Below are 57,671 nucleotides of genomic sequence, written 5' to 3' on the forward strand. Positions count from 1 at the left end.
TTTACAAGCATCAATCACATCTTTATCAATTACAACCTTGTTTGTCATGGCGACATTAGCATCTTTTAAACGCTCTATGGTTTGCTCTTTATTTGTTGTAGTATAAATTTGCAAAGAACCAAATTTTTCAAAAACACTTAAATCATAATCCCCTAAAGTTGCCGCATCTAAACAAACAATTTTCATTTTTCAATCCTTTATAATATGTCCTACAAATTTAGAATAATTATCAAGCACAAGTCCTCCTTTTCTAAATCCTAAGCCACACCCTTCATAAGCAAAGAAAACACCTGCTTGATAGTATTCGTTTTCACATGAATTAAACTCTACATATTCTTGATAAATAGCCTTATTATTCCCGTAAGGACCTACATTCTCATGCAAAGTTTTTCCATCTTTAATTATACTGATATTTGCACCTTCTCTACCAAAAACAGGTTTTTTAACATAGTTTTTACCCTCTAAAGGAGTATCTTTTGTTTCTAAAAGTAATGGATGATTTGGATAAAGTTCCCATAAAATTTTTAAAATTCCCTTAGATTGAAATAAAAGCGTATAAGCAGGATTTAAAATAATTGCTCTTTGATTACGCATAATTTGAGTTAAAAGCATGGCAAGTTCACCCTCTTCTATGGCTATATCTTCCCAAGGAATAAGCTTAAACCAATACTCATAATTTTCGCCCTCTTTAAAAATACCCTCTTCGCTAAATTCCACCTCATCCACAAAGGAAAAATTAGTTTGAAAACCTGCTTCATTGGCTATATGAGAAAGTAATTTTGTAGTGATTTCTTCTTCTTTACTTCCTGCAACACTTGAAAAAAGAATTTTCCATCCTTGATAATGCTCTTCAAACCCTTCAACACTTTCATCAAGGGTAATAAGTCTTTTAAAATTATCCATCAAACTTTCATAAATGCTGTTAAATTGTGCGCTTTCATCCATTCCATTTTGTTTTAAAAGCGCCCATTGTAAAATCGCACTTTCAAAAAGAGCAGTAGGGGTATCAGCATTAAATTCTATAAGTTTTATAGGCTTACCATCAAGTCCACCCGCTAAATCAAAACGCCCATATAAATGCCAATGAACCTCATTTTCCCAACTCATCTTAATCGCATCAATAAGATTAAAAGGAATTCCAAGCTCATCAAAACGATCATTATCAATCACTTCTTGCGCTGCAGCAATAAACATATCATAAAGCTCATTTACCGCTTCATAATAAGCATTAGCTTCACTTTCCTTAACACAAACTAACTTATTGCTAATATAATCACTTCCATCTTCATCTGTATGCCAAGAAAAACCTATATTTTCTAAATAATCTTTTTGAAGTTTGTCTACTTGTAATAATTGCATTATTTATCCTTAAGAACCAAAAGAAGAACTAGAACTTGCAGCTTTAGAGCCTCCACCAAAAAAGCCTGATTTTTTAGCGCTTGAGGTAGAACTCGTTGAGCCTGCTTTATTAAAACTATTCACACTTCTTTGATAAGCACTTTGATTTGAAAAAGCACCGCGTTGTTGATTAGCAAAATTTTGATTATTGAAAAGTTTTGAACCTATCCAACTTCCCAAAATAGCACCTGCAGCACTTGCAAGTAAAGTTTCTCCTAAACTCAATCCTCCACTACTGATTTGTCCATTGTCTTTAGTTAAATTTGAAGTTCCATTGTCAATTTTAGCTGCTTCTTCTTTAATCAAAGCATCCATTTCTTCTTTGGATAAAATTCTTTCTGTACCATTAAGATCTTTTAAAACTACCCTTGTTTCATCACTTGGATATTGATCTTTGATTTTATACTGCCCTGGAGCTGTTTCTTCGATAATTACAAAAGCTCCTTGAGCATTAGCTGCTTGATTTAAAGTATCTGCATTGTCATTATTACTTCCACAACCTGCTAAAGCACCTCCAGCAACAGCTGCTAAACCACCTATCATACCAATTTGAATGATTTTTTTGATTTTTTTCATAAGTTTATCCTAAAAACAGAAAATCTAGATTAGAAATTTTAACAAAAAATAATAAATACTTTTTAATGCCAAATGAAGTTTGCAGATATAAAAAAAGCCCTTTCGGGCTTTTGGGTTAGAGTCTTGACTCGTAGCGTCTAAGCATATAAAGTCTTTTAAGCATTTTTTTGCGTGCTGAAATTTTTTGTTTTTTGCGAATTTCAGTCATAGGCTCGAAAAATCTTCTTGCTCTTACTTCAGTTACAACTAGATTTCTATCTACTTGCTTTTTGAATTTACGATACGCTTCATCAAAAGACTCGTTAGGATGCACCTTGATTCCTGGCACAGTCCTCACCACCTTTCTGTGTAAATTTTTGTTGTGAAATATAATTATAAAACACTTCTTATTAATTCTAACTTAGAAAGCATTTAAAAATTGTTTTAGTTTTTATCGGTTATAATCCTTAGTTACAAAGTGCTAAAAATTATAATTAAGGTCTAAAAATGCAAGGACACATTACAAACTATACAAAAAAACGATATTTTATATATTTAATTGCAAGTATTATCATATTTGCTCTACCTTTCATAAGAATTAATGAAAATCATTTTTTTCTTTTAAGTTTTGATCACTCTAAATTAAACCTATTTTTTATTTCTTTTTCAACACAAGAATTTTATCTCATGCCTTTTGTTCTTATATTTCTTTTTTTATTTATTTTTTTTATTACAACTTTAGGTGGAAGAATTTGGTGTGCTTGGAGTTGTCCACAAACAATTTTTAGAGTTATATATAGAGATATCATACAAACTAAAATTCTTAAAATTCGCAAAAATATCAATAACAAACAAAAAGAATATGAGGGACAATATTTTAAAAAATTTCTTGGAGTAATAATTTTTTATTTTATATCTTTAGTTGCTGTTAGTAATTTACTTTGGTACTTTATTCCTCCTGAAGATTTTTTCAATTATATTCAAAATCCTGGTGAGCATCTACTTTTACTTGGAGTTTTATTTTGTGCTAGCTTACTTTTTACTTTGGATATTACCTATTTACAAGAAAAATTTTGTATTTATGTCTGTCCTTATGCAAGAATACAATCTGTAATGTTTGATCATGATACAATGCAAGTGATCTACGATGAAAAACGCGGGGGTTTGATTTATGATGGACACATCAAACTTCATAAAAAACCGCCTGAAGGAGAATGCATAGGTTGTGAAGCCTGTGTTAGCATCTGTCCAACTCATATTGACATACGCAAAGGAATGCAACTTGAATGTATTAATTGTCTTGAATGTGCCGATGCTTGTTCTAAGGTACAAAGCAAATTTAATCGTCCAAGTTTGATCAATTGGACAAGTGCAAAAGCTATTGAAACGCGTTCTAAGGTTCATTATTTAAGATTTAGAACGATAGCATATTTTATAGTTCTTTTAATTGCTTTATTGGCTTTAATTATCATGGGAAGCAAAAAAGAAAGCATGCTTTTAAATATCAATCGTAGTAGTGAATTATATAATATTTCAAATGTTAAAGGTAAATTAGTCATTTCAAATGCTTATACCTTTTTGTTTCAAAATACAGATTCTAAACCTCATGAATATTATTTTACAGCAAATTTAGAAGGAATAAATGATGGAATTGAAATCATAAGACCAAACAAACCTTTTAAATTAAAAGCAGGAGAACAAGTTAAAAAAATAGTTGTTATCAAAGCTACAAAAAATTTAGCAAACAACGATAAAAAAGATGTAATCTTTCCTTTACATATAAAAGCTTATGCAAAAGATAATGAAAAAATTTCGGTTTTTAGAAAAAGTATATTTGTATACCCCAAAAACACTCTTACAAAGGATAAAAAATGAACTCAAATAGAACACCATCACAAAAAGTTTTAGCTAGACAAGAGAAAATCAAAGCAGTGGCCTTAGAGCTTTTTTTAACAAAAGGTTACCAAGAAACAAGTTTGAGTGATATTATTAAATTATCCGGAGGATCTTATTCTAATATTTATAATAGTTTTAAAAGCAAAGAAGGATTATTCTTTGAAATTTTAGATGACATATGTAAAAAACATTTTCATCTTATTTATTCCAAAACACAAGAAATTGAAAATGGTACTTTAAAAGAAATTTTAACTTCTTTTGGTTTAACTTTTATAGAAATTTTTAATCAACCAGAAGCTGTAGCTTTTGGTAAAATTGTTTATTCTCAAGTTTATGATAAAGATAGACACCTTGCTAATTGGATAGAAAACAATCAACAAAATTTTTCCTATAACATACTTATGGATTTTTTTAAGCAACAAAATAATTCTTATATGAAAAAAAATGCAGAAAAACTTGCTGTTCTTTTTTGTACTATGTTAAAAGAACCTTATCATCATCTTAATGTTTTAATTAATACTCCTGTGAAAAATAAAAAAGAACAAAAAGAACATGTTGAATTTGTTGTAAATGTTTTTCTAAATGGGATCAATGGTTCCAAAGCTTAAAAAATAATTTTATTAACCAAAATTAAGATATAATTAGTCAAAAATTTTTGTAATAAATATTACAATTTTTAATTTAATTTTTCAAGGCAAAACCATGAAATTATTTCAAAACAATACTATTTTAGCTTTAAGTGTTGTGCTTTTACTCACTGCTTGTAGCAAAGAAGAAGCACCAAAAATACAAATGCCGCCTCAACCTGTAACGACAATGAGTGCTAAATCTGAAGATTTGCCACTTAGTTTTACTTATCCTGCTAAACTTGTCAGTGATTATGATGTTATTATAAAACCTCAAGTTAGTGGCGTAATAGTAAATAAACTTTTTAAGGCTGGAGATAAGGTAAAAAAAGGACAGACATTATTTATTGTAGAGCAAGATAAATTTAAAGCTAGCGTTGATTCAGCTTACGGACAAGCTTTAATGGCTAAGGCAACTTTTGAAAACGCGAGCAAGGATTTTAATCGTTCCAAGGCTCTTTTTAGCAAAAATGCAATCTCTCAAAAAGAATACGACTCTTCTCTTGCTACATTTAATAATGCAAAAGCTAGTCTAACAACTGCTAGAGCACAACTTGCAAATGCAAGAATTGATCTAGATCATACCGAAATAAAAGCTCCTTTTGATGGTACTATAGGAGATGCTTTAGTTAATATAGGGGATTATGTAAGTGCTTCAACAACTGAACTAGTTAGAGTTACAAATTTAAATCCTATTTACGCAGATTTCTTTATTTCAGATACAGATAAACTAAATTTAGTCCGCAATACTCAAAGCGGAAAATGGGATTTAGACAGCATTCATGCAAATTTAAATCTTAATGGAGAAACCGTTCAAGGCAAACTTTATTTTATTGATTCCGTTATAGATGCTAATAGTGGAACAGTAAAAGCCAAAGCTGTATTTGATAACAACAACTCAACACTTTTACCGGGTGCTTTTGCAACAATTACTTCAGAAGGTTTTATACAAAAAAATGGCTTTAAAGTGCCTCAAATAGCTATTAAACAAGATCAAAATGATGTTTATGTTCTTCTTGTTAAAAATGGAAAAGTAGAAAAATCTTCTGTACATATAAGCTACCAAAACAATGAATACGCTATCATTGACAAAGGATTACAAAATGGCGACAAAATCATTTTAGATAACTTTAAAAAAATTCAAGTTGGTAGCGAAGTTAAAGAAATTGGAGCACAATAATGTTTTCTAAATTTTTTATCGAAAGACCTGTTTTTGCTTCAGTTGTTGCAATTATCATTTCTTTAGCTGGAGTCATAAGTCTTACAAATTTACCTATAGAACAATATCCTTCTTTAACTCCTCCTACAGTTAAAGTAAGTGCAACTTACACAGGAGCTGATGCACAAACCATTGCTTCAACAGTTGCAAGTCCTATCGAAGATGCAATCAATGGCGCGGATAATATGATTTACATGGATTCAACTTCAAGTTCTTCAGGAACTATGAGTTTGACTGTTTATTTTGATATCGGCACAGATCCCGATCAAGCCACTATAGATGTTAATAATAGAATTTCAGCTGCAACTGCAAAAATGCCAGATGCAGTTAAAAAACTTGGAGTAACTGTTAGAAAAACTTCTTCAGCAACACTTGCTGCAATTTCTATGTATTCAAATGATGGTTCAATGAGTGCAGTGGATGTATACAACTACATCGCTTTAAATGTTTTAGATGAGTTAAAAAGAGTTCCGGGAGTTGGGGATGCAAACGCTATAGGAAATCGTAATTATTCTTTAAGAATTTGGCTAAAACCTGATTTATTAAATAAATTTGGAATCACAGCTACTGATGTAATTTCTGCGGTTAATGACCAAAATGCTCAATACGCAACTGGTAAAATTGGCGAAGAGCCCGTAACTCAAAAATCCCCTTATGTTTATTCAATCACTATGCAAGGAAGACTACAAAATCCTAGTGAATTTGAAAATATTATTTTAAGAACAAATGATGATGGATCATTTTTAAGACTTAAAGATATAGCTGATGTAGAAATAGGATCACAACAATACAGCTCACAAGGACGATTAAATGGCAATGATGCAGTTCCGATTATAATCAATCTTCAATCAGGGGCAAACGCATTGCATACAGCAGAACTTGTCCAGGCTAAAATGCAAGAACTTTCAAAAAATTTCCCAAAAGGTTTAACATATAAAATTCCTTACGACACAACAAAATTTGTGATAGAATCAATCAAAGAAGTAATTAAAACTTTTGTTGAAGCTCTAATTTTAGTTATCATTGTTATGTATATGTTCTTAAAGAATTTCCGTGCAACGCTTATTCCTATGATAGCTGTACCTGTTTCATTATTAGGAACTTTTGCTGGACTTTATGTTTTAGGCTTTAGTATTAACTTGCTTACGCTTTTTGCCTTGATTTTAGCTATAGGGATTGTTGTAGATGATGCGATTATAGTTGTAGAAAATATCGATAGGATTTTACACGAAAATGAACAAATAAGCGTAAAAGATGCTGCTATCCAAGCGATGCAAGAAGTTAGCTCTCCGGTTATTTCAATTGTTCTTGTACTTTGTGCTGTTTTTATACCCGTTTCTTTTATATCAGGTTTTGTTGGAGAAATTCAAAGACAATTTGCCCTTACCTTAGCAATATCTGTAGCCATATCAGGTTTTGTTGCTCTTACTTTAACACCTTCTTTATGCGCACTATTTTTACGACGTAATGAAGGAGAGCCATTTAAATTTGTAAAGAAATTTAATGATTTTTTTGATTGGAGTACTTCTGTATTTAGCACAGGAGTAGCATATATTTTAAAAAGAACCATTCGCTTTGTTTTAATTTTTTGTATTATGCTTGGGGCAATTTTTTATCTTTATAAAGCTGTACCAAGCTCTTTAGTTCCTGAAGAAGATCAAGGTTTGATGATTGGCATTATTAATCTTCCTTCGGCTTCAGCACTTCATAGAACAATCTCAGAAGTTGATCATATAAGTCAAGAAGTTTTAAAAACCAATGGAATTAAAGATGCAATGGCTATGATAGGATTTGATCTTTTTACAAGCTCATTAAAAGAAAACGCTGCTGCAATGTTTATAGGCTTGCAAGATTGGAAAGATAGAAATGTGAGTGCTGATGAAATCGCCATGGAACTTAATAAAAAATTTGCTTTTGATCGCAACGCTTCAAGTATATTTATAGGTCTACCTCCTATACCTGGATTAAGTATCACAGGTGGCTTTGAAATGTATGTTCAAAACAAAAGTGGAAAAAGTTATGATGAAATACAAAAAGATGTAAATAAACTTGTTGCTGTAGCCAACCAAAGAAAAGAGCTATCAAGAGTAAGAACAACCCTTGATACAACTTTCCCTCAATACAAGCTTATAATTGATAGAGATAAATTAAAACACTACAATCTTAACATGCAAGATGTTTTTAACACAATGAATGCAACTATAGGCACTTATTATGTTAATGATTTTTCTATGCTAGGTAAAAACTTCCAAGTAAATATCCGTGCAAAAGGTGATTTTAGAAATACACAAGATGCATTAAAAAATATTTTTGTAAGATCAAACGATGGAAAAATGATACCACTTGATTCTTTCTTAACTTTACAAAGAAGTTCAGGGCCTGATGATGTAAAACGATTCAACCTTTTCCCAGCGGCACAAGTTCAAGGTCAACCCGCACCAGGTTATACTTCAGGTCAAGCTATAGAAGCGATTGCTCAAGTGGCAAAAGAAACTTTAGGGGATGATTATTCCATAGCTTGGAGTGGATCAGCCTATCAAGAAGTTTCTAGCAAAGGAACAGCAAGCTATGCTTTTGCTTTAGGGATGATATTTGTCTTCTTAATTCTAGCTGCCCAATATGAAAGATGGCTTATACCTTTAGCAGTTGTAACAGCTGTGCCTTTTGCGGTATTTGGATCATTTTTATTGGTATATTTAAGAGGATTTAGCAATGATATATATTTTCAAACAGGACTTTTGCTCTTGATTGGACTTTCAGCTAAAAATGCTATCTTGATCGTAGAATTTGCAATGGAAGAGCGCTTTAAAAAAGGCAAAGGAGTTTTTGAAGCAGCTGTTGCAGCAGCAAAACTTCGTTTTCGTCCTATCATAATGACTTCTTTGGCATTTACTTTTGGGGTCTTGCCAATGATTTTCGCAACAGGAGCAGGAAGTGCTTCAAGACACTCTTTAGGAACAGGGCTTATTGGTGGAATGATCGCAGCATCAACTTTAGCGATATTCTTTGTGCCTTTATTTTTCTATCTTTTAGAAAATTTTAATGAATGGCTAGATAAAAAAAGAGGTAAGGTTCATGAATAAAATAATTTCAATTAGCGCTATAGCAAGTTTTACTCTTTTGATTTCAGCTTGCTCTTTAAGTCCAAATTTAAATATTCCCGAAGCAAACTATAGCATTGATAATAAGTTTGGAGCCTTATCCTGGGAAAAAGAAAACAATAGCTCTATCACAAAAAATTGGTGGAAAGATTTTGATGATGAAAATTTAAATAAAGTGGTTGATTTAGCACTTAAAAATAATAATGATTTAAAACTTGCCTTCATACACATGGAACAAGCTGCTGCTCAATTAGGTATAGATTTTAGCAGTTTGTTGCCAAAATTTGATGGTAGCGCAAGCGGTAATCGTGCAAAAACAGCTATAAATGCTCCAAGCAATCGAACTGGGGAAGTAAGTTACGGTAATGATTTTAAAATGGGGCTTAATTTAAGCTATGAAATCGATCTTTGGGGAAAATATCGCGATACATATCGCGCCTCAAAATCAGGCTTTAAAGCAAGTGAGTATGATTATGAAGCTGCAAGACTTTCTGTTATTTCAAATACGGTTCAAACTTATTTCAATCTTGTAAATGCGTATGAAAATGAAAATGCTCTTAAAGAAGCTTATGAATCTGCAAAAGAAATTTATAGGATTAATGATGAAAAATTTCAAGTTGGTGCTGTAGGTGAATATGAACTTGCTCAAGCAAGAGCCAACTTAGAAAGTATGGCTTTGCAATGCAATGAAGCAAAATTAAATAAAGAAAATTACCTTAAAGCTTTAAAAATTTTAACTTCAAATGATTTAAATGACATACTTTACAAAAATCAAAGCTATCAAGTTTTTAATCTTAAAGAATTTGACATTCCAACTGGAATTTCAAGTACCATCTTGCTTCAACGTCCAGATATTGGCTCTTCTTTAGAAAAATTAACTCAGCAAAATTATCTTGTTGGAGTTGCTCGCACGGCTTTCTTGCCTAGCCTTTCTTTAACAGGATTATTGGGATTTGAAAGCGGAGATTTAGATACCTTGGTTAAAGGAGGTTCTAAAACTTGGAATATAGGTGGAAACTTTACTCTGCCTATTTTTCATTGGGGTGAAATTTACCAAAATGTAAATTTAGCCAAGCTTAGTAAAGATGAAGCTTTTGTAAATTATCAAAATACCTTGATTACTGCTTTTGGAGAAATTCGCTATGCTTTAGTAGCTAGAAAAACTATACGCTTACAATACGATAATGCACAAGCAAGCGAACAATCTTACAAAAGAATCTATGAAATTGCTAAAGAACGCTATGATATAGGAGAAATGTCTTTGCAAGATTATTTAGAGTCACGTCAAAATTGGCTTAATGCTGCGGTTGCTTTTAATAATACTAAATATTCTTATGCTAATTCCATAGTAGATGTAATCAAAGCATTTGGTGGAGGATTTGAGCAAAGCGAAGATACAGGCAAAAATATAAAAGAAGAATCAAAAAATTTAGATATGTCTTTTAGAGAATAGTTTATTCTATTCTCTAAATAAATTAAAAATCTTTGTCTAAATCTGCATCTGTAATTTCATAAGCCTTGTAAATAGCAGGCAATAATTTTCTTATAGCATAATCAAAATGATAAAATTGCCTATATACCTCTTCTGGATTTAAATTTTTAGCATTCTTAAAATCAAATACTTCAGTATTATTGATTTTGGCAATATTTTCATCAAAATAAGAGTAAAACTCTGCTCTTTGTTTAAACAAAGCATTTAAATTTTGAACAATTTTGGCTTTATCCATTTTATATCCTTTTTAAATAATTTAAAAACTTAATCCCATTTTTTATTTAAGAAATAAAAAATTTACTCCTATTTTAGCTAAAAATTGATAAAGTTATATCTTAAATATTTTAATATATAGGCCACTTATGAATTTATTTCAAAATTTAGCTTTAAAATACTCTCATACTATGATGGAAAAATCCCTCCAAAAAGGTTTCAATGTCGAACTTTTAAAACAACCCGAAGAAAAAATTCCAAAACAAGACAAAAGCTATATGCTTTATGCCCATGTACCTTTTTGCCATACTTTTTGTCCTTATTGTAGCTTTCATAAATATTATTATGATGAAAATTTAGCCAAAGTGTATTTTCAAAATCTTAGAGAAGAAATTAAAATCATGAAAGATAAAGGTTTTGATTTTACTTCCATGTATGTGGGTGGTGGTACAACACTGATTAACGAAGAGGAATTATTAAAAACCTTAGAACTTTGTAAAAAATTATTTAATATAAAAGAAATTTCATGCGAAAGTGATCCAAATCATATTGATCCAAATAAGCTTTTTATGTTTAAAGGTATAATTGATCGTTTAAGTTGCGGAATTCAAAGTTTTGATGATGAAACTTTAAAAAAAGTGGCAAGATATAATAAATTTGGTTCATCTAAAGAACTTCAAGAAAAAATTTCAAAAGCTTTAGGAATTTTACCTATTTTTAGTATAGATCTTATTTTCAATCTTCCAGGACAAAGCGAAAAACAACTTTTAAATGACTTAGAAATTGCTACAAATTTAGCCCCGCAACAAATCACAACCTATCCTTTAATGAAATCAAATCTTACCAAAGATAATATCGCTAAAAGTCTAGGAGTAAGCATTAAAGATAATGAATTTACTTATTATCAAATCATATGCGAATTTTTTAAAGACTATACCCAAAACAATGGTTGGAGTTTTTCTTTAGAAAAAAACAAGCTTAATGACGAATATGTCAGTTCTCATCATGAATACCTAGGAGTAGGCAGCGGGGCTTTTAGCTTTTTAGATGGGGAGCTTTTAATTAATGCATTTAATCTAAATGATTATGCTAAATTTATACAAGAAAAACAAAATGCTAATATAGCCAAAGCTTGTTTTGATAAAAAAGAGATTATCAAATATGTCTTTTTAACTGAAATTTTTTCAGGGAAAATAGAAATTGATAAATTTAATAAAACTCTAAATTGCAACCTCGAAAAAGAACTTTTCATAGAACTTTTAGGGCTTAAAACAAGTGGTGCCATCATAAAAGATCAAAATGCTTTAATCACAACCGAATTTGGTCAATATCTTTTTGTGGTTTTAATGAAAGATTTTTACACAGGAATGGATCTTGTGCGTGCAGTATTTAGAGATGATAAGCGTCTTAAAAATAAAGATTATATCGATATCATGAAAGAAAATATTGATCCGCTTAACTCCGCTAGTATGGAATTTAAAGCGGAGACAAACTAAAAGGGGCGAACAACCATCATTAAAGCGATAATAATAAACATTATAGTTGGGAATTCATTATAAATTCTAAAATATTTCCCACTTTTAGCAGAAGTATCATTTGCTAAAGCTTTTAAACAATAATAATTATGTATATGGAAAATAATCAAAAGTGTAACACAGGTAAGTTTAACATGCATAAAACCCGAACCTACCATTAAAACTTCCTTATGAGCATGCAACATTAAACTTCCTGTGATTAAAGTCACAATCATTGCAGGAGTTTGTATATAAAAATAAAGTTTTCTTTCTTGAATTTTTACAATCTCGACAAAACCTTTATTGTCTTTATGTTCAGCATGATACACAAAAAGACGAGGTAAATAAAAAAGACCCGCCATCCAAGAAACAAATGCCAAATAATGCACCCATTTAATCCAAAAATAATAATCATTAATCCATTCTGTCATCTTTTTTCCTTTTTTTAAATATTTCTTGTATTAAAATCAAAGCCACACTTATATTTATCATGACATCTGCAACATTAAAAATAGCAAAATTAAACCATTTATGCCAAAAAAACATATCCACTACACCTCCATGTATAAAACGATCCAATAAATTTGAAACACCAGCACCAAGCATCATTCCAAAAGCTATATTATGAGTTTTTAAAAGTGTTTTTTGCCAAAAAAGATAAATAAAAAGCACGCCAATTAAAGCAAGATGTAAATATTTTAAATTATGTTCTAAAAAACTCAACATTGAAAAAGCTACGCCTGTATTTAGAGCATAAGTTAAATCTAAGTATTCACTCTGCCATCTAAGTCCTGCTAAAGTTAAGGATTTTACCCATTGATCAAGGGCAAAAACCAAAACAAAGACACCCCAAAAATAAAAAATAAATTTAAAAGTTTTAGCCATTTAAAGCTTTCTTAAAAAACTCCACAACATTTTTCATTTCTTTTTCTAAGAGCTTAATATCTTTAGCTTCTAGCAAAAGTCTTATCAAATTTTCTGTTCCAGAATAGCGAAATAAGGTATTAATATTTTTATTTTCTAAATCTTTTTTTAATTCTTTTAAACCTTTAATTTTATCTAAATCTTTTTTTTCTGCAATTTTAAGATTGGTTAAAAGCTGAGGATAAGGTTTGACTTGACCCAAAATAGAGCTTGCAGATTTTTTCTTAGAAAGCATTAAAGCACTAAATTGCAAAGCAGCTATCAAACCATCTCCAGTTTTTGCATAATTACTAAAAATAATATGCCCACTTTGCTCTCCACCAAAATTTCCACCATTAGCTTTTAATTTTTCAAGCACATATTTATCGCCCACATTACAAGTATCAAGTTCTATACCATGTTTATTTAAAAATTCTTTTAAAGCACCATTACTCATTATAGTGGCTACAACACTTGATTGTAATTTACCTTGTTCTTTAAGATAAAGTGCTAAAACCCCCAATAAACTATCTCCATTAGCCACTTCGCCTTTTTCATCTACAACCACCAAACGATCTGCATCACCATCAAAAGCAAAGCCCACATCTGCACGCAAACGCTTTACTTCAGCAGCTAAGTTTGCAGGATGCAAAGCTCCACAATTTTCATTGATATTAAGTCCATTGGGTTTATCACTCATTACTATAACTTCAGCACCTAATTCCTTAAAAACAGTAGGTGCTACCTTATAAGCTGCCCCATGAGCCACATCTAAAACCACACGCAAAGACTTTAAAGTAAGATCTTTTGGAAAAGAATTTTTAATAGAAACAATATATCTTCCTATAACATCATCAATTCTTTTTGCTTGACCAATTTTTTCCATATCCACCTTAGAGGCTTGTATAAGCTTATCATCAAAATAAATTTCTTCTATTTTTTTCTCTATATCTTCACTAAGTTTGTTTCCATGAGCATCAAAAAATTTAATACCATTATCATAATAAGGATTGTGAGAAGCTGAAATCATAATCCCTGCATCACAACGCATATCTTCAGTTAAGAATGCAATCGCAGGAGTTGGCATAGGACCAATTTGTATAACATTATATCCTATAGAATTAAGCCCTGAAACAATAGCATTTTCTATCATATAGCCGCTTCTTCTTGTATCTTTTCCTACTAAGATATTATTAGTAATACTTTTATCTTTAAAATAAATACCCGCAGCCATTGCTAAACGCATAGCCAAAAAACTATCTAAAAATTCACCCGCTTTTCCACGAACTCCATCAGTTCCAAAAAGTTTCATTGCAAACCTTTCTAGCAAAATTTAAAGACAATTATAACAAAGTTAAGATAAAGAAATTTAAACAAGCTCTAAAAATAGAGCTTGTTTGGAACCTTATAGTTCAGGTTTAGGAGTTTTTTCAGTAGAAACAGGAAGTTGTGGATAAACAATTGCTGGTTTTGTTCCTGTTAAAGATTTTAAGAAAGTTTCAATACTTTTTGCTTCTTTATCAGAAATTTTAATGCCAAGTTGCACACTACCCATTTCCTTAATAGCATCTTTTAAATTCCAAATCGCACCATTATGAAAATATGGAGCAGTTTCAGCAACATTTCTTAAAGTTGGAGTTTTTACCATGCCATTTGCATCACCTTTAAAATCACCTAAATTTGCAAATTTATATTTACCAGCAACTTCAAACGCTTGCATATTGCCACCTAAATTCACACCATTATGACAAGCTACACAACCTTTATCTATAAAAAGTTTTAAACCTTGTTGCTCTTCTTTTGTTAAAGCTTTTTCATCGCCTTCTAAAAATTTATCAAAACGAGATGGAGTGATCAAAGTTCTTTCAAAATTTGCAATTGCATCAGCAATATTGTCAAAATTTACACCGCTTTTACCATAGATTTTTTTAAACTCACTCACATATTCAGGCAATGATGAAATTTTTTCTACTGCGAGTTTAGCAGGAGTTGCCATTTCAGGATCGGCTTGGATTGGACCTTTAGCTTGATCAGCTAATGTTCCTGCACGACCATCCCAAAATTGAGTATTATTTAAAACCGCATTATAAACTGTTGGTGAATTTAAATGATGAGGATTTGCTGTCCATTTATGACCTATTGCAGTACTGATTCCATCTGTTCCACCAAGTCCTACATTATGACAGGTATTACAAGAAATGATACCACTTTTTGAAAGACGTGGTTCAAAATAGAGCTTTTTGCCAAGCTCTGCTTTTTCAAAAGTAAATTCACTAGCCTTTACTCCATTTTGTTTTAAAATTTCATCAACGCCTTTTTGATCTTTTGGTAAGGCAACAAGACCTGAATTTTTAGCTTCATCTATAAGACTTGCAGCATTTAAGCTTGAAAAAGCAACTAAGGATGCGATTAGCAATGATTTTACTTTCATTTACAAACTCCTATTAAAGATAAATTAAAATAAAATAATAATCATTTAGAGCTTAAATAAAAATAAATATTATTAAAAAATATTTACAATTAATTAATACTATTTTTATCCTATAAAAATTATTTTTGTTTATTTATTTTCATAAGATATAATTTTTAGTTATAAATCTTAAAATTTTAAGATGACTTGAAAAGGATATTATGGAAAATTTAATAATTTACGCTTTTATATATCTTTTAGGTTCAATCCCTTTTGGGCTAATCCTAGCTAAATTTTTTGCTAAAACTGATATCAAAAAAGAAGGTTCAAAAAGTATAGGGGCAACCAATGTTTTAAGAGTAGTAAAAGAAAAAAATCCTAAACTAGCAAAAAAACTTGCCATTGCTACAATAATTTTAGATTTTGCAAAAGCAGCTATTCCTTTACTAATCTTGAAATTTCTTCATTATGATCAAGCTTTGCTTTGGAGCGTCGCAGTTTTGGCTATTTTTGGACACTGTTTTTCAATTTACTTGTTATTTGAAGGAGGAAAAGGTATAGCAACAGGAGCAGGCGCTATGATAGTTTTACTTCCATTGGAAGTGCTTACAGCATTTATTGTGTGGGTAGTTATTGGAAAAATTTTTAAAATATCTTCGCTAGCTTCTTTAGCAGCGTTACTTGCTTTTGTTGTAAGTTCTTTTATATTTAATTATGACTTAGAAATTCATACACATGCACCCGTTTTCATTATCGCTTTTATTATAGTATATAAACATCTACCTAATATTAAAAGATTGATTTTTAAAGAAGAATGCAAAGTCATATAAAAATAAAATTTCACTTTAAGTGTATCATTGGTATATTAGATTTCGAAAGAAGAAAAAAACAAAAAATTATTATCAAGCTTAAAGCTAAAGCAAATGAATTTTTAAATTATGCAGAGGTAATTACCAAAATTAAAAAATGGTATAAAAAAGAAGAATTTTACACCCTTGAAGAGTCTTTAGACTTTGTAAGCTTAAATTTAAAAAAAGATTTTCCTAATTTAACCAATCTTAACATAAAAATTTTCAAACCCCATATAATAAAAAATGCTACAGTTGGGGTTAAATTGAAAAAAAAATATTAATTTTTTTTTAAAGATATCTAAACATTTACTTAAGCTATGATATAATTCTTTAAATTTTTCTTAATAAGGATAGAACAAATGAGAATTTTAGTTATAGAAGATGAGATTAGCCTAAATAAAACAATTATAGACAATCTTAATGAATTTGGTTATCAAACCGATTCTTCTGAAAATTTTAAAGATGGAGAATACTTTATCGGCATTAGACATTATGATTTAGTTTTAGCAAACTGGACTTTACCTGATGGAGATGGAGCAGAACTTGTTAATACCATTAAACATAAATCTCCAAGAACTTCAGTTATGATTATGTCTTCAAAAACAGACAAAGAAATAGAAATCAAAGCTTTGAAAGCTGGAGCTGATGATTTTGTTAAAAAACCTTTAGATTTTGATATTCTACTCGCAAGAATTGAAGCAAGACTAAGACTTGGCGGAACCAATGTTATTAAAATTGAAGACTTAGTTATTGATCCAGATGAAGAAAAAATTACTTATAAAGGTCAAGATATAGAACTTAAAGGAAAACCTTTTGAAGTTTTAACGCACTTAGCAAGACATTCGGATCAAATTGTATCCAAAGAACAACTTTTAGATGCCATCTGGGAAGAACCTGAGCTAGTAACTCCAAATGTTATCGAAGTAGCTATCAATCAAATTCGTCAAAAAATGGATAAACCATTAAATATATCTACCATAGAAACAGTTCGTCGTAGAGGATACCGTTTCTGCTTCCCTAAAAAATCTTAACAATTTTGCACCTTCGGTGCAAAAAATTTATCTTTATTTCTATTTTTATATTTTATTTAAGTTTGGTTATTGTATAAACTAAAATTATTTTTTAAATTTTTGAAAGGTTATGATGTCTCTTTTAATTACAAAAGACTGCGTATGTTGTGATGCTTGCAGAGAAGAATGTCCTGATGAAGCTATTTATGAAAATAGTCCAATTTATGTAATAGACCCTGATCTTTGTTCAGAGTGCGTTAATGATTTTTCAGAGCCTGCCTGTATTGTTGCTTGCCCATATGAATGTATCATTCCTGATCCTGATAATGTAGAAACTATAGAAGAATTAAAACTCAAACATAGGGATAGAGAATTTTAATGGCAAAAAAAACAGCAGTTGTTGATCTTGGCTCAAACTCCATTAGAATGGTGATTTTTGAAAAAACTTCTAGATATGGTTTTTATACAACTTGCGAATACAAACGCAAAGTAAGACTTGGAGAAAATGCTTATAATAATGGCAAAATTCTCCAAGAAGAAGCCATGCAAAGAGCCGAAGATGCCTTAGCTTTTTTCAAACAATGCGCTTTAAAGCATAAGTGCAAAAAAATATTTATAGTAGGCACATCAGCCTTAAGAGATGCCCCAAATTCAAAAAATTTCATTAAAAGAATCAAAGATAATCTGTCTTTAAATATACGCTGTATAGATGGAAAAAGCGAAAGTTACTTAGGTGGTCTTGCGGCTTTAAATTTATTAAGTCCTTTTAAGGATGGAACCACTTTAGACATAGGTGGTGGTTCTAGTGAATTGTGTTTAATAAAAAATAATAGAATTATTTCTTGCATATCTCTTGATATTGGCACTGTTAGGCTAAAAGAATTGTTCTATGATACTGGAAAAATGGATTCTTTAGAAGAATTTATAAAACCAATTTTAGAACAAATTCCTAAAGAATTTTGCAATCAAAACCTTATTGCAATAGGTGGAAGCTTAAGAGCAATATCTAATTCCATCATGCAAAAAAATTCCTATCCACTGAAAAATTTACATGATTTTCGCTATATGCTAGATGAAGAAAAAGGACATATTTTAAAAATTTTTAATTCAAACTTAGACTCTTTAATCAATTTTGGTATAAAAAAGGATCGTTTTGATACCATTAAAGAGGGTATATTTATTTTTTTAAAGATTGCGGAAAAAATAAAAGCCAAACAAGTTATCACGAGCGGGGTTGGAATCAGAGAAGGAGTTTATTTGCAAGATTTACTTCGTCCTAAAATCACATTTCCACCAAATTTCAATCCTAGTTTAAAATGTTTGCAAGATAAATTTTTACAATCAAAACAAAAAAATAAAACTCCACATTTTACTCTGCAAATTTTTACAACACTTAAAAATCTTCATAAACTTAACGATAACTATAAGCATACTTTACTAAATGCTGCTAAATTATGCCATATTGGAGAATATTTAAATTTCTATTTTGCTAATGAACACTCTGCTCATTTTGTACTAGGTGGATTAAATTATGGATTTTCACATAAAGAAAAAGCTTTAATTGCTAGCATTATTAAGCTTAATGGAAAAAAAGTTAATCCTTATAATCTTGAACCCTATAAGCAACTTTTACCCAATATTCATACCATTTCATGGCTTAATTTTATTTTGTGCCTAGCTAAAACTTTAAGCACAAATGAAGATAAGATTGATTTTGCTTTTGCAAACAATACTCTTTATATATATCAAGAAAACAAAATTCTTAATTTACCTAAAGATGAGCTCAAAAAAATTGCAAAACCAGCTACCATAGCATTAGCAATCAATCAAAAAATTTAAGATTTTTTACCTTTTTGACGCTGCTCTATAAGATTTTGAATTCTTTTTTTATTCTCTTCAAAAAAAGAATCAAAATTTTTCTCTGTTTTTTCTGTATGTTTTATTGTTTGTTCCTCTGGAATTTCAACACTTTCTAAAAGCACATTGGAATTACCTATTATCATTGTATAACGTTTATTAGCGTGATCAAAAACAACAAGTTGATTATTTTTATCTAAAAATCTTTGGAAAATCATAGTAAAATCTCTAGAAACATTGTTATTTTTATAAACCATAGTCTTTTTAAACCACCAAAGCACTATTAACAAAATAACTAAAATCAGCATTACTAAGATATAATTTGTATAATCATACCCTTCTAAACTTGTACTTTTTGGTTTAGGCATTAATTCTTGAGAATTATTCGCAGTTGTTGTAGGTACAGATTCGATATTTGCTTTCCCTTGCTCTATAGCTCGTATCCTTACTCCAAATTTATCATTGATAGAGCTAAGTTCTAAATTAATATTTTGTTTGTTTTGTAGCATAATATAGGTATTATTATTTTTAGAACTAATACTAATTTTATCTACAAGTTGAGAGTTAAGTTCTTTTAATTCATCTTTAGAATACGTTAAATCACTAAAAGTTAAAAGAGTTAAATTTTTTTCTTTTTTTTGAGAAATCTTGCCATTATAAGCATTATCAAAAGAAAGCATTAAATCTACTCGGTCATTTCTATCGTAGATATTATAACTAATCAACTCAACACTATATAAAGGTAAAATTAAAAAAAATAATACTAGTAATCTCATTTAAATTTCTTTTTTAAAGTATTGAAGCACAGTCTTAGAATCCAAAATTTCATTAATTCTTATAGCGAGATTTTTTTCATAAACCATAACCTCGCCTTTGCCAAAAATTCTTTTATTGATATAAAGCTCAACGCTTTCTCCAGCAGGCTTTTCAAGATCAATAACCGAACCTACTTCAAGTTTTAAAAGCTCTGCTACACTCATATTTGTAGTTCCAAGCTCGCTTACAAAATCTACTGTAATATCTAAGATATCTTCATAAGATTGTAAAAGCCCATGATGAATGTTAAACTCTATATCATCGCTCATTATTTGCAATATCCTATTCTAAAATAACAATTTTCAAATTTATAAGTTAAAGCTTCATCTAGAACTATTTCAGAAAAATCAACTTTTCCTAAATATTCCGGAATTCCAAGTTTATACTCGTCATCACCCTTGGCATCATTTAACAAATTTTTAGCATAACCTATAATCTGATTGGCACATTCTTTAGTTAAATCACACCAGTCATCTTCTTTAAATTTTTCATCATTAATTAAAATTTCTGCAATTTTTTTTAAAAATTCTTTTGGAAAAAATAAATAAAAATTACATTCTCCTTCGCTTTTGCCCATGATAGGAATACTCGCTCCATAAAGTTCACCGCTTATATCTTGAGCTGCTTCAATGCGAAGTCTTAAGATATGCTCGCAAAAATGAGTGATGGAATACTCAAGAATCTTTAACATAGCTACCACCTTTATAAAAAACTTAATTTAAAATTATAGTAAATATAAAATAAAAATATGTTTTAAAATTTTATTTTTTGAAAATTTCTTCAATATCTTTCATTATTATATCTAATTTTTCTTGTTTAAAACATTTTACTATACTAGTTCCTACAATCACTCCGTCAGCAACTTTTCTCATTCTTTTTACATCTTGATTATTTTGAATACCAAAACCCACAAAAATAGGTAAATTTGTAAAAGATCTGATTTCTTTTACTTTATCTTGCAAGATTGCTTCTTCGACACTTTTTATACCTGTAATACCTATACTTGCTAATAAATAAATAAAACCTTTAGCATGTTTTACCAACTTTTTAACCCTTTCTTTAGGGGTTGTAACGCTTACAAGCGTGATTAAAGCTATATTATATCTTTCACACTCTTTAATCAAATCATCACTTTCTTCAAAACTTAATTCAGGTACAATCAAAGCACAAATCCCTAAAGATTTTGCTTTTTTCACAAATTTTTCCAAGCCATAAGAAAAAATTAGATTATAATAAACCATAAAAATCAAAGCTTTTTTAGTTTTGATCCTAGCTAAAAGCTCAAAAACATTGTAAATATCTACACCTTGATCAAGAGCTATTTTTGCCGCATCTGCAATAATCTCACCATCGGCAATAGGATCACTATAAGCAACACCAAGTTCTAAAATATCAATAGGGCTTTGATCTAATCTTTGCAAAAAAGCTTCACTTGTTTGAAGATTTGGATAACCTAAAACCGTGTAAGCCACATTTGCATTTTCTTTATAAAATTTTCTAAAATCAACCATAAATCACCCCTTTTTTATAATCTCTAATCATTTGCATATCTTTATCTCCCCTACCTGAAAGATTTACTACTATCACGCTTTTCTTTTTTAAAGTTGGACAAAGTTTTTCTAAAAACGCTAAAGCATGCGAACTTTCAATCGCTGCAATAATACCTTCCTCTTTGCAAAGTAATTTTAAAGCTTGCATACATTCTTCATCACTTATAGCATGATATTGCGCTCTTTTACTTTCAAATAAAAAAGCATGCAAAGGACCAATTCCTGGATAATCAAGCCCTGCAGAAACACTATGCACAGGCAAGATATTGCCTAAATCATCTTGTAAAACCTTGGTTTTCATACCGTGAATAATGCCTGTTTTTCCCTTATTTAAAGTCGCTGCATGATAAGGTGTATCGATGCCAAGCCCCCCTGCTTCAATACCTATAAGTTTAACATTTTCATCTTTGATAAAATCATAAAATATTCCTGCTGCATTGCTTCCACCCCCAACAGCTGCGATAATATAATCTACTTTTTTATTGAGTTTTTGAAGTTGCATTTTGCATTCTTTTCCTATAATGCTTTGAAAATGCGTTACCATTTTAGGATAAGGATAAGGACCTACCGCACTTCCAACCACATAAAAAATATTTTTAATATCTCCAACCCAAGCTTGAATAGCCGCAGTAGTAGCTTCTTTTAGAGTTTTAAGCCCACTTTGTACTGCATGAATTTTAGCACCCAAAAGCTCCATTTTATAAACATTTAAAGCCTGTCTTTGTACATCAGTTGCTCCCATGTAAATTTCACATTCAAGTCCTAAAAGTGCTGCTGCAGTGGCTGTTGCAAGTCCGTGTTGACCTGCTCCTGTTTCTGCTATGATTTTTTTCTTTCCCATTTTTTTTGCTAAAAGGGCTTGAGCGATGGCATTATTGATTTTATGTGCTCCAGTATGATTTAAATCCTCGCGTTTTAAATAAATTTCATGCTGATATTTTTTGCTTAAATTTCTAGCAAAATAAAGCGGAGTAGGACGCCCCACATAAGTTTTTAAAAGCTCGTTTAATTCTTTTTTAAAGAGTTTATCTTTAAAAAATTTCAAAAAAGCACCTTCTAGCTCATTTAAAGCAAACATTGCACTTTCAGGCAAAAACTGCCCACCAAAATCCCCATAATATGCTTTTTTCATTTTTTCAGCTCCTTTAAAATTTGTTTTATTTTATTGATATCTTTTAAGCCTTTTTCATCTTCAAGTTTTGAATTAAGATCTAAAATTTTAGCTCCTGTTTTTACAGCCTTATGAATATTGTCCAAACCTATGCCTCCAGCTAATGCAAAATCTTTAGTATAAGAACTTAATAAAGTCCAATTAAAACTTATTCCATTACCGCCCTTTAAAATTCCCTTAGCATCAAAAAGCACTAAATCAGCAAAAATTTCACTTTTTAAATCTAAACTATCTTCCACACTTATCACCTGCCATACAAAAACATTTTGCACCTTTAAAATTTCAAATTCTTCTTTGGTAATAGTGCGATAAATTTGTACTCCATCAAGCTTAGCTTCTTGAATACATCTTAAAATTTGTTCTAAATTTTCATCTACAAAAACACCGACAACTTTTTTATCTTTTTCATGAAAAATTGCACTCAAATTTCTTGCTTGTTCTAAACTCACTCTTCTTGGACTTTTAGCAAAAATAAGTCCAAAAAAATCAATATTTAAAAAAGCTAAATCTTTGGCATTTTTTTCATCTTTAATGCCACAAATTTTAAGCTTTAACATAAGCTTGATACTCCTTAAAATACTCTATAACCTTACCTGAATAAATGGCTTCTAAAATCATATCTTTAGCCACTAAAGGCGAACTTGCTTTATTGGCTGTATAAAGTGCAAACATAGCATTTAAAACTACTAAATCAAATTTTGCCCCTTGCATTTTACCACTTAAAATATCTTTTAAATCCTTAGCGTTTTCATATGCACTAGACCCTATGATTTCACTATGAAAAGCTCTTTTAAAACCAAATTGTTCAGGACAGATAGAATACTCTAAAATTTCTCCTTCACAAAGTTCATAAATTTTACTTTCATCACAAATACTAAGCTCATCCATACCATCATTTCCTCTTACCACTAAAGCTTTTTTGCGTCCTAAATTTTTTAAAACCTCTATCAAAAGCCTATGCACAGGTGCGTGATAATTTCCCATAAGTTGATATTTTAACTTTAAATTAGGGTGCAATAAAGGACCTAAAACATTAAAAACCGTTCTTACTCCAAGTCTTGATCTGATCTCTTTAAGTTCTCCTACTAAAGGATGAAAAAATGGAGCATGTAAAAAACTAAGCCCTTGATTATTTAGTTGTTTTAAAACTGATTCTAAAGTGTTTGGAGTAGTTATATTTAAAGCTTCTAACACATCTGTACTTCCGCTAGAACTTGAAATGGCACGATTTCCGTGTTTGGCTACTTTTACTCCTAAAGCTGCTAAAATAAAAGCACTAGTCGTAGAAACATTGATACTTTTAAAACCATCTCCACCTGTTCCACAAATATCAATCATCTCACTCTTATCACTAAAAGTTTGAGAATATCTTAAAATTTGTCTTACAAAAGCACTTAAAGATTTTTCGTTTAAAGACTTTTCAGTGATTAAAATCAACAAAGCCGCCACTTGCAAAATTTCATAATCTTTAGACATAATAATCTTACAAATTTGCTCAAAATCATCACTTTGTAAAAAATGATTTTCACTCATTTTTTGCAAATAAAAACTTAAAGGATTTTCCTGTTTTTGTGATTTTTTTATATCTTGTTTTAAAAAATTAGAAAAAAGTTGTAAGCCATATTCACTAAAATAGCTTTCAGGATGAAATTGCACACCATAATAAGGTAAATTTTTATGTCCCAAAGCCATAATCACACCCTTTTCATCAAGGGCTAAAATTTCAAGCTCATCACTAAGCTGTTTAACCTCTAAAGAATGATAACGCATCACGCTAAAATTTAAAGGTAAATTAGAAAATAATTCATTTTCCCTGCACTGTTTTATCAAAGAATTTTTTGCATGCATAGGCTCTTGCATCTTAACCACTAAAGAATCAAAAGCTAAAGCTAAAGCTTGATGTCCTAAGCAAATGCCCAAAACAGGGATATTAAGCCTTGCTTTAAAAATTTCAAGACAAATCCCACTTTGACTTGGATGCTTTGGACCAGGACTTAAAATAATATGAGTAGGATTTAAATTTTTAATTTCACTCAGAGAAATTTCATCATTTCTTCTTACTAAAATTTCATCATTACTGAGTTGTTCTAACATGCTTTTAACATTAAAGACAAAAGAATCATAATTATCAATTAAAAGTATCATTGATTTTCCTTTTTTAAATTTTCAAAAGCTACTAAAAGAGCCTTGCGTTTAGCACAAATTTCTGCATATTCTTTTTGACTCTCACTTTGTAAAACAATACCAGCCCCACTTGCCAAATAAGCCTTATCTTGAGTAAAAAAAGCGCAACGGATTAAAATCGCTAAAGTTATATCTTCATTAAAATTTAAAAATCCTACCGCACCACCATAAATTCCACGATCGCAATCTTCAAGCTCACCAATGATCTCTAAAGCTCTTATTTTAGGAGCTCCGCTTAAAGTTCCCGCTGGAAAAACTGCTTCAATCACATCGAAAATACTCGCATCTTCTTTCATATTGGCATACACTTCACTCACTATATGCATTACAAATTTATTTTTAATAATAGAAAAAAGATTTTCCACTCTTGTTTGAGTGCCAAATTTAGAAGCATCATTTCTTGCTAAATCTACAAGCATCTTATGTTCACTAAGTTCTTTTTCATCACTTAAAAGATCTTTTTCTAAAGCCAAAAGATTGCAGTTATTTTCCAAATTTCTAGTTCCAGCAATAGGAGCTAAATAAATCTCTCTTTTTTTAATTTTCAATAAAAACTCTGGAGAAGAACCCAAAACAGCACCATATTTACTTGGAAAATAAAACATATAAGCGCTTGGATTTATAGCACTTAAACTCTCATAATAGTCAAAAGCATTTACTTGATGCTTGATGCAAAGTTGCTTACTTAAGACCACTTGAAAAATATCTCCACTTAAAAGATATTCTTTAGCTTTTTCACACATTTTTAAAAAATCATTTTTTTCATCTTCTAAAGAGTTTAAAATTTCAAAATCATTTTTTTGTTTCTTTTTCATTGGCTCAATATCATCTTTTAAATATTCAAAATATTTTGAAGCACCAAATTTAAAAAACATTTTGCTATTTTTCTCATAAATCAAATAAGCTTTAGCATTGGCAAATAAAAATAAAGGAAAATCATAATTTTTCTTAGAAGAAAGTGGAATTTTTTCAAACAAAGATACAAAATTCGCACTAAAAACTCCAAAAAATCCAGCAAAGTCGCAAATTTTATTCTTACTTAAAGCTTCATAATATTTTGCCTTAAACTCGCTAAATGATAATTCATTAGCATCTAAATAATCACAATCAATCCCTATAATTACCTTAGTCAAATCCTCTGCAAAATAAGAATTTTCAAATTTTTCAAGGATTTGTCTGTAATAAAAATTTACATTTTTAACAAACATAATAAACCTTTTTTTAAAAAAATAAATTAAAATAATATTAAAGAAAAAATTTGGATAAAAAGAAGTTTAGAAACGCCAATAGCGAAGAGTGTGTGTAAATTTTGAAATCAAAGAATTATTAAAAAAATCATTTTCACTCATCTTTTACCTTTCTTATAAAATATTTCAAAAATTAAGACTTTTATGAAAATTTTTAAAGTCTAAATTAATTTTAATCAATAAATATAAATTTTGCTTTAAATTTAAAATAAATATTATAAAATCTTTATATTTTATAATATTTTGAAACATTTTTACGATGCTTAAAGTTACCAAAAAAATATTCTATTTTTATAAAAAACTAAGATAATACTTAGCTTAGCAAGATAAAATTATTCCATATTTGAAATATTTAATATTTTTTAGGAAAAGCTATGGAAATCACAGATTTACCTTATCTAATTATAGGAATCATTTCAGGTATTGCTTCTGGACTTTTTGGTATTGGTGGAGGTATGATTATCGTTCCTTCTATGTTCGCACTTGGAACAAGTGCTCACCATGCTATCGGAATTTCAGTATTGCAAATGATTTTTGCAGCAGTTTTTGGCTCTTATATTAATTATAAGAAAAAAAATCTAAATCTTAAAGATGGTATTATGATAGGTTTTGGAGGGCTCATAGGGGCAAGCTTTAGCGGAATGCTTTTAAAAGCTTTAAGCGATGTAGCTCTTACTAGCGTATTTTTGGCGGTAAGTTGTATATTTTTTATCAAATATGCTTTTGGAATTAAAGAAAACATTGTGCAAAATCAAAGAAGCGTTTGGGTAAAGAATGTCATTTTATTTATTGCTGGAGCTTTTACTGGTATTTTTGCTATTTCTTTGGGAATTGGTGGTGGACTTTTAATTGCTCCAATTTTAGCTTATTTTTTAGGCTATGATAGTAAAAAAGTTGTTTCTTTATCCTTGTTTTTTGTTATTTTTGCTTCAGTCTCTGGTATTATATCTTTTTCAAATTCTGGAGTTATAGACTCTGAAGTTATTCATAAAGGAATACTAGTAGGTATAGCTTCTATGGTTGGAGTTTTTATAGGAATTAAAATCATAGAAAAAATGCATATTTCAGCTCATAGAAAAATTTTACTTTGCGTATATGCCTTATCAATACTTGGAACCACCCACTCTTTGCTTAATAAGCTAAATCTTATAAATTTTTAACTTGGATTCATCCAAGTTCTTTTAATATTATTATGCTAAAATCTTAAATTTATTTTAATGTTTAGGAAAGACTATGAACGATACCATCAAAATCATTGGCGCAAGAGAAAATAACCTAAAAAATATCCACCTTGAAATTCCCAAAAACAAACTCATTGTTTTTACAGGACTGAGTGGAAGTGGAAAATCAACCCTTGCTTTTGGCACTCTTTATGCTGAGGGACAACGCCGTTATATAGAAAGTTTAAGTGCTTATGCCAGACAATTTTTAGATAAGGTAGGCAAACCTGATGTCGATAAAATCGAAGGTTTAACTCCAGCCATTGCTATAGATCAAAAAACTACTTCTAAAAATCCACGCTCTACTGTAGGAACCATCACTGAAATTTATGATTATCTAAGACTTTTATATGCAAGAGTTGGCATTCAACATTGTCATCAATGTGGACAAAAAATCTCATCTATGAGTGCAAGTGATATAGTCAGTGAAATTTTAAAATTTCCAAAAGGTGCAAAAATCATTATCTACGCTCCACTCATACGAGAAAAAAAAGGAACTTATTCAGATTTACTTGAAAATTTACGCAACAAAGGCTATGTAAGAGCTCAAATTGATGGAGTTTTAGTAAGGCTTGATGAAGAAATTGAACTGGCTAAAACCAAAAAACACACCATTAAACTTGTCATAGATAGGCTTGAAATTCAAGAAGATTTACTCTCTCGCCTTGCAAGCGATATAGAAAAAGGCTTACAAGAAAGCTTTGGAGAAATAGAAATAGAAGTTTTAAATCACGAAGAAATAAATCTTAATAAATACTATCATTTTAGCGAACACTGCGCTTGTTTTGATTGTAAAATTTCTTTTGTTCCACTCGAGCCTTTAAGCTTTTCTTTTAATTCTCCAAAAGGAGCATGTGAATCTTGCGATGGACTTGGAATTCGTTATACTTTAGATATGAAAAAAATCATCGATGAAAATTTAAGTCTCGAAAACGGTGCTGTTAAAATCATGTATGGTTTTAATAAAAGTTATTATTATAAATTCCTAATCGCCTTTTGCGAACAAAATGAAATTCCTATCAAAATACCTTTTATGCAATTAAACGAAGAGCAAAAACGCCTTGTATTGTATGGTAATGCCAAAACTATAGAATTTCTTTGGAAAAGAAATCGTCTAAAACGCACTTTTGAAGGCGTGGTTAAAATGGCTTATGAAATGCTAAAAGATGAAAAAGATTTAGCCGAATATATGAGTGAAAAAATTTGTAAAGACTGCGGTGGGCATCGTTTAAAACCCGAAAGTTTAGCCGTGAAAGTAGCCAAAAAAGGCTTGGGTGAAATTTTAAATATGAGCATAGAAGATAGTACGGCCTTTTTTGCAGATGAGAAAAATTTTTCTTATTTAAGCGAGCAACAAAAACTTATTTCTAAACCTATCCTAAAAGAAATCAACGAAAGATTGTTTTTCTTGCATGATGTGGGGCTAGGTTATCTTTCTTTAGGGCGTGATGCAAGAACGATTAGTGGGGGTGAAGCACAAAGAATCCGCATAGCTTCACAAATTGGCAGTGGTTTAAGCGGAGTGATGTATGTCTTAGATGAGCCTAGCATAGGACTTCATGAAAGAGATACTGCAAAACTGATTAAAACTTTAAGAAATTTACAACAAAAGGGCAATACCCTAATTGTCGTAGAACATGATAAAATGACCATAGAAGAAGCAGATTTTATTGTAGATATTGGTCCAAAAGCAGGAAAATTTGGGGGTGAGGTTGTATTTAGTGGAACTTATAAAGAACTTTTAAAAAGCAAAAGCGAAACTGCACTTTATATGAATGGTAAAAAACAAATTTCACAACTTCAAAACAGAACACAGAAAGAATGGCTTGAGCTTAAAAATGTAAATATTAACAATATCCAAGATTTAAGCGTAAAATTTCCTTTACAAAATTTAGTCGCTATAACAGGAGTTTCAGGTTCTGGAAAAAGCTCTTTAATACTTCAAACCTTACTTCCTTTTGCGCAAGAGGAATTAAACCGTGCAAAAAAAGTTAAAAAACTTGGTGGAGTGCAAATAGAAGGACTTGAAAAACTTGATAAAGTCATTTATCTTGATCAAAGCCCAATTGGGCGCACACCACGTTCAAATCCTGCCACCTATACAGGCGCTATGGATGAAATCAGAAATCTTTTTGCCGCCACTAAAGAAGCCAAAATGCGTGGTTATAAAGCCGGACGCTTTTCTTTTAATGTCAAGGGTGGAAGATGTGAGAAGTGTAGCGGAGATGGAGAAATCAAAATAGAAATGCATTTTTTACCTGATGTTATGGTAGTTTGTGATACTTGCGGGGGCAAACGCTACAATGACGCCACGCTAGAAATCAAATATAAGGGTAAAAATATCAGTGAAATTTTAAATATGAGTGTTTTAGAAGCGAGTGAATTTTTTACAGCCGTTCCTAAAATCAAACAAAAATTAGACACTCTAGTAAAAGTGGGCTTAGACTATCTAACCCTAGGACAAAATGCCACCACCTTAAGCGGGGGTGAAGCACAAAGAATCAAACTTGCTAAAGAACTAAGCCGTAGCGATACAGGAAAAACTCTTTATATACTTGATGAACCTACAACAGGACTGCATTTTGAAGATGTCAATAAACTCATCTTAGTTTTACAACATTTGGTTGATCTTAAAAATTCTGTTTTTGTGATAGAACATAATTTAGATGTGATTAAAAATGCTGATTATATCATCGATATGGGGCCTGAAGGCGGAGTTAAAGGTGGAAAAGTTATAAGCACAGGAAGCGTAGAAAAAGTCGCTAAAGAACACAAAAAAACCCGTTCTTACACAGGATATTATCTAGACTTAGAGCTTAAAAATACACAAAAATCATAATTTTATGTTTGATTTTTTATATAATGATATAAGTTATTTAGGACTTTTTATAGTGTGTTTTCTTTCAAGCACACTATTACCTTTGGCAAGCGAAGCCTTTGTTTTAGGCTTTATAAAACTTGATTTTAATCCAAATTTGGTACTTATCGTAGCTACTTTGGGTAATACCTTAGGAAGTTTAAGTACTTATAGCTTGGCTTATCTTGGTAAGCAAAAAATTTTAGAAAAATACTTTAGCAAATCCTTAAAAAAATTAGAAAATTTCAATGCTAATTTTGCTAAATTTGGAAGTATATTTGCTTTTTTAAGCTTTTTACCTTTAGCGGGAGATCTTTTTGCCTTAGGACTTGGTTTTGCGAAATATTCTTTTTTAAAAACTATATTTTTTATCTTACTTGGAAAATTAAGTCGTTATGCTTTCATAATTTTCATAGCAAACTCCTTTTAAAAGCCTCTCTTTTATAAGTTTTAAAAGCTTTGTATTATCTACATTTTTTAAAATTTTAACACAATTTTTAGTGCTTAAATCCACCCCCATACTCATTTTTGGTTCTTTAAAACAACGCCAACTCATACCTCTTGCCAAAGAACTATCACAAATAACATCAGCATAACACTCATCAAAATCTGCAATACTAGAATCTAATGCATAAGCTATCGTTAAAGCGTCATGTATCCAAGTTCCCTTTATACCACGTGTTTTAGAAGCATAATCAATCCAAACACCTAAAGTTTCAACGATAAAATCGCATAAAATATTCTTAGCTTGCAACTCTTTTAAATCCTCATGAGTCAATAAAGTCTGCATGGTTACATTATAAGGTACGAGTGTAATTTTAGCTCTTGAATTTAACACTATACTAGCCGCCTCAGGATCGAAACCAAAATTTGTATCTTTAGTGTAATAAGGCATATCAAAACTACCGCCCATAATAAAAAGCTCTTTAAGATTTATATCAAAATCTTTAAAAATTTTCATAGCCATAGCGATATTTGTCAAAGGTCCTATCGCACAAATAGAAATTTCTTTAGGATTTTTACCCACCAACTCACCCATTTTAAAAATCGCATCAGGATTTATATTTTCTAAAATTTCAGGACTTTTTATATTTTCCCAAAGATATTCGAGTTTAAAATTTTTTACACTTTCATCAAGTCTTTGACGCCAAGCTTTACTTGGTTCTTTTAAGGCTTCATTCGCTCCTAAATAAACGGGGATATTTAAATTTAAACGTTTAAATAAATCCTTAGCCACGCTATAGGCAACAAGACTTGGAACATTACCGCAAATTGTGCTTAGCATTTCAAGTTTGATTTCTTTAGATGCCAAAATCAAAGCAAGCGCTAAACCATCATCGGTATTTGCTCCTGCAATAGCATTGCCTATATCCGTGTCTAAGATAAGTCTCATATCGCATCTTCTATTTTATTTAAATCCCTGCCTCTAGTTTCTGGCGCAAAAAATGTAGTCACAAAACCTATACCTGCAGTTAATACAAAATACGTTGCGATAGGCCACCAAGTGCCATAATACGCAAGCAAAGCAGAAGCCACCATAGGCGCTGTTCCTCCTGAAAGAATAGAACCTAGCTCCTTAGCAAAAGCCATTTTTGTATAACGGTTTTTTACCCCAAAAAGTTCTACACCCCAAGCCGCTTGTACACCAAAAATCCCTAAAGATGCTAAAGACATACCTACAATAATAGTTAAAATCACAATAATTTCATTTTTACTATCTAAAAGCATAAAAGCAGGAAAAGCATAAATCATCAAAAGCAAACAAAACATTCTATAAGTAATACGTCTTCCAAATCTATCACTTAAATAACCTGCCAAAGGAATAACCAAAAAACCCACCAATGAAGCTATCATTACCGCTGTAGTGGCAACTGATTTGTCTAAAAGTAAAATTTTAGTCACATAACCTACAATAAAACCTTGCGCAAGATAAGAAGGTCCGTTTTCGCCTATTCTTAAGCCTACCATAGTCCAAAAAGCACGACTTCTTTGCCAAAAACTTCTTTCATCTTTTTTCATATGCTTTTCGTTATTAAGACGCAATTTCATCATTTCATTTTTTTGCTTTTCAAAAACAGGGGTTTCTTTGACATGAAAACGAATATATACAGCAAAAAGAGCGATTAAAATACTTCCCATAAAAGGAACTCTCCAGCCCCATTCTTTAAAACTTGCTTCATCCATTTGTACCATCAAAAGCCATACAAAAGACGCAAGCAAAGTTCCGCTATTTGATCCTAAAGCAATCACAGAAGAAACAAGCCCTCTTCTCTTGCTAGGAGCATATTCTCCAAGCATAACTGTTCCACCTGAAAGTTCAGCTCCTGCACCAAAACCCTGTATAAAACGTAATATAACCAAACAAATAGGCGCCCAAACACCAATCACTGCATAACTTGGAATAAAACCTATAAGAGTAGTTGAAATTCCCATTAAAGCTATTGTAGCCATCATAACATTTTTTCTTCCGTGTTTATCACCTAAATAACCAAAAAACAAAGCCCCAATAGGTCTTGCAATAAAACCTATGCCATAAGTTACAAAACTAAGTAAAAGTGCAATTACTGGAGTTTGCTCAGGAAAAAACACTTCTGAAAAAATTGTTGCAGCTGCTAAACCATAAAGTGCAAAATCTGCATATTCCATAGCAGTTCCCAACCAGCAAGAAAAAACTGCCTTTTTAAAAACTTTCCTACCTTCAGGCGTGTTAAAATTCTTATCCGCAATTCCATCAATTTGCTGATTTGTCATTACATTATCCTTATATTTTAATATATTTTTTTATAAATAATTTGTAATTATGGCTAAAAATTGCAGTGTTTTTGCTTAAAGATCTTAAATTGTAGACATTTTAAGCAAAATTTTGAAATAATACAACTTAAAAATATATTTTATCAAAAGAAGAAATTATTATGAAAACTTTAACTATTATCGATACTTTTGGATTTTTTTTCAGACTTTACTACGCATTAAAAGGTTTTAAAAATTCACAAGGACAAGCTAGTGGAATGATTAGCGGTTTTGCAAATTTTATTTATAGCTTAAAAAATGAACATAAAAGTGATTATATTGTTTTTGCATTAGACTCCAAAGGAAAAACTTTTCGTAGTGAAATTGATCCAAACTACAAACAAAATCGCACTCCACCACCACCTGAACTTCTAGAACAAATTCCAATTTGCATAGAGATGATAGAAAAAATGGGTTTTATAAGCGTTTCTAGGGAAGGTTATGAAGCCGATGATATCATCGCTTCTTTTGTAAAAACTTGTGAAGATAGGGACATTTTTGTACGCATTATCACTCAAGATAAAGATCTTTATCAACTCATAAAAGATGGTAAAACAAGCATTTACAGTCCCATTTCTAAAAACGACTATGATGAAGCAGCGTGTTTAGAAAAATACGGAGTAAAACCTAATCAAATCAGAGATTTTTTAGCTCTTTGCGGAGATAGTTCTGATAATATTCCAGGCGTTAAAGGTATAGGCGCAAAAGGAGCCAAAACCTTACTTGATGAATTTGGCAGCATAGAAGGAATTTATGAAAATTTAACTCTAATACGCAACGAAAGAAGTCGTAACTTGCTTTTAGAGGGTAAAGAAAATGCATTTTTAAGCAAAAAATTAGCTTCTTTGTATGACAATTTAGAAGTGCAAAATCTCATAGAAAAAGCCACTTATCCTGATGAAGAACCTCTTTTAAAAATACTTGAAATTTTAGAACATTACGAACTTAATACTTTGCTTAAAAAACTACGTCAAAATCCTGATAATAAAGATAAAAATTTAGGTTTTAAAACCACTTTAATACAAGATGAAAACAAACTTTTTGAAATTTTAAATACCCTTGATAAAGAAAGCATTATTGCTTTTGATACTGAAACTACAGGAATTGATACAAAAGAAGCAAAAATTGTTGGTTTTAGTTTTTGCATGAGTGAAAGTGAAGCCTTTTACGTGCCTTTAACTCATAATTATCTTGGAGTAGGTGAGCAAATCTCATTGCAAAGTGCCAAAAAAGCTATAGAACTAATCTTTGATCATTTTGTTATAGGGCACAATCTCAAATATGATTTTAAAATCATTCAAAATAATTTTGGATTAAATTTGCCTCAAAAATACGCAGATACAATGATTTTAGCATGGCTTAAAAATCCTTCTTTAAGAGTAAATATGGATGATTTAGCCTTAAGACTTTTTAATTATGAAACCTTACATTTTGAAAGTCTTGTTGAAAAAGGAGAAAATTTTGCAAGCGTAGAACTTGAAAAAGCTTGCAAATACGCAGCAGAAGATGCTTATATCACTTTAAGATTTTATCTTTATTTTTTAAAAAATCTTGAAGCTCCTTTATTAGAACTTGCTAAAAACTGCGAATTTGATTTTATAAAAATCATTATGATGATGGAAGAAAATGGCATAAAGCTTGATACAAATGCACTTGAAGCCCTTATGAAAAAATTTGAAAATGAAATCAAAAATTTAAGTGAAGAAATTTATACTCTTTGTGAGGATAGATTTAACCTAAACTCACCTAAACAAGTAGGTGATATACTTTTTGAAAAACTCAAACTTCCAAGTGGAAAAAAAGGCAAAACAGGATATTCTACCGATGAAAAAGTTTTAAATGCAGTTTTAGATAAACATCCTGTAATTGCCAAAATTTTAGATTATAGAGAACTTGCCAAACTTTATTCCACTTATTGCGAACCTTTGTTAAAACTAGCGTTAAAAGATGAAAATTCACGCATTTACTCAAGTTTTTTACAAACTGGAACTGCAACGGGTCGCCTTTCATCTAAAGATCCAAATTTGCAAAATATTCCTGCGCACGGACAATACGCAAAAGATTATAAATCTTGCTTTGTAGCTAAAGATGGATTTAGTTTTATCTCTCTTGATTATTCTCAAATCGAACTTAGAATGCTTGCACATTTTAGCGAAGATGAAAAACTTTTAAATGCTTTTGCCAATGATGAAGATATACATGCAAGAACAGCTATAATGATTTTTGGAGAAAGCAATTATGAAACCAGAAGTGTTGCAAAAAGTATAAATTTTGGACTTATTTATGGCATGGGCTATAAAACTTTAAGTCAAAATTTAAAAATAGAAGCTCATTTAGCCAAATCTTATATAGAAAAATATTTTGAAAATTTTACTAGCATTAAAAAATATTTTGAAACAGTTAAAAACGAAGCTAAACAAAATGGTTTTATCACTACTTTAAACAGTCGCAAACGTTATTTTGATTTTGAAAATGCAAAACCTATGCAAATTGCCATGTATGAAAGAGAAAGTATTAATTCAATCTTACAAGGCTCAGCAGCAGATGTAATCAAACTTGCTATGTTAGAAATCGATAAAGAATTAAATGAAGACAAAAAGCTTATTTTACAAATTCATGATGAATTAATTTTTGAAGTAAAAGATGATTTATGTGAAAATTTTGTAAAAAAAACTAGAGATATTATGGAAAATATAGTAAAATTAAAAGTAAAATTAAAAACAAGCTCAAGTATTGCCAAAAATTGGGGCGATTTAAAATAATCAAGGAGATATTTATATGGATCTTTCAACCATACTGGGAATGGTGCTTGCAGTTACTAGTATTTCAGTAGGAGATATACTAGAAGGTGGTAATCCTTTACATGTTATACATCTTTCTTCCTTTCTTATAGTTATGCCAACAGCTGCATTTTGTGCAATGACTTCTACACATAAAAAAATTGTAAAAGCAGCTTATAAAGAACTCAAAGTTGTCTTTAAAGGCTCTGGAGTAAATCTACCTGAAAGGATAGCCCAGTTAATAGAATTTGCTATTATTGCAAGAAGAGATGGGCTTTTAGCATTAGAATCAAGAACCAATGAGATTGAAAATGAATTTTTAAAAAACGCTATGATGATGCTTGTAGACGGTAAAAGCTTTGAAGAAATTCACGAAAGCATGGAAATACAAACCGAACAACTTGAAGAGCATTATAAAGAATGTGCAGAATATTGGATAGTATTTGGAGAAACTTGCCCTACCATGGGACTTGTTGGAGCGGTTTTTGGTCTTATTCTAGCTCTTAAATTACTAGACAATCCCCAAGCAATGGCAGCGGGTATTTCAGGTGCTTTTACAGCTACGGTTACTGGGATTTTTGGTGCTTATGCGCTTTTTGCACCTTGGGGAAGAAAAATGAAAGCTAATGGAATGGATCTTGTAAAAGAGCAAATTGTCATCACTGAAGCCATAAAAGGAATTGCAGAAGGTGCGAATCCTAGAGATTTGGAAGCTAAGCTTTTTAATTTCTTAAGTCACGATGATCCAAAAATTTCACAATTTGACAAAGGTTAAAAATGGCCAAGAAACATAAATGTCCAGAATGTCCTGCAGGTGAAAAATGGGCTGTACCTTATGCAGACTTTCTAAGTTTGCTTTTGGCACTTTTTATTGCTCTTTGGGCAATTTCCAAAACAAATCCTGCTAAAGTAGAGGCTTTAAAAACCGAATTTGTTAAAATCTTTGATTATACCTCTACTCAAACAGTCAAAGAAGAGAGTAAAACCCAAGAAAAATATAAGGGTGCAGCAAAAGAAGAAAGTGATGAACTCAAATCGTTAAAACAAATGACTATGACACAGCAAGAAACCATCAAACGTCTTCAAGCAGCTCTAGATCAAAGCGACAATCAGGTTGCTCTTAACCTTCCATCTAAAGTTGAATTTGAAAGAGGTAGTGCTCAAATCGTTTCAGCTGATATACAAGATTATTTAAAACGTATGGCTGAACTAACAACATATTTGCCACCTCAAGCAAAAATAGAAATTAGAGGCTATACAGACAATAGCGACTCTATTATAAGAAGTTATGAACTCGCCTACCAAAGAGCAGAAAATGTATTAAAATATTTTATAGAAGGTGGAGCAAATTTAAAAAACATTAGCATTAAAAGCTACGGGCTTAATAATCCTATCAATGGAAATCCACAAGCTCTAGAAAATAATAGAGTAGAAATATATTTTAAAGTTGATACAGCAGATACAAGTACTCAAAAATCGGTTCTTGAGCTTATTAACAAAATAGGAACTAAAGCACCTTAAAAGTTTTAGTTTCCTTTTTTTACTTGACCAGCTAAACGACTCTTATTATTTGTATTATAAACAAATCCTAGCACCTCAGCTACAGCTTTAAACATTTCCCTAGGAATAAGATCATTAACATCGCAAGCTTTATAAAGCTCTCTTGCTAAAGGAGGATTTTCATAAACTACAACATTATTTTCATAGGCTACTTGTTTTATGCGAAGAGCGAGAAAATCCACTCCTTTGGCAACAACCCTAGGGGCTTGTTCTTTACTTGTATCATAACGAATAGCTACGGCATAATGCGTTGGGTTTGTGATCACCACATCCGCACCTGCAACATCTTGAACCATACGACGACGCGCAGCTTCCATTTGAAGTCTACGAATTCTACCTTTAACCTGAGGATCTCCTTCCATTTGTTTATACTCATCTTTTATTTCTTGTTTGCTCATACGCAAACCTTTAAAATACTGAAAACGCACCAAAAAAACATCTAAAACAGCAATAATTAAAAAAGCAACTATAACAATAGCTGCTAAAACAATAGCTCTGTCTCTTAGCCAAGTAAGCTGTGCAACCATAGTATAAAGCTCAACTCTTGGAAGCTCTTGCATAAATTTAAGTAAAACTATAAAAGCTATAGTAAAAACAATACCCACTTTTAAAATAATTTTTATACTTTCAACAATTTTTTTCAATGAAAAAAGGTTTTTTAAACCTTTTAGAGGATTGATTTTTCCTAAATTTGGCATAATAGGTTTAGTTGTAAAAATAAAACCAAATTGCATAATATTTCCCAAAACCCCAGCAATCATAATACTTAAAACAATAGGTGCAAGAATAATTAAAACCTCAAAAATGCTTTTAATCATAATGGCTTGAATAATACGCAAATCAAATTCAACACCAATAAAACTTTGATAGTATCTATATAAATTTACAATTCTCTCGCCCATAAAACTCATCATAAATAAAGTTATAGTTACTCCAATTATCAAAGTTACAATAGCTGCCGCATCTTGAGACTTTGGAACATTACCTTCTTTACGCGCATCTTCTATCTTTTTGGACGTGGGTTCTTCTGTTTTTTCTTGATCTTCGCCTGCCATATTTTAGCCTAAGTAAAAATTTTAATATGTGTGTAAAATTATAGTAGAAAATTTATGAATTTCAATTAAAGAATAAAAATGAAGAAAAAGCCTCGTAAAGAGGCTTTATACTAAGAAATTAAAGTTTAGCTTCGTTTTTGCCAAGATATTCAGCCACGCCTTTAGGGTTAGCTTTCATACCTTCATCGCCCTTATTCCATCCTGCAGGACAAACTTCACCATGCTCATTTGTAAAAAGCATAGTATCAACCATTCTTAACATTTCATCTATATTTCTACCTAGTGGTAAATCATTAACCACAGCATGGCGAACTGTTCCATCAGCATCAAGCAAGAACGAACCACGAAGGGCAACTGCTTCTGCATAAAGTACATCAAAATTTCTAGCAATCTGCTTAGTTAAGTCAGCAACAAGCGGAAATTTAACCTGACCAATACCACCTTGATTTACTGGAGTATTTTTCCAAGCAAAATGTGAGAATTCATTATCTCCTGAAATTCCAATTACTTCAATGCCACGGTTTTTAAATTCTTGATATCTTTTGTCAAAAGCTATAATTTCTGAAGGACAAACAAAAGTAAAATCTTTTGGATAAAAGAATACTACCGCTCCTTTTGGACCTATGTTTTTATAAAGATTAAAATCTTGAACAATTTCATTGTTTCCCAATACTGCTGGAGCAGTAAAATCTAAAGCTTTTTTAGTAACTATCATATTTTCTCCTAAATAATAAATTTTATTGATAACGAAATTATATCGTTTAAATCTTTATTTTTTTTTAAATATCTAAAATAATATTAAAAATTTAAGAAAGTTATAATTATTATCAAATAAGGTAAATTTTTGATTATCAAAATTTACCTTATTTAAGAATTTTATGCTAAAATCTTTTAAATCTTAATATTAAAAAGGAGAAAAAATGGCTGTAAAAATTACAGATATATGTATTGCTTGTGGTTCTTGTATTGATGAGTGTCCAGTGAGCGCTATCGTTGATGATGCTAACAATCCAGAAGGTGAAGATAGATATTATGTTTATGCAAACAAATGCGTTGAATGCGTAGGACATAATGATCAACCAGCTTGTGCCAGTGCTTGCCCAACAGATGGATGTATAGTTTGGAGTGCTGTAGAATCAGGACAACCAAGTCGTGATAATATTGGCGCTGATATGAGAAGTGGGGACACTCCAGTTTTTGCATAATTTTAAAAAATTAAAAAGCTAGAGATTCCTAGCTTTTTCTTTTAATTTAACTTTCTTTAAACAAATTCAAGTATAATTTTAAGCTTTATTAAAATAAGGAGTTATTACAAAGATGGAAAAAACTTTATCTATAATTAAACCTGATGCTGTTAAAAAAGGTGTTATAGGAAAAATTTTAGATCGTTTTGAAAGCAATGGATTAAGAATCGCTGCAATGAAAAAAGTTCAACTTAGTAAAGAACAAGCTGAAAATTTTTATGCTGTTCATAAAGAAAGACCTTTTTTTAAAGACTTGGTTGAATTTATGATTAGCGGTCCTGTTGTTGTTTCTGTACTAGAAGGAGAAGGTGCTGTATTAAAAAATAGAGATTTAATGGGAGCGACAAATCCTAAAGAAGCTAAAGCAGGAACAATTAGAGCCGATTTTGCTGAGAGTATTGATGCTAATGCTGTTCATGGAAGTGACAGCTTGGAAAATGCAAAAATAGAAATTGAATTTTTCTTTAAACCAAATGAAATTTGCTAAATGAAAATCCCCTTTTCTAAGATTAATACAAAGGAATATCCTTTTAAACTTAATCTTGAAAATATGATTTTTGAGGGAAATTTAGTAAAAATAAATCCTAAGCTTGTTAAAATAAATGCTATTATGCAAGGTTTTATCTATAGACCTTGTGATAGTTGTGGAACTGAGTTAGAACTTGAAATTAAAGAAAATTTAGAACTTTTTGCAAGTGATGGTATTTTTAAAGATGAAGCAAACGAATTGAGCAATACTATAGAATTTTTCGATGGACATATTGATTTAATAGAAGTTGCTATTAGCGAGCTTGAAGCTTATTTGAGTGATTATTTTTATTGCATAAATTGCAATAATTAATTAAATTTTATAAAGGAGAAAAAATGGCAGTACCAAAGAGAAGAGTGAGCAAAACTCGTGCAGCTAAACGCAGAACTCACTATAAAGTTAGTCTTCCTATGCCTATAAAAGACAAAGATGGAAGCTACAAAATGCCTCACCGTGCGAATCCAACAACTAAGGAATATTAAAATCAATGATTAACATTGCCATTGATGCAATGGGTGGTGATTTTGGAGAAAAACCCATTATAGAAGGCGTTTTAAAGGCACTAGAAGCAAAACCTTTTAACGCTATCTTAGTGGGAAATTCTAAAATTCTAAAACCTTTAATACCAAAAAAATTAGAGCAATATATACAATACGAAGAAGCTAGTGAAATTTTTTCGATGAATGAAAATGCCACAGATGCTTTAAAAAATAAAGAAACAACCATATACAAAGCTATTAATTTATTAAAAGAAAAAAAAGTAGATGCTGTAGTTTCAGCGGGTCATAGTGGAGCAAGTATGTCTTTGGCTACCTTAAGGCTTGGAAGACTTAAAGGTATTTCAAGACCTGCTATTGCCACTTTAATGCCAAATATCGTTAACAAAACTTTACTTTTGGATGTTGGAGCTAATACAGATTGTAAAGCTGAAAATTTATTTCAATTTGCCATAATGGGTGAAGTTTATGCTAAAGAAATTATGCAAATTCAAAAACCACGCCTTGCTTTACTTTCTAATGGTGAAGAAGAATGCAAAGGTAATGAACTTACCAAAGAAAGTCATCAGCTTATGAAAAAAATTCCAAATTTTATAGGTAATGCTGAAGGTAGAGATATTTTCAATGGTGAAATAGATGTTTTAGTCTGCGATGGTTTTGATGGAAATGTTATCTTAAAGGCTTGTGAAGGTGTGGCAACAGCTATTTTTCAACTTCTAAAAAACGAAGTAAAGCAATCTTTTATTTCTAAAATAGGTGCTTTACTTATGAAGCCATCTTTTAAAAAATTAAAAAAACACACAGATTGGCAAGAATATGGCGGAGCACCCCTTCTTGGAGTTAATGGCTGCGTGATCATAAGTCATGGAAAAAGCGATTCTAGAGCTATTAAAAATGCAATTTTTCAAGCTATAAATTTTAGCCAATCTCATATCAATAAATTTATAGAAAATGAACTTGGGAAATACAATGCTTAAAGCCAGTCTTAAAAGTATAGCTTCTTATATTCCAGAAAAAATTTTAAGCAATGCTGATCTTGAAAAAATGGTAGATACCACCGATGAATGGATCACTAGACGCACAGGTATTAAAGAAAGGCGCATTGCTAGTGAAAATGAAAATACTAGCGATTTGGGCACAAAAGCTGCATTAAAAGCCATAGAAAGAGCAAATTTAAAACCTGAAGATATTGATGCGATTCTTGTAGCTACTTTAAGTCCTGATTATTTTACTATGCCTTCAACGGCTTGTAAAATTGCTTCAAATTTAGGACTTGTAAATATTAGCGCTTTTGATATTTCAGCAGCTTGTTCTGGTTTTATCTATTTGCTTGAACAAGCTAAAGCCTTAGTAGAAAGTGGTTTGAAAAAAAATGTTTTAATCATAGGAGCTGAAAAAACAAGTTCAATTATGGATTACAATGACAGAAGTATTTGCATACTCTTTGGAGACGGTGCAGGTGCTGGAGTTGTAAGTTTGGATAATGAAAATCATATCCTTGATGTACATACTGCAAGCAATGGTAATTATGGAGATCTTTTAATGACTCAAAGATCGCAAAAATCAAGCCTATGTCAAACACTTTCTATGCAAATGAAAGGCAATGAAGTTTTTAAAATAGCAGTAAACACGCTTAGTAATGATGTTGTAGAAATTTTAGCTAAAAATAACATTTTAGCACAAGAAATTGATCTTTTTATTCCTCATCAAGCTAATCTACGCATCATTAAAGCCGTCCAAGAAAAACTCAATCTAAGCGATGAAAAATGTGTGATCACTGTACAAAAATATGGCAATACTTCAGCTGCTTCTATACCTATGGCAATGAATGATGCCTATGAAGAAGGTCGACTTAAAAAAGGAAATCTGATCTTACTAGATGCTTTTGGCGGTGGTTTTACTTGGGGATCTGCGCTTTTAAAATTTGGAGGAGAGAATTTTTAATTCTCTCTTAGCTTTCCAAAAGCTTGAATTTCTACCAAATAACCCTCTGCTAAAGCACTTCCTACACAAGCTCTAACAGGTTTAGGATAATTTTTAATCCAAGCATCATAAATTTCATTCATTGCATCAAAATCTTGCATATTAGCTAACCAGATTTGAATTTGAATCAAATCTCCTTTGTTTGCGCCTATTTTTTCAAACAAAGCATCAAGTTCTGCAAGCGCTTCTTTAGTTTGTTTTTTAATATCTCCGCTAGGTTCAAAAGCCACTTGTCCTGCAGTCTTAAAATATTTATCAAAAACAATAATTTGCGACATTCTATCGCACTCATCAAAACGCTTTATCATGCATATTTTCCTTGAAATTCTTTCATAAATTCACACAAGGTTTTTACCTGATCCAAATTAAGCGCATTATAAATACTTGCACGAATTCCTCCTAAAATTCTATGTCCTTTAAGTCCTATCATTCCAGCTTCTTCGGCTTCCTTTACAAAAAGAGGCTCTAAATCTTTATTTTTAGCAATATTAAAACTCACATTCATTAAAGATCTATCCTTTTTATCTGCATGTCCTTTATAAAATCCATTACTTAAATCAATACATTCATAAAGCATAGTAGCTTTTTGAGAATTTTTCTCATGCACTTTATCAAGCCCACCTTGATTTAAAAGCCAATCCATTTCAAGATTAAACATATAAATGGCAAAGGTTGGAGGCGTGTTAAACAAGGACTGATTCTCAGCATGAGTCAAATAATTTAACATACTAGGAATTTGTTTATTTTTAGATCTTTCTAACATATCTTTACGGATAAAAATACAACTTAAACCCGAAATTCCAGCATTTTTTTGCACTCCGCCATAAAAAAGAGCAATATTTGAAAAATCTACTTTTCTAGAAAAAAAATCACTCGATGCATCCACAATCAAAGGAGTTTTAGTTTTAGGATAATTTTGATATTGAGTGCCGTAAATAGTATTGTTAGAACAAATATAAGCATAATCAGCATTATCGCTAAATTCCACTCTAGGAATATGATCGAAATTACTTTCCTCACTACTTGCTACGGTTTTAACATTGACACCTAAAATTTGTGCTTCTTTAATCGCTTTTTTTGTCCAAACTCCTGTATTTGCATATTCACAAACCCCATTTAAAGCTAAATTCATAGGAATCATAGCAAATTGCAAACTTGCTCCACCTTGTAAAAATAATACTTCATAATCATCATTTAACTCGTAAAGTTTTTTAGCTTTCTCTTGTGCTCCAAAATGCACTTCTTCAAATACTTTTGTGCGGTGAGAAATTTCCATTATAGAATAACCCCTACCCTGATAATCACAGAGTTCTTTTTGAGCTTGCTCTAAAATTTCTAAAGGTAAAGTCGATGGCCCTGCACTGAAATTGATTTTTCTCATAATCTATCCTTATAAAATTTTTGCTTCTTTTTGAGAAGTTTGAGAACTTAAAATAACGATATCATCACTCTTAAGATCTTCTAAATTTGCTATTTTACCATTTTTTCTGATACAAATAAACTTTTTGCTTTTATTAAAAAAATTCTCATGTTGCAAATAAGCATTTTGCAATTTATCTAATTTTAATTCATTATAACGCATTTGATTTGCCAATAGATGATTTAATTGCTTTTCTATATTATGGCTTTGTTTTATTTTTTCATCTATTATTTTTGGCAAAGAATTAAATTTGAAAAATTTGCTTAAATTTAAAAGCAAATTTTCATAATTTTGTATTTTATAATTCCAAAGTTGCATTAATTTTTCTTCCATTAAATCCAAACTTTGCTCTATATCCAACTTAGAATAAAACAAAGTATCTATAGCAGCTGAAGGCGTTGGAGCTCTAAAATCTGCAACAAAATCACTAATAACATAATCAATCTCATGTCCTATGGCTGAAATAATAGGAGTTTTTGCTTTAAAAATCTCTCTTGCTAAATTTTCATCATTAAAACAAAAAAGATCTTCTCTGCTTCCTCCACCACGTGCTATAATAAGAACATCTAAATCCATATCATCGGCTTTTTTTAAAGCTTGTATAAGAGAAAAAGGAGCATTATTTCCTTGAGTTAAAGCATCAAAAATATAAATTTTTGCCAAAAAATATTCTTTTTGGTGAATAAGTTTTAACATATCTTGCAAAGCAGCAGAAGTTTTTGAAGTGATAATGCCTACTTTTTTAGGAAATTTTGGCAAAGATTTTTTAAAGCGTGGATCAAAAAGTCCTTCTTTTTGCAAACGCTCTTTTAAAGCCAAAAACTGTGCTTCCAAATCCCCAAAACCTGCTTTTTTCATACTAGTAGCGATAAATTGATAACGACCACTTTCAGGATATAAACTTACACTTCCACAAAGCTCTAAAAAATTCCCCACAGCTGGTTTAAATCCGACTTTTAAATTAGCTCCTTTAAACATAGCACAAGCAATGCTTGATCTTTCATCTTTTAAATCAAAATACCAATGTCCTGAACCATGCAAAGTAATTTTTGAAATTTCTCCACTTAAAACTATATCATCAAAATGTGTTTCTAATAAAGCCTTTGCTTTAAGATTTAATTCTGTTGGTGTCATAGTTTTTTTGCTATAAACATTGAACTCACGCCAAAGCTAAAACTTTTATAATCAAGTATTTCAAAACCAGCATTTTTAAGTTCTAAGATGAACTCTTCCTTACTTAAAAATCCTTCAATAGAGTTTGGCAAATACTCATAAGCACTTTTATTTTTACTGATTATCCCACCTATACTTGGTAAAATATTTTTAAGATAAAAATCTCTACAAGCTGCTATAAATCCACCCTTTTCTCTTTTTGTAAATTCCAAAACTACCAAAATACCATCTTTTTGAAGTACTCTAGCAAATTCACTTAAGGCTTTTTGTCTTTCTACAACATTGCGAATGCCATAACTAATGCTTAAAATATCTAAACTTTGACTTTCTAAAGGTAAATTTTGCGCCCCTGCTTCTATAAATTCGACATTTGGAAATTTTTCTTTTGCAATATTTAGCATGCCACTACTTGGATCAATACCTTTAATATTTAAAATATTTTTTTCCATTTTTAAAGCACTCTCTTGCCAAATCTCTATCATATCCCCTGTGCCACAGGCAATATCAGCGATTTTTAAATCTTTTTTTAAATACAAACTCATCACTCTTTGACAAGCTTTTTTGCGCCACGCTACATCAGCTCCAAAGCTTAAAATTCTATTCGCCTTATCATAAGTAGGTGCAATTTGATTAAACATTTCTATAATTTTTTCTTGTTTTTGCATTTTTATCCTTTGTAAATTTTCAAATTTTTACTTGATTTTTTAAGCAATTTGCAAAATTTATTTTTATTATTGATTATTTTCGAAAAAATATTTTTATCTCTATCTTTGCAATATTTTTCATAAAGTTTGTTTAAATTTTTTATCTCTAAAAAACGATAAAAATATTCTAAAAATATTGCCAATTCAAAAAAACTATTTTCAAAAAGCTCTAAATCAAAATTTTTTAGTATATTTTTTCTAAATAAAATAATTTTTTTTCTAAGTTCTAACGCAACAAGTTGTTTAAAAAACCTATCTTTGCAATCGCCTTCATAAAAAGAATTTTCCTTTATGAAAAAATCAAAATCATTAAACAAATCTTGGATTTTTTCATCGCTTAAAAATAGCAATAAATCTTGATTTGAATTTTCACTTGCTAAAATATCTTGAGTTTTTTTCGTTATATCTTTAAACTTTAAAGCCAAAATATTACTCAAATTTTTATCTAAAATAGTATTCATGCTTGATAAAACTATATACAAACTTCTTGAACAAAATAAAAATTCACATAAACTTTGCTTATCTTTTCTCTCTAAAGATAAAGTCCAATAAAATTTTAATTTTTTAAATAAATAAAATAAAAAAATCCTAAATCCATCATAAGCATTAATATAATTTGGAAAATCCAAGCTAAAATTCTGATTTTTTTCTATAATTTTAAAACATTTCTCTATATCAAACTTTTGATATTCAAAACCATATAAAACGATATGTTTAGAATTTAAATCATGATGTAATTCTTTTTGAATTTTAAAATCTTTAGGGATTTTAAATTCATTGGAACTATCCAATGTTGGAAAAAATATTTTTAAAATACAAATTTTAGGCTCTTCATAAATATCAATATAACTTTTTAAAGAACACAATTTAAATTCGAAGCGTTCTTTTTTAATGCTCTTTCCTATAATCTTTTTTCGAGCTTTTTCAAATTTTTTTTTAGAAATTTTCTCTTCTTGATTCTGTTCTAAAATTGAATTATTAAATTTTGTAATTTTATAAAATTCATTGCAAAAACTTTGAAATTTAACACTATGATTTGAAGTTATTTGAGTATAAAAAGTTTCAAATTTAGAATTTCGAAAAGGTATATTATCTTTTTTTAAATTCTCTAAAAGAGTGCAATCAGATAGTAAAAAGTTTTTTTGAATTTCATAAACCATTAAAATAACCCTTAAAATATATGGGCTATTTTAACCTTATTTTGCTTAATGACACTTTTTACAACTATCAACATAAGCACAAACGGACAGATGATTGACGAGATTGCCTATCTTTTTTTCTAAATGCTCTTGATATTCATAAAGCTTAGCATCTTTAAAACTTAAATCCTCTATACCACCACATTTGGCGCAAACTACATGAATATGTTCTTCTTCATAAATATCGTAACAAGTTTTTTGATTTAAAACATTGATTTCAACAACTAAACCTTGTTCTTGTAAAGTATTAAGATTTTTATAAACCGTCGCTAAAGAGATTGAAGGGTATTCTTTTTTAATTTCTGCATATAATTCATCAATATTAGGATGCTCATGTCTTTTTAAAATTTTTAAAACACATAGTCTTTGCGGAGTAGCTTTTAACTCATGTTTTTTAAGCATTTGTAGTAATTCCATTGTATTTATTCCTTGCTTTTTTAAGTGGAAATAATAATAAAATTTTTATTAAAAGAAGTTTATATTAAATAATATTTTTTATTATTTAATGATAAAATTTTAAAACTTTCGTCAACAAACTATTGACATCTTTTTCTAGATTTTTTTCCACCTCACTTGTTTTTCCATGTTCAATAAATTTGTCTTCATATTCAAAGCTAATAACTTTTACATGCAAATCATATTTTTGTAAAAAATTATTAATTAAACTTTCTATACCGCCAATTTTAACATTTTCACTAAAAATAAACCAAATTTTACTTTTTTTAGCAAGCTCACACAAAAGCTCTTCATCTAAAGGTTTAGCAAAAATTAAATCAATCAAATTAGCATTATTATTCATTTCTTGCAAGGCTCTTAAAACTTGCCACGCTTTTGCCACACCTTGTCCATAACCTAAAAAAGCAATTTCACTACTATTTTTTACAAGCCATTGCGCCTTACCAAGTTTTATCTCACAAGGATTAAATTCTTTATCCAAAATAAAACTCCCTCTAGGATAACGAAAAGCAATAGGTCCTTGATGTAAATAAGCATACTCCATTATATTTTGCATCATTTGTTCATCTCTTGGAGCTAAAAGAGTGAAATTTGGCAAAGGAGCTAAAAAACTAAGATCAAAAACACCTTGATGCGTCTCCCCATCTTCGCCTACTATCCCTGCTCTATCCATAGCAAAAACCACATTTAAATTCATAATCGCACAATCATGAATCACTTGATCATAAGCACGCTGTAAAAAGGTGCTATATATTGCAATAAAAGGTTTAAATCCTTCTTTTGCCATAGCGGCCATAGAAGTTACTGCATGCTGTTCTGCAATAGCCACATCCCAAAAACGATTTGGATATTTTTCTATAAGCTTATCAAGACCTGTTCCACTTGGCATAGCCGCCGTAACCCCAACAATATTTTCATATTTTGAGGCTAAATCAAGCAAATTCTTAGAAAAAATTTCAGTAGCAGATTTTTTAGCATCACTTTTTTTAACACTCTCTCCACTATCTATATCAAAAGCTCCCACCCCGTGCCATTTAGCATGTTTTCCTTCAGCTAAAGCATAACCTTTACCCTTTATGGTTTGAGCATGTATCACACAAGGCTTTTGCATAGCTTTTGCTTGTTTTAATGCAGAAATAATTTCACCTAAATTATGTCCATCAATAGGCCCTATATATTCAAGCCCTAATTCTTCAAACAAAAGCCCAGGAGTAATAAGTTTAAAACTCTCTTCAAAACGCTTGGCCATATAAGTAGCACTATCAGGCAATATATCCAACATTTTAGCAATACGCTTTTTAAAACTTTGATAAAACTGCGTTGCCATAGCCTGAGAAAGATACTTTGAAATTGCTCCAATTGGTTTTGAAATACTCATTTCATTATCATTTAAAAGTATTACGCAAGGAAATTTAGAATCACCCAATTCATTTAAAGCCTCATAGGCCATACCCGCACTTAAAGCACCATCTCCAATCAAAGCAACAGGAATACGTTTTTCACCCTTTAAAGCAATGGCCTTACAAGCACCTACTGCCAAAGAAATAGAGGTGCTAGAATGCCCTGCTACAAAATAATCTCCCTCGCTAGGTTTTGTATAACCACTTAAACCATTGATTTGTCTTAAAGTATCAAATATTTCTTCTTTTCCGCTTAAAAGCTTGTGTGTATAAGATTGATGTGACACATCAAAAATAAAAGGATCTTTTTTTGCATCAAAAACCAAATGCATTGCTATACTAAGTTCTACAGCACCCAAATTTGAACTTAAATGTCCACCATTTTTACTCACAACTTGTATGATTTTTTCACGTATAGATGCTGCTAAATTTTCTAATTCTTTTAAACTTAGCTTTTCTAACTCTTCTTGAGTATGGGCAAATTTTTTACTCATTATTCACCATTTTTTTAATTTTAGTTAGACGAGAGTTAAGATTGGATTCTATATTGCCTGCGTCACTTATAATAATAACACTTCCTTTGCTAATTGCATCATCAAGACTTATTTTAATATGAGCATTCTGATCAAATTGCTCTTTTAAATACTCATAATCCTCTGCATTAACCTTAAGCTCAATTGCACTAGCACCCTTAAGCTCGCCGATTAAATCTTTGGCCAAAGCATAAGCTATCTTACTTGAATTTAGTTCAAGTTCTTTTAAGATTACTTCTTTAGCGATATCTATAGCAGTATCTGCTAATTCTTTCTCGTTTTTTTCTATAAAATTTTCAAGATTTTCACAAGCATTATCGAGCTTGGCTATACTTTTTAAATACTTATCTTTAAAATCACTCAATTCCTTTTGAAATTCTTCTTTTGCTTTCTCATAACCTTCTTTGGCAAATTTTTCTTTAGCATTTTCAAGTTCTGAATTTAAGCGGTTATTAAATTCATTCTCTTGACTTTCTATTTGCATTTGAAGTTTAATAATATTGCTTGACATTTCATCTGTTTTTTTAAGCAAATCTTCAACAAAACTTGGTTGAAATGTTGGAATTTGAGTTTCCATAACAGCTTGCGTAGGGGCAATAGCATGATTTTCTTCGACTGGTTTTTCATCATTTAAAGATATATTAGCATTTTCTTCATCTGGAGTTTGAGTATGTTTTTTTTCACCTATATGATTATCAAATTCTGAAATAACTTTAAAACGATATCCTTCAACAACATGCTGATCAGAAGCCCCACCAGAAATTACATTGCTACGATTAACCATCTCTCACCTACTCTATCATTTCATCCGCATCGCCTGTTTGAACAAGACCTTGTTCTGCAAGTTTTTGCACCACTTCAACAACCTTTCTTTGTGCATCTTCAACATCTTTAACACGCACAGCACCCAAAAAACCCATTTCTTCAAGAAAAGCTTCGCTTGCACGCGTAGACATATTGGCTAAGAATTTTTGCTTTAACTCTTCACTTGCGCCTTTTAAACCTATCATTAAATCACGCTTATCAGCTACTTTTAAAATTTCTCTTATAGCTTGAGTACTAAGTTTTTGTATATCATCGAAAGTGAACATAAGCTCTTTAATAGTCTCTGCTAAGCGTTCATCACTTTGTTCAATATAAGTAATGGTTGATTTGCTTGCTTTTTGACCCAAACGATTAAGCACTTCTGCTACTGCTCTTGGGCCGCCCACTTCAACCTTATAAGAGGTAAGACTTTCAAGCTTGCTTTCTAGCACTGCAGAAACTCTTTTAATAATACTTGGAGAAATATCGCCAAGATTTGCCATTCTTATAACCACCTCAGCCCTTAATTCATCACTAAAATACTCTAAAGTTTCTGCCGCATGAATAGAATCCATGTGTGCCAAAATAAGAGCGATGGTTTGTGGGTGCTCTTTGGTAATAAAGTCTGCAAGTTGCTGTGGTTTAATTTGCGCCAAATAAGCAAAATTTTGATTATTCTCCATACTTTTAGTGAGTTTTTCAAGAATTTTATTTGCAATCTCTGGTCCAAAAGTACGAAAAAGTATTTCTTTAGCATATTCCAAACCACCGCTTTTAATATATTGATTTGATTGAAGCAGAGTGTAAAATTCTTCTAAAACTGCAGTAGCTACGGATCTATCAACATTTTTAGCCATAGCAATATAACGTGAAATTTCTGTAATTACATCAATTTCCATATGTGAAAACACAGAAGTTGTTGCATCTTCGCCAAGTTGTATAAGAAATATCGCCACCTTTTCAGGCATCGATAAATCATCATAGACCATTTTTTGTTCTTCACTTAGCTTTATCATCACATATCCTTTTCACCAAATTCACTATCGTTTTGAATTAAATTTTGCAAAAGTGCAGCAATTTCCTCGCTTTTATCACTTACCAAACCACGCAATTTTTCAAGCAAAACCTCATACTGGATAGAATCTTCATTGAAATTATCTCCAAAACCAAGTTGTTCTTCAACTTTTTTCCTTGCTGCATTCATTTTTTCCAAAGTATCTTCAACATCATCTAAAACAGCATTTGGACCTTGCTGCATTTCTTCTTGCGCTGCGACATCTTCAAGCATTTTTTGAGTAAATGGAGTAATAACTTTTTTGTAAAAAATAAAAAGTAAAATCGCTGCAATAAAATACTTAACCGGTGGAATAAACGGCTCAATAAAACGATTATAAAAAGTTTTAACTTTACTCTCAACTCTAATCGACTCACGATGAAATGGTAAATTTTGAACTACAACACTATCACCTCTAGTAGCACTAAAATTAATAGTATTTTTAACTATACTCTCAACACTTGCAAGCTCTTCTTTGGTTAATGGAACATATTCGCTTTTCACATCCCCATTTTCATCAACCACATCTTGATATTTTCCATCTATAGTAACAGCTGCTGAAGTGCGTAAAACTGTTGCAAATTGTTTTTTGGTATTTGTAATAGTTTTAGAAAGTTCATTATTCGTAGTAACTTGATTTTTTTTATAAGTGTCAATTTGACCCTTATTGTCAAGTCCTTCAACAGGACCTATATTAGAAACAGCACCTGGAACACCCTGAATTTCTGGATCTTTTCTACCTGTTCTTTCCTCGTTTAAAGTTTGCTCGCTACGCACTATAGGATTTGGATCATAAATTTCACTTTGAGATTCTTGCTTGGAAAAATCAAAATCTATATTTACACTCACTTTTACTTTATCCATACCACCTGCAAAAGGAGCTAAATTTTCTATAATCTTATCTTCTAAAGCTTTTTCTTGATCACTTTTAAATTTAATTTGCGCACGAACCAAATCATCTTCATATGCTTCTTGCTCATCTAAAGGCACACCACTTTGATCACTAATCTTAACATTTTCTTTAGTAAGTTTTGGAACCGCCGCTGAAACAATATTTTTTATACCATCAATTTGTTTTCTAGTAAGCTTTAAGCCTTCGCGAACATTAACAACAACTGAAGCTGTAGGCGGAATTTGCCTTTCGGTAAAAACACTATCTTTAGGAAATGCTATGTGTACAACAGCGCTACGAATAGGTTCTAAAGTCTCAATAGTTCTTGCAAGTTCGCCTTCTATGGCTCTTTGGTATTTTACCTTTTGTTCTTCATTTGTAGCTCCAAAAGCTTGAGTATCAAAAGCTTCAAAACCCACGCGACTATCTTTTATAAGACCTTCGCTTGCAATAAACATTCTTTGACGATAAACCTGATCTTGTGGAACTAAAATTTTATTTTCACTTTCTAATTTATAGGGAATATTATTTTGTTCAAGTTTAGCTACAATTGCAGCAGAAGAACTTGGACTTACATTTTCAACTAAAACTGCATATCCATTATTTGCATTACTACCACTTCCGCGAAATAAAGCTAAAAAAACCAAAAACCCAACCACCACTACAATAGATGCAGCAATCACTATACGCTGCTTGCGAGTTAAATTTTGATAAAGTTGCCCAATTTGATGAAACATATTTTTAAAATCCATTAATTCTCATCCCTTAGTTTGGCGAATTTTACATATTTTTATTTGATTTATATCTATCTTAAAATCTTATCAAATTCTGTAAAAAATCTTTCATTTTCATAAGATGTTCCTATAGTAATGCGTATAGCATTTAAACCATAGCTTTTTAAATTTCTTATTATTATACCCTTTTTAAGCAATTTTTCAGACAAATCTGTACTATTTTTTTCATCAAAAAAATAAGTGATGAAATTTGTATAACTATCAATGATTTTGATATTATGTTTTTTAGCAAATTCTTTATAAAGCTCCATTTGAGAAAAATTATTCTCTAAAGTTTTTTCAGTAAATTCATCATCATCCATTGCTGCAACTGCTGCTTTTAAAGCAAGATTGCTCACATTAAAAGGCGCACGAAGCTTGTAAAATGCACTAATAATACTAGCATCAGCTATGCCATAACCAATGCGTAAGCCTCCTAATCCATAAAGCTTAGAAAAAGTTCCCAAATAAAGTACATTGTCAAATTCTTTAATCAATTCACAAGGTTCTAAATGTTTTTTGCTATCTTTAAAACTTGCAAATTCATTATAAGCTGCATCAATCACAACTAAACAATCCTCCTCCACACCTTTAATAAATTTGGTCACTTCACTTGCATCCAAACACTCGCCTAAAGGATTGTTTGGCAAGCATAAGAAAATGAGTTTAATTTCATCTTTGTGCGTTTCATAAAGCTTTTTAAACTCATCTAAATTATGAGTAATGCTTTGAGTTTTATAGCACTTTGCACCGCATTGTTTGGCGTAAATTTCATACATAGCAAAGGTAACTCCAGCTTGCAAAAAAGCATTTTTAGAATTTAACTTAGCATGTATAGCAAATTCAATCACTTGATCACTGCCTGCACCGATAATAATATTTTCATTTTGAACTTTGTATTTTTGAGCCAATGTGCTTTTAAGTTCTATCATACTATCATCAGGGTAAAGATGGGCTTTGTTTGCATTTTGTCTTAAACATTCTATAGCTTTTGGTGGCGTGCCAAAAGGATTTTCATTACTTGCTAATTTTATCACTTCTTTAACGCCATATTCTTTAGCAATAACTTCTATATCTTTGCCGGGTTCATAATTGCTTAAATGATTTAAAAATTCATTAAATTTCATCTTTCTCTCCTGATAAATAAGATCCAAGCCAAACAATCTCTTGTATATCTTTTAAAGCTTTTTTTACATTTTCATCATCAATATGCCCTTCAAAATCTATATAAAAACTGTGTAAAAATTCTTTTGATTTTACAGGACGAGATTCAAGCTTGGTAAGATTGATATTTTCTTTTTTAAACTGCTCTAATAAAAAGCTAAGCCCCCCAGGTTTATGTGCTGTGTGTGCTAAAATAGAAGTTTTACAATTTGGCATTTTAGGATTTTTAATATCGCTTAAAATTAAAAATCTTGTTTTATTGGCTGCATTATCTTCTATTTTATCAAAAAGCACAGGCACATTATAAAGCTTAGCCGCTATTTTAGAGCAAATTGCTGCTGCATATTTATCTTGCGAAGCTAGATAAGCCGCATTAGCTGTAGATTTTGAAGGAACAAATTCTATAGCACTAAGTTCATGACTTTCTAAAAATTTACGACATTGATTATAACCTTGTGGATGCGAATAAATACGTTTGATTTCTTTTAAATTTTCATTAATTCCCACAAAAGAATGATGAATATCCATATAAATTTCACCAAAAATTTTAAGCTCATTATACCTACCTAGACAATCTAAAGTAATACCTACTGCACCTTCGGTATTATTTTCTATAGGCACAACACCGTATTTTGCTTCTTTGTTGCTTAACTCTTTAAAAACATCTTCGATATTAGCCAAGGCTATATAACGACTCATCGCTCCAAAACGACTTCTTGCTGCTTGATGAGTATAAGTTCCTTCAGGCCCTAAATAAGCTATAGTTTGAGGCATTTCTAAATTTCTTGAAACTGCAAAAATTTCTTGATAAATTGCCTCTATGGCATTTTGATCTAAAAGTCCTAAATTTGCATTTTTTAAACGATTGATAATGGCTCTTTCGCGCTCAGGACGATAAATACTTCCCCCGCTACTTTGTTTAAGCTCGCCTATGCTTTTAACATAAGTCATTCTTTCGTTTAAAAGTTCTAAAATTTTATCATCAACCGCATCGATTTTATTTCTAAATTCTTCTAAATTTAGCATTTTAGCTCCTTTAAAAACTCAAAAACACTAGGATAAACTCCATCAAGCAAATCCGTATCAAGCCCTTTTGTGTCGCTTATTTTGCCGCTTAAAACTAACAAGGTTTTCATGCCGAGTTCTTTTGCCTTAAGCAAATCTCCTCTAAAATCATCACTAATGATTTTAATATCTTCAAAATCGATTTTTGAATTTTGTCTTCTTATCAAATTTAAAGCTTCTTTATAAAAAGCAATGCTAGGCTTACCCACAACCTCGTATTTAAAATCAATAGCATTTTTAAGCATAGCCATAATGCTACCTACACCAGGATAAGGCCTGCCATCTTTTTTATAAATGCTAGTTTCGTGCATAGCTATAAACCTAACTTCTCTTCTAGCAAATTCTATCATACTAGCAAAATCTTTAAATTTAAAATCATCATAACTAGCTACAAGCACAGCACTAGGATTTACAAAATCAAGTTCAAAACCAAGATTTTCAAGACTTTTTACAAACTCATCTGCACCAAAAGCCACAACTTTACAAGGTTTTAAAAGGTGTTTTAAAACGCTAAAAGGATCAATATAAGCATTTTCTTTTATAGCCAATCCTTTTTGCTGTAATTTTTCTAAAAAATCAAGTTTTTTTGTATTGTTAGTAATAATAACATAAGGAAGATTTTTTGCATTTAAAAAATCGATCAATTCTTTAGCACCATGGATTAAACTCTTATCATGATCAGAAATTAAAGTCCCTTGAACATCTAAAAAAAACATTTTAAGCCTTTAAAAATTTCTCTTCTAAAACGATTTGATTTTCAAAATTTTCTCTTTGACGGATCAATCTTACCTGTCCTTCTTCAAGGGCTAATTCGCAAACTTTATTACGAGTATTGTAGTTACTACTCATGCTAAAACCATAAGCTCCAGTATTTTTAATAACCATTATATCACCACTTTGAGTGCTAGGTAAAGACCTTGCTTTAGCAAAAAAGTCTCCACTCTCACAAATTCCACCTACAACATCACATAAACTCTCTTGGGCTTGAGTATAAGGTAAGATTATTTCATGATAAGCCTCGTATAAACTTGGGCGTATAAGATCATTCATCGCTCCATCTACTACAACAAAACGCTTGGTTTTATTTTGTTTTTCATAAAGTACTGAACAAACAAATTCTCCACTTTTAGCAACTAAATACCTTCCAGGCTCCATTCCTATGGTTAAATCAAGCCCATGAAGTTGTGCTAATATACCTTGTGCATAATTATAAAGATCAACTTCACACTCATCTTTTTCATAAGCCACACCCAAGCCACCGCCTATATCAAAAAATTTAAGATCGATTTGCAAGGCTTTTAACTCTCTTACAAGTTTTGCGACAATGGCTGCTGCTTCATGAATAGGAGAAATATCTAAAAGTTGCGAACCTATATGAAAATGCACTCCAACAGGCTCTAAAAAAGATGAATTTTTTGTATAAAGATACATTTTTCTTGCTATATCAATTTCAACACCAAATTTATTTTCATTTAATCCTGTAGAAATATAAGGATGAGTTTTTGCATCAACATTTGGATTAACACGAATACTAATTCTTGCCTTTAGATTAAGTTCTTTAGCCACACTTTCTAAAAGCATCATTTCAGCTTCGCTTTCAAGGTTAATATATAAAATATCATATTCTAAAGCTTGTCTTAACTCTTCTTTGGTTTTTCCTACTCCACTAAAAATAATCTTATAAGCTTTTGCCCCTGCTTTTAAGGCACGCTTTACCTCGCCTATACTCACACAATCAAATCCACTATCTAAATTTGCAAGCATTTGCAACAAACTTAAATTTGAATTGGCTTTTACAGCATAAAAAATTTGAGATTTTCTAGCCTTAAAAGCCTCTTTGAGATTTAAAAAACGCTCTTTTATGAAATCAAAATTGTAAATATAAAAAGGAGTATTAAATTCTTGCTTTAATTGTTTATAATCCATATTTAACCTTTAATTTTTATAATTTTACTACACAAAGCTTAATTTATCGATGCTTATAATACATATAAGCACTTAAACAACCCAAAATTATAATAGGCACTACAATGCCAATTTCACTTGCAATCACACTATTTTCGCTTAATCTAGTAAGCAAAAACAAGACTCCCCAAATCATCAAAGTCACTACAAAAGCTATAAAAGTTACAAAAGCAAGATTAAAAAATCTTGCTATTACAGGAAAAAAATAATACATAATAAGCATTAAAAATGGTGCAAAAAAAGGAGTAAAAACAAATTTATAAAGATTGATTTTAAGAGCATCTGTATTGACATTTTGCGCCTTAAAAAGCTCAAAACTTTCAAGTGCGTCAGATATTGAATAATCACTATTACTAGCAACCCCTTCTATAATCTTTGGTTTAAAACCCTCAAGTGATTTAAGCTCGGAGAAATCTTGTATCTTTAAACCATCATTAGCAAGTTCATAATTTTTAGGTAATAATGTAATATTACCATCTCGCAAAATCCAACTTTCACCTTCAAAATGGGCATTTTTAGCACTTACAAAAGAGCTTAAATT

59 protein-coding genes and 1 pseudogene (2 of these 60 cut by a window edge) are annotated in these 57,671 nt (G+C 30.7%); 23 read left to right on the forward strand and 37 right to left on the reverse strand.

Annotated elements, in window-relative coordinates:
- The 4 genes from AJ939_RS04870 to rpsU form a co-directional block, all read right to left on the reverse strand.
- Positions 1 to 186 carry the beginning of a D-2-hydroxyacid dehydrogenase gene (locus tag AJ939_RS04870; RefSeq protein WP_070276409.1) on the reverse strand. 750 nt of this gene lie to the left of the window's left edge, so the window shows 186 of its 936 coding nt (coding positions 1-186); it begins with the start codon at positions 184 to 186; its stop codon lies beyond the left edge, outside the window.
- Between the two features lie 3 nt (positions 187 to 189).
- Complete coding sequence (locus tag AJ939_RS04875; protein ID WP_002831077.1) at positions 190 to 1,359, reverse strand: glutathionylspermidine synthase family protein; 1,170 nt, start codon at positions 1,357 to 1,359, stop codon at positions 190 to 192.
- A 9-nt stretch (positions 1,360 to 1,368) separates the two neighbouring features.
- Positions 1,369 to 1,974 (reverse strand): UPF0323 family lipoprotein, encoded by a 606-nt coding sequence (locus AJ939_RS04880; protein ID WP_044778507.1) that lies wholly within the window; start codon positions 1,972 to 1,974, stop codon positions 1,369 to 1,371.
- 115 nt (positions 1,975 to 2,089) lie between these two features.
- Positions 2,090 to 2,302 (reverse strand): 30S ribosomal protein S21, encoded by a 213-nt coding sequence (gene rpsU / locus AJ939_RS04885; protein WP_002780697.1) that lies wholly within the window; start codon positions 2,300 to 2,302, stop codon positions 2,090 to 2,092.
- A gap of 158 nt (positions 2,303 to 2,460) precedes the next feature.
- Here rpsU and ccoG point away from each other — a divergent pair.
- From ccoG to cmeC, 5 genes and pseudogenes are all read left to right on the forward strand, one after another.
- Positions 2,461 to 3,838 (forward strand): annotated as a pseudogene (ccoG, locus tag AJ939_RS04890) (cytochrome c oxidase accessory protein CcoG).
- Positions 3,825 to 4,457: a multidrug efflux system transcriptional regulator CmeR gene (gene cmeR / locus AJ939_RS04895; RefSeq protein WP_052949523.1), complete on the forward strand. Its 633-nt coding sequence runs from the start codon at positions 3,825 to 3,827 to the stop codon at positions 4,455 to 4,457. The pseudogene ccoG and the gene cmeR overlap by 14 nt, the downstream one beginning before the upstream one ends.
- Positions 4,458 to 4,551: 94 nt before the next feature.
- A complete protein-coding gene (gene cmeA / locus AJ939_RS04900) occupies positions 4,552 to 5,655 on the forward strand; it encodes a multidrug efflux RND transporter periplasmic adaptor subunit CmeA (protein ID WP_044778501.1) in 1,104 nt (367 codons plus the stop codon).
- Positions 5,655 to 8,777: a multidrug efflux RND transporter permease subunit CmeB gene (gene cmeB, locus AJ939_RS04905; RefSeq protein WP_079860513.1), complete on the forward strand. Its 3,123-nt coding sequence runs from the start codon at positions 5,655 to 5,657 to the stop codon at positions 8,775 to 8,777. Before cmeA ends, cmeB begins: the two co-directional genes overlap by 1 nt.
- A complete protein-coding gene (cmeC, locus tag AJ939_RS04910) occupies positions 8,770 to 10,248 on the forward strand; it encodes a multidrug efflux transporter outer membrane subunit CmeC (protein WP_070276403.1) in 1,479 nt (492 codons plus the stop codon). The genes cmeB and cmeC overlap by 8 nt, the downstream gene beginning before the upstream one ends.
- Before the next feature lie 22 nt (positions 10,249 to 10,270).
- On the opposite strand, the gene cmeU is transcribed toward cmeC, so the two are convergent.
- Positions 10,271 to 10,522: a CmeU family protein gene (gene cmeU, locus AJ939_RS04915; RefSeq protein WP_002861128.1), complete on the reverse strand. Its 252-nt coding sequence runs from the start codon at positions 10,520 to 10,522 to the stop codon at positions 10,271 to 10,273.
- A 127-nt stretch (positions 10,523 to 10,649) separates the two neighbouring features.
- On the opposite strand from cmeU, the gene AJ939_RS04920 reads away from it, so the two are divergent.
- Positions 10,650 to 11,996: a coproporphyrinogen III oxidase family protein gene (locus tag AJ939_RS04920; RefSeq protein ID WP_070248582.1), complete on the forward strand. Its 1,347-nt coding sequence runs from the start codon at positions 10,650 to 10,652 to the stop codon at positions 11,994 to 11,996.
- Here AJ939_RS04920 and hemJ read toward each other — a convergent pair.
- The 4 genes from hemJ to AJ939_RS04940 all read right to left on the reverse strand — a co-directional run bounded on the left by hemJ (position 11,993) and on the right by AJ939_RS04940 (position 15,348).
- Complete coding sequence (gene hemJ / locus AJ939_RS04925) at positions 11,993 to 12,445, reverse strand: protoporphyrinogen oxidase HemJ (RefSeq protein ID WP_002861126.1); 453 nt, start codon at positions 12,443 to 12,445, stop codon at positions 11,993 to 11,995. The genes AJ939_RS04920 and hemJ overlap by 4 nt on opposite strands.
- Entirely contained in the window at positions 12,429 to 12,899 is a 471-nt protein-coding gene (gene lspA, locus AJ939_RS04930; RefSeq protein WP_070233650.1) for a signal peptidase II, read from the reverse strand. The genes hemJ and lspA overlap by 17 nt, the downstream gene beginning before the upstream one ends.
- The gene (gene glmM, locus AJ939_RS04935) at positions 12,892 to 14,229 is read right to left on the reverse strand and encodes a phosphoglucosamine mutase (RefSeq protein WP_070276401.1); all 1,338 of its coding nucleotides are present in this window, start codon (positions 14,227 to 14,229) and stop codon (positions 12,892 to 12,894) included. The genes lspA and glmM overlap by 8 nt, the downstream gene beginning before the upstream one ends.
- 93 nt (positions 14,230 to 14,322) lie before the next feature.
- The gene (locus AJ939_RS04940) at positions 14,323 to 15,348 is read right to left on the reverse strand and encodes a cytochrome-c peroxidase (RefSeq protein WP_070276399.1); all 1,026 of its coding nucleotides are present in this window, start codon (positions 15,346 to 15,348) and stop codon (positions 14,323 to 14,325) included.
- Positions 15,349 to 15,548: 200 nt separating this feature from the next.
- Here AJ939_RS04940 and plsY point away from each other — a divergent pair, with 200 nt between their 5' ends.
- From plsY to AJ939_RS04965, 5 genes are all read left to right on the forward strand, one after another.
- Positions 15,549 to 16,157 (forward strand): glycerol-3-phosphate 1-O-acyltransferase PlsY, encoded by a 609-nt coding sequence (plsY, locus tag AJ939_RS04945; protein ID WP_002921511.1) that lies wholly within the window; start codon positions 15,549 to 15,551, stop codon positions 16,155 to 16,157.
- Positions 16,142 to 16,459: a dihydroneopterin aldolase gene (locus tag AJ939_RS04950; protein ID WP_002857609.1), complete on the forward strand. Its 318-nt coding sequence runs from the start codon at positions 16,142 to 16,144 to the stop codon at positions 16,457 to 16,459. Before plsY ends, AJ939_RS04950 begins: the two co-directional genes overlap by 16 nt.
- A 78-nt stretch (positions 16,460 to 16,537) precedes the next feature.
- Positions 16,538 to 17,209 (forward strand): homeostatic response regulator transcription factor HsrA, encoded by a 672-nt coding sequence (hsrA, locus tag AJ939_RS04955; RefSeq protein WP_070276397.1) that lies wholly within the window; start codon positions 16,538 to 16,540, stop codon positions 17,207 to 17,209.
- Between the two features lie 112 nt (positions 17,210 to 17,321).
- The gene (locus AJ939_RS04960; protein ID WP_002854647.1) at positions 17,322 to 17,567 is read left to right on the forward strand and encodes a YfhL family 4Fe-4S dicluster ferredoxin; all 246 of its coding nucleotides are present in this window, start codon (positions 17,322 to 17,324) and stop codon (positions 17,565 to 17,567) included.
- The gene (locus AJ939_RS04965) at positions 17,567 to 19,027 is read left to right on the forward strand and encodes a Ppx/GppA phosphatase family protein (protein WP_070276395.1); all 1,461 of its coding nucleotides are present in this window, start codon (positions 17,567 to 17,569) and stop codon (positions 19,025 to 19,027) included. Before AJ939_RS04960 ends, AJ939_RS04965 begins: the two co-directional genes overlap by 1 nt.
- On the opposite strand, the gene AJ939_RS04970 is transcribed toward AJ939_RS04965, so the two are convergent.
- From AJ939_RS04970 to AJ939_RS05010, 9 genes are all read right to left on the reverse strand, one after another.
- A complete protein-coding gene (locus tag AJ939_RS04970; protein ID WP_002868919.1) occupies positions 19,024 to 19,821 on the reverse strand; it encodes a hypothetical protein in 798 nt (265 codons plus the stop codon). The two genes, AJ939_RS04965 and AJ939_RS04970, sit on opposite strands and share 4 nt — an antisense overlap.
- The gene (gene fliN / locus AJ939_RS04975; protein ID WP_002824739.1) at positions 19,822 to 20,130 is read right to left on the reverse strand and encodes a flagellar motor switch protein FliN; all 309 of its coding nucleotides are present in this window, start codon (positions 20,128 to 20,130) and stop codon (positions 19,822 to 19,824) included.
- Positions 20,130 to 20,552: a chemotaxis protein CheX gene (locus tag AJ939_RS04980; protein WP_002854524.1), complete on the reverse strand. Its 423-nt coding sequence runs from the start codon at positions 20,550 to 20,552 to the stop codon at positions 20,130 to 20,132. The genes fliN and AJ939_RS04980 overlap by 1 nt, the downstream gene beginning before the upstream one ends.
- Positions 20,553 to 20,622: 70 nt before the next feature.
- A complete protein-coding gene (trpA, locus tag AJ939_RS04985; protein WP_070276393.1) occupies positions 20,623 to 21,372 on the reverse strand; it encodes a tryptophan synthase subunit alpha in 750 nt (249 codons plus the stop codon).
- Positions 21,365 to 22,543 carry a tryptophan synthase subunit beta gene (gene trpB, locus AJ939_RS04990; protein WP_070276391.1) on the reverse strand — a complete coding sequence of 393 codons (1,179 nt, stop codon included), beginning with the start codon at positions 22,541 to 22,543 and terminating at the stop codon, positions 21,365 to 21,367. The genes trpA and trpB overlap by 8 nt, the downstream gene beginning before the upstream one ends.
- On the reverse strand, positions 22,540 to 23,139 hold the full coding sequence (locus AJ939_RS04995) for a phosphoribosylanthranilate isomerase (protein ID WP_070276389.1): 600 nt from the start codon (positions 23,137 to 23,139) through the stop codon (positions 22,540 to 22,542). Before AJ939_RS04995 ends, trpB begins: the two co-directional genes overlap by 4 nt.
- A complete protein-coding gene (gene trpD, locus AJ939_RS05000; protein WP_070276387.1) occupies positions 23,126 to 24,727 on the reverse strand; it encodes an anthranilate phosphoribosyltransferase in 1,602 nt (533 codons plus the stop codon). Before trpD ends, AJ939_RS04995 begins: the two co-directional genes overlap by 14 nt.
- Positions 24,724 to 25,974: an anthranilate synthase component I family protein gene (locus AJ939_RS05005; RefSeq protein WP_070276385.1), complete on the reverse strand. Its 1,251-nt coding sequence runs from the start codon at positions 25,972 to 25,974 to the stop codon at positions 24,724 to 24,726. The genes trpD and AJ939_RS05005 overlap by 4 nt, the downstream gene beginning before the upstream one ends.
- 165 nt (positions 25,975 to 26,139) lie before the next feature.
- Entirely contained in the window at positions 26,140 to 26,265 is a 126-nt protein-coding gene (locus AJ939_RS05010) for a hypothetical protein (RefSeq protein ID WP_002854718.1), read from the reverse strand.
- A gap of 122 nt (positions 26,266 to 26,387) precedes the next feature.
- Between AJ939_RS05010 and AJ939_RS05015 the strand changes: the two genes are divergently transcribed.
- The 3 genes from AJ939_RS05015 to AJ939_RS05025 all read left to right on the forward strand — a co-directional run bounded on the left by AJ939_RS05015 (position 26,388) and on the right by AJ939_RS05025 (position 30,520).
- Positions 26,388 to 27,173 (forward strand): sulfite exporter TauE/SafE family protein, encoded by a 786-nt coding sequence (locus AJ939_RS05015; protein ID WP_070276383.1) that lies wholly within the window; start codon positions 26,388 to 26,390, stop codon positions 27,171 to 27,173.
- 73 nt (positions 27,174 to 27,246) lie between these two features.
- Positions 27,247 to 30,072 (forward strand): excinuclease ABC subunit UvrA, encoded by a 2,826-nt coding sequence (uvrA, locus tag AJ939_RS05020; protein WP_070276381.1) that lies wholly within the window; start codon positions 27,247 to 27,249, stop codon positions 30,070 to 30,072.
- A gap of 4 nt (positions 30,073 to 30,076) precedes the next feature.
- A complete protein-coding gene (locus AJ939_RS05025; RefSeq protein WP_070276379.1) occupies positions 30,077 to 30,520 on the forward strand; it encodes a YqaA family protein in 444 nt (147 codons plus the stop codon).
- Here AJ939_RS05025 and AJ939_RS05030 read toward each other — a convergent pair.
- Positions 30,476 to 31,483: a nucleoside hydrolase gene (locus tag AJ939_RS05030; protein ID WP_053872716.1), complete on the reverse strand. Its 1,008-nt coding sequence runs from the start codon at positions 31,481 to 31,483 to the stop codon at positions 30,476 to 30,478. The genes AJ939_RS05025 and AJ939_RS05030 overlap by 45 nt on opposite strands.
- Complete coding sequence (locus AJ939_RS05035; protein ID WP_053872715.1) at positions 31,480 to 32,841, reverse strand: MFS transporter; 1,362 nt, start codon at positions 32,839 to 32,841, stop codon at positions 31,480 to 31,482. Before AJ939_RS05035 ends, AJ939_RS05030 begins: the two co-directional genes overlap by 4 nt.
- Positions 32,842 to 33,002: 161 nt before the next feature.
- Here AJ939_RS05035 and polA point away from each other — a divergent pair, with 161 nt between their 5' ends.
- Genes polA through motB form a run of 3 tightly spaced genes read left to right on the forward strand, consistent with a single transcriptional unit; the run spans position 33,003 to position 37,181 of the window.
- Entirely contained in the window at positions 33,003 to 35,642 is a 2,640-nt protein-coding gene (gene polA / locus AJ939_RS05040; protein ID WP_070276377.1) for a DNA polymerase I, read from the forward strand.
- 16 nt (positions 35,643 to 35,658) lie between these two features.
- Positions 35,659 to 36,435, forward strand: coding sequence for a flagellar motor stator protein MotA (motA, locus tag AJ939_RS05045; RefSeq protein ID WP_002880492.1), 777 nt, complete (start codon positions 35,659 to 35,661; stop codon positions 36,433 to 36,435).
- A 2-nt stretch (positions 36,436 to 36,437) separates the two neighbouring features.
- The gene (motB, locus tag AJ939_RS05050) at positions 36,438 to 37,181 is read left to right on the forward strand and encodes a flagellar motor protein MotB (protein WP_002854333.1); all 744 of its coding nucleotides are present in this window, start codon (positions 36,438 to 36,440) and stop codon (positions 37,179 to 37,181) included.
- Positions 37,182 to 37,186: 5 nt separating this feature from the next.
- On the opposite strand, the gene flhB is transcribed toward motB, so the two are convergent.
- Entirely contained in the window at positions 37,187 to 38,275 is a 1,089-nt protein-coding gene (flhB, locus tag AJ939_RS05055; protein ID WP_002857279.1) for a flagellar biosynthesis protein FlhB, read from the reverse strand.
- A gap of 118 nt (positions 38,276 to 38,393) precedes the next feature.
- Positions 38,394 to 38,990: a peroxiredoxin gene (locus AJ939_RS05060; RefSeq protein ID WP_002854219.1), complete on the reverse strand. Its 597-nt coding sequence runs from the start codon at positions 38,988 to 38,990 to the stop codon at positions 38,394 to 38,396.
- 205 nt (positions 38,991 to 39,195) lie between these two features.
- Here AJ939_RS05060 and AJ939_RS05065 point away from each other — a divergent pair, with 205 nt between their 5' ends.
- The 6 genes from AJ939_RS05065 to AJ939_RS05090 all read left to right on the forward strand — a co-directional run bounded on the left by AJ939_RS05065 (position 39,196) and on the right by AJ939_RS05090 (position 42,489).
- Positions 39,196 to 39,480 carry a DUF362 domain-containing protein gene (locus AJ939_RS05065; RefSeq protein ID WP_002854354.1) on the forward strand — a complete coding sequence of 95 codons (285 nt, stop codon included), beginning with the start codon at positions 39,196 to 39,198 and terminating at the stop codon, positions 39,478 to 39,480.
- A gap of 112 nt (positions 39,481 to 39,592) precedes the next feature.
- Positions 39,593 to 40,006, forward strand: coding sequence for a nucleoside-diphosphate kinase (gene ndk / locus AJ939_RS05070; RefSeq protein WP_002859435.1), 414 nt, complete (start codon positions 39,593 to 39,595; stop codon positions 40,004 to 40,006).
- Positions 40,007 to 40,360 (forward strand): hypothetical protein, encoded by a 354-nt coding sequence (locus AJ939_RS05075; RefSeq protein ID WP_002857618.1) that lies wholly within the window; start codon positions 40,007 to 40,009, stop codon positions 40,358 to 40,360.
- A 23-nt stretch (positions 40,361 to 40,383) separates the two neighbouring features.
- Positions 40,384 to 40,530, forward strand: a complete 147-nt coding sequence (rpmF, locus tag AJ939_RS05080) for a 50S ribosomal protein L32 (protein WP_002858674.1) — start codon at positions 40,384 to 40,386, stop codon at positions 40,528 to 40,530.
- Between the two features lie 5 nt (positions 40,531 to 40,535).
- Entirely contained in the window at positions 40,536 to 41,522 is a 987-nt protein-coding gene (gene plsX, locus AJ939_RS05085; protein WP_070233661.1) for a phosphate acyltransferase PlsX, read from the forward strand.
- Entirely contained in the window at positions 41,515 to 42,489 is a 975-nt protein-coding gene (locus AJ939_RS05090) for a beta-ketoacyl-ACP synthase III (protein WP_002858639.1), read from the forward strand. Before plsX ends, AJ939_RS05090 begins: the two co-directional genes overlap by 8 nt.
- Here AJ939_RS05090 and AJ939_RS05095 read toward each other — a convergent pair.
- The 15 genes from AJ939_RS05095 to AJ939_RS05165 form a co-directional block, all read right to left on the reverse strand.
- Positions 42,486 to 42,836, reverse strand: coding sequence for a RidA family protein (locus AJ939_RS05095; protein WP_002854323.1), 351 nt, complete (start codon positions 42,834 to 42,836; stop codon positions 42,486 to 42,488). The two genes, AJ939_RS05090 and AJ939_RS05095, sit on opposite strands and share 4 nt — an antisense overlap.
- The gene (serC, locus tag AJ939_RS05100; protein ID WP_002858670.1) at positions 42,833 to 43,909 is read right to left on the reverse strand and encodes a phosphoserine transaminase; all 1,077 of its coding nucleotides are present in this window, start codon (positions 43,907 to 43,909) and stop codon (positions 42,833 to 42,835) included. The genes AJ939_RS05095 and serC overlap by 4 nt, the downstream gene beginning before the upstream one ends.
- A gap of 9 nt (positions 43,910 to 43,918) precedes the next feature.
- Positions 43,919 to 45,082, reverse strand: a complete 1,164-nt coding sequence (xseA, locus tag AJ939_RS05105; RefSeq protein ID WP_002859429.1) for an exodeoxyribonuclease VII large subunit — start codon at positions 45,080 to 45,082, stop codon at positions 43,919 to 43,921.
- Positions 45,079 to 45,786 (reverse strand): bifunctional demethylmenaquinone methyltransferase/2-methoxy-6-polyprenyl-1,4-benzoquinol methylase UbiE, encoded by a 708-nt coding sequence (ubiE, locus tag AJ939_RS05110; protein WP_070233663.1) that lies wholly within the window; start codon positions 45,784 to 45,786, stop codon positions 45,079 to 45,081. The genes xseA and ubiE overlap by 4 nt, the downstream gene beginning before the upstream one ends.
- Before the next feature lie 2 nt (positions 45,787 to 45,788).
- The gene (locus AJ939_RS05115) at positions 45,789 to 46,985 is read right to left on the reverse strand and encodes a hypothetical protein (RefSeq protein ID WP_070276375.1); all 1,197 of its coding nucleotides are present in this window, start codon (positions 46,983 to 46,985) and stop codon (positions 45,789 to 45,791) included.
- A gap of 45 nt (positions 46,986 to 47,030) precedes the next feature.
- The gene (gene perR / locus AJ939_RS05120) at positions 47,031 to 47,441 is read right to left on the reverse strand and encodes a peroxide-responsive transcriptional repressor PerR (protein WP_002861102.1); all 411 of its coding nucleotides are present in this window, start codon (positions 47,439 to 47,441) and stop codon (positions 47,031 to 47,033) included.
- 85 nt (positions 47,442 to 47,526) lie between these two features.
- Complete coding sequence (gene dxs, locus AJ939_RS05125; protein WP_070233666.1) at positions 47,527 to 49,374, reverse strand: 1-deoxy-D-xylulose-5-phosphate synthase; 1,848 nt, start codon at positions 49,372 to 49,374, stop codon at positions 47,527 to 47,529.
- Complete coding sequence (gene fliH, locus AJ939_RS05130) at positions 49,367 to 50,197, reverse strand: flagellar assembly protein FliH (RefSeq protein WP_070233667.1); 831 nt, start codon at positions 50,195 to 50,197, stop codon at positions 49,367 to 49,369. Before fliH ends, dxs begins: the two co-directional genes overlap by 8 nt.
- Positions 50,198 to 50,204: 7 nt before the next feature.
- The gene (gene fliG / locus AJ939_RS05135) at positions 50,205 to 51,233 is read right to left on the reverse strand and encodes a flagellar motor switch protein FliG (protein ID WP_002854670.1); all 1,029 of its coding nucleotides are present in this window, start codon (positions 51,231 to 51,233) and stop codon (positions 50,205 to 50,207) included.
- Positions 51,233 to 52,915 carry a flagellar basal-body MS-ring/collar protein FliF gene (gene fliF / locus AJ939_RS05140; protein WP_002861099.1) on the reverse strand — a complete coding sequence of 561 codons (1,683 nt, stop codon included), beginning with the start codon at positions 52,913 to 52,915 and terminating at the stop codon, positions 51,233 to 51,235. The genes fliG and fliF overlap by 1 nt, the downstream gene beginning before the upstream one ends.
- Before the next feature lie 53 nt (positions 52,916 to 52,968).
- The gene (gene hisC / locus AJ939_RS05145; RefSeq protein ID WP_002922251.1) at positions 52,969 to 54,063 is read right to left on the reverse strand and encodes a histidinol-phosphate transaminase; all 1,095 of its coding nucleotides are present in this window, start codon (positions 54,061 to 54,063) and stop codon (positions 52,969 to 52,971) included.
- Entirely contained in the window at positions 54,053 to 55,126 is a 1,074-nt protein-coding gene (pheA, locus tag AJ939_RS05150) for a prephenate dehydratase (protein ID WP_070239982.1), read from the reverse strand. The genes hisC and pheA overlap by 11 nt, the downstream gene beginning before the upstream one ends.
- Positions 55,120 to 55,881 (reverse strand): HAD-IIA family hydrolase, encoded by a 762-nt coding sequence (locus AJ939_RS05155; RefSeq protein WP_070239980.1) that lies wholly within the window; start codon positions 55,879 to 55,881, stop codon positions 55,120 to 55,122. Before AJ939_RS05155 ends, pheA begins: the two co-directional genes overlap by 7 nt.
- Before the next feature lies 1 nt (position 55,882).
- Complete coding sequence (gene lysA / locus AJ939_RS05160; RefSeq protein ID WP_070239978.1) at positions 55,883 to 57,091, reverse strand: diaminopimelate decarboxylase; 1,209 nt, start codon at positions 57,089 to 57,091, stop codon at positions 55,883 to 55,885.
- 43 nt (positions 57,092 to 57,134) lie between these two features.
- Positions 57,135 to 57,671, reverse strand: the 3' portion of a protein-coding gene (locus tag AJ939_RS05165) for an LptF/LptG family permease (protein WP_070239976.1). Its footprint extends 522 nt past the window's final position; only the last 537 of its 1,059 coding nucleotides appear in the window; its start codon lies beyond the right edge, outside the window; its stop codon occupies positions 57,135 to 57,137.

It is taken from the genome of Campylobacter sp. BCW_6889 (assembly GCF_001762535.1).
Lineage (GTDB): Bacteria > Campylobacterota > Campylobacteria > Campylobacterales > Campylobacteraceae > Campylobacter_D > Campylobacter_D jejuni.

Bases quoted from the DNA above. Each gene is read 5' to 3' on its own strand.
- plsY (WP_002921511.1), top strand. From the start codon at position 15,549: ATGGAAAATTTAATAATTTACGCTTTTATATATCTTTTAGGTTCAATC.
- AJ939_RS05030 (WP_053872716.1), bottom strand. From the start codon at position 31,483: ATGAGACTTATCTTAGACACGGATATAGGCAATGCTATTGCAGGAGCA.
- cmeB (WP_079860513.1), top strand. From the start codon at position 5,655: ATGTTTTCTAAATTTTTTATCGAAAGACCTGTTTTTGCTTCAGTTGTT.
- hemJ (WP_002861126.1), bottom strand. From the start codon at position 12,445: ATGACAGAATGGATTAATGATTATTATTTTTGGATTAAATGGGTGCAT.
- AJ939_RS05005 (WP_070276385.1), bottom strand. From the start codon at position 25,974: ATGTTTGTTAAAAATGTAAATTTTTATTACAGACAAATCCTTGAAAAA.
- trpD (WP_070276387.1), bottom strand. From the start codon at position 24,727: ATGATACTTTTAATTGATAATTATGATTCTTTTGTCTTTAATGTTAAA.
- AJ939_RS04950 (WP_002857609.1), top strand. From the start codon at position 16,142: ATGCAAAGTCATATAAAAATAAAATTTCACTTTAAGTGTATCATTGGT.
- AJ939_RS05075 (WP_002857618.1), top strand. From the start codon at position 40,007: ATGAAAATCCCCTTTTCTAAGATTAATACAAAGGAATATCCTTTTAAA.
- serC (WP_002858670.1), bottom strand. From the start codon at position 43,909: ATGAGAAAAATCAATTTCAGTGCAGGGCCATCGACTTTACCTTTAGAA.
- pheA (WP_070239982.1), bottom strand. From the start codon at position 55,126: ATGCTAAATTTAGAAGAATTTAGAAATAAAATCGATGCGGTTGATGAT.
- lspA (WP_070233650.1), bottom strand. From the start codon at position 12,899: ATGGCTAAAACTTTTAAATTTATTTTTTATTTTTGGGGTGTCTTTGTT.
- AJ939_RS05155 (WP_070239980.1), bottom strand. From the start codon at position 55,881: ATGTTTTTTTTAGATGTTCAAGGGACTTTAATTTCTGATCATGATAAG.
- fliF (WP_002861099.1), bottom strand. From the start codon at position 52,915: ATGGATTTTAAAAATATGTTTCATCAAATTGGGCAACTTTATCAAAAT.
- AJ939_RS05115 (WP_070276375.1), bottom strand. From the start codon at position 46,985: ATGGTTTATGAAATTCAAAAAAACTTTTTACTATCTGATTGCACTCTT.
- plsX (WP_070233661.1), top strand. From the start codon at position 40,536: ATGATTAACATTGCCATTGATGCAATGGGTGGTGATTTTGGAGAAAAA.
- flhB (WP_002857279.1), bottom strand. From the start codon at position 38,275: ATGGCAGGCGAAGATCAAGAAAAAACAGAAGAACCCACGTCCAAAAAG.
- AJ939_RS04880 (WP_044778507.1), bottom strand. From the start codon at position 1,974: ATGAAAAAAATCAAAAAAATCATTCAAATTGGTATGATAGGTGGTTTA.
- cmeC (WP_070276403.1), top strand. From the start codon at position 8,770: ATGAATAAAATAATTTCAATTAGCGCTATAGCAAGTTTTACTCTTTTG.
- AJ939_RS04980 (WP_002854524.1), bottom strand. From the start codon at position 20,552: ATGTTAAAGATTCTTGAGTATTCCATCACTCATTTTTGCGAGCATATC.
- dxs (WP_070233666.1), bottom strand. From the start codon at position 49,374: ATGAGTAAAAAATTTGCCCATACTCAAGAAGAGTTAGAAAAGCTAAGT.
- AJ939_RS05025 (WP_070276379.1), top strand. From the start codon at position 30,077: ATGTTTGATTTTTTATATAATGATATAAGTTATTTAGGACTTTTTATA.
- AJ939_RS04920 (WP_070248582.1), top strand. From the start codon at position 10,650: ATGAATTTATTTCAAAATTTAGCTTTAAAATACTCTCATACTATGATG.
- AJ939_RS05015 (WP_070276383.1), top strand. From the start codon at position 26,388: ATGGAAATCACAGATTTACCTTATCTAATTATAGGAATCATTTCAGGT.
- trpB (WP_070276391.1), bottom strand. From the start codon at position 22,543: ATGAAAAAAGCATATTATGGGGATTTTGGTGGGCAGTTTTTGCCTGAA.
- AJ939_RS05090 (WP_002858639.1), top strand. From the start codon at position 41,515: ATGCTTAAAGCCAGTCTTAAAAGTATAGCTTCTTATATTCCAGAAAAA.
- cmeR (WP_052949523.1), top strand. From the start codon at position 3,825: ATGAACTCAAATAGAACACCATCACAAAAAGTTTTAGCTAGACAAGAG.
- AJ939_RS05095 (WP_002854323.1), bottom strand. From the start codon at position 42,836: ATGATAAAGCGTTTTGATGAGTGCGATAGAATGTCGCAAATTATTGTT.
- AJ939_RS05065 (WP_002854354.1), top strand. From the start codon at position 39,196: ATGGCTGTAAAAATTACAGATATATGTATTGCTTGTGGTTCTTGTATT.
- AJ939_RS04960 (WP_002854647.1), top strand. From the start codon at position 17,322: ATGTCTCTTTTAATTACAAAAGACTGCGTATGTTGTGATGCTTGCAGA.
- ubiE (WP_070233663.1), bottom strand. From the start codon at position 45,786: ATGCAAAAACAAGAAAAAATTATAGAAATGTTTAATCAAATTGCACCT.
- AJ939_RS04965 (WP_070276395.1), top strand. From the start codon at position 17,567: ATGGCAAAAAAAACAGCAGTTGTTGATCTTGGCTCAAACTCCATTAGA.
- hsrA (WP_070276397.1), top strand. From the start codon at position 16,538: ATGAGAATTTTAGTTATAGAAGATGAGATTAGCCTAAATAAAACAATT.
- fliN (WP_002824739.1), bottom strand. From the start codon at position 20,130: ATGAGCGATGATATAGAGTTTAACATTCATCATGGGCTTTTACAATCT.
- uvrA (WP_070276381.1), top strand. From the start codon at position 27,247: ATGAACGATACCATCAAAATCATTGGCGCAAGAGAAAATAACCTAAAA.
- glmM (WP_070276401.1), bottom strand. From the start codon at position 14,229: ATGAAACTTTTTGGAACTGATGGAGTTCGTGGAAAAGCGGGTGAATTT.
- cmeU (WP_002861128.1), bottom strand. From the start codon at position 10,522: ATGGATAAAGCCAAAATTGTTCAAAATTTAAATGCTTTGTTTAAACAA.
- ndk (WP_002859435.1), top strand. From the start codon at position 39,593: ATGGAAAAAACTTTATCTATAATTAAACCTGATGCTGTTAAAAAAGGT.
- motB (WP_002854333.1), top strand. From the start codon at position 36,438: ATGGCCAAGAAACATAAATGTCCAGAATGTCCTGCAGGTGAAAAATGG.
- lysA (WP_070239978.1), bottom strand. From the start codon at position 57,091: ATGGATTATAAACAATTAAAGCAAGAATTTAATACTCCTTTTTATATT.
- cmeA (WP_044778501.1), top strand. From the start codon at position 4,552: ATGAAATTATTTCAAAACAATACTATTTTAGCTTTAAGTGTTGTGCTT.
- xseA (WP_002859429.1), bottom strand. From the start codon at position 45,082: ATGACACCAACAGAATTAAATCTTAAAGCAAAGGCTTTATTAGAAACA.
- fliH (WP_070233667.1), bottom strand. From the start codon at position 50,197: ATGGTTAATCGTAGCAATGTAATTTCTGGTGGGGCTTCTGATCAGCAT.
- fliG (WP_002854670.1), bottom strand. From the start codon at position 51,233: ATGATAAAGCTAAGTGAAGAACAAAAAATGGTCTATGATGATTTATCG.
- AJ939_RS04875 (WP_002831077.1), bottom strand. From the start codon at position 1,359: ATGCAATTATTACAAGTAGACAAACTTCAAAAAGATTATTTAGAAAAT.
- motA (WP_002880492.1), top strand. From the start codon at position 35,659: ATGGATCTTTCAACCATACTGGGAATGGTGCTTGCAGTTACTAGTATT.
- perR (WP_002861102.1), bottom strand. From the start codon at position 47,441: ATGGAATTACTACAAATGCTTAAAAAACATGAGTTAAAAGCTACTCCG.
- AJ939_RS05035 (WP_053872715.1), bottom strand. From the start codon at position 32,841: ATGACAAATCAGCAAATTGATGGAATTGCGGATAAGAATTTTAACACG.
- AJ939_RS04940 (WP_070276399.1), bottom strand. From the start codon at position 15,348: ATGAAAGTAAAATCATTGCTAATCGCATCCTTAGTTGCTTTTTCAAGC.
- AJ939_RS04970 (WP_002868919.1), bottom strand. From the start codon at position 19,821: ATGAGATTACTAGTATTATTTTTTTTAATTTTACCTTTATATAGTGTT.
- AJ939_RS05010 (WP_002854718.1), bottom strand. From the start codon at position 26,265: ATGTTTCAAAATATTATAAAATATAAAGATTTTATAATATTTATTTTA.
- hisC (WP_002922251.1), bottom strand. From the start codon at position 54,063: ATGAAATTTAATGAATTTTTAAATCATTTAAGCAATTATGAACCCGGC.
- AJ939_RS05060 (WP_002854219.1), bottom strand. From the start codon at position 38,990: ATGATAGTTACTAAAAAAGCTTTAGATTTTACTGCTCCAGCAGTATTG.
- polA (WP_070276377.1), top strand. From the start codon at position 33,003: ATGAAAACTTTAACTATTATCGATACTTTTGGATTTTTTTTCAGACTT.
- AJ939_RS04995 (WP_070276389.1), bottom strand. From the start codon at position 23,139: ATGTTAAAGCTTAAAATTTGTGGCATTAAAGATGAAAAAAATGCCAAA.
- trpA (WP_070276393.1), bottom strand. From the start codon at position 21,372: ATGGTTGATTTTAGAAAATTTTATAAAGAAAATGCAAATGTGGCTTAC.
- rpmF (WP_002858674.1), top strand. From the start codon at position 40,384: ATGGCAGTACCAAAGAGAAGAGTGAGCAAAACTCGTGCAGCTAAACGC.